The sequence below is a fragment of the Enterobacter sp. BIDMC 29 genome, from assembly GCF_019378755.1.
Classification (GTDB): Bacteria; Pseudomonadota; Gammaproteobacteria; order Enterobacterales; family Enterobacteriaceae; genus Enterobacter; species Enterobacter ludwigii.
This window is the reverse complement of sequence record NZ_CP080000.1, coordinates 3972611-4030281: the sequence shown is the minus strand read 5'-3', so window position 1 is coordinate 4030281 and position 57671 is coordinate 3972611. Positions and strand designations below refer to the sequence as shown.

52 protein-coding genes and 1 rRNA gene (1 of these 53 cut by a window edge) are annotated in these 57671 nt (G+C 54.4%); 20 read left to right on the top strand and 33 right to left on the bottom strand.

The window, feature by feature from the left end; translation table 11 throughout:
- From JTA15_RS17830 to JTA15_RS17815, 4 genes are all read right to left on the bottom strand, one after another.
- On the bottom strand, positions 1 to 597 hold the 5' portion of the coding sequence (locus JTA15_RS17830) for a 2-dehydro-3-deoxygalactonokinase (protein ID WP_025202647.1). It extends 282 nt beyond the left edge of the window; the window shows 597 of its 879 coding nt (coding positions 1-597); its start codon is at positions 595 to 597; its stop codon lies off the left edge, out of view.
- Positions 594 to 1283: a D-galactonate utilization transcriptional regulator DgoR gene (gene dgoR / locus JTA15_RS17825; RefSeq protein ID WP_020882750.1), complete on the bottom strand. Its 690-nt coding sequence runs from the start codon at positions 1281 to 1283 to the stop codon at positions 594 to 596. Before dgoR ends, JTA15_RS17830 begins: the two co-directional genes overlap by 4 nt.
- A gap of 226 nt (positions 1284 to 1509) precedes the next feature.
- Positions 1510 to 2322, bottom strand: coding sequence for a sugar-phosphatase (yidA, locus tag JTA15_RS17820; RefSeq protein WP_219372553.1), 813 nt, complete (start codon positions 2320 to 2322; stop codon positions 1510 to 1512).
- Between the two features lie 113 nt (positions 2323 to 2435).
- Complete coding sequence (locus JTA15_RS17815) at positions 2436 to 3461, bottom strand: NAD(P)-dependent alcohol dehydrogenase (RefSeq protein ID WP_014167960.1); 1026 nt, start codon at positions 3459 to 3461, stop codon at positions 2436 to 2438.
- 109 nt (positions 3462 to 3570) lie between these two features.
- On the opposite strand from JTA15_RS17815, the gene JTA15_RS17810 reads away from it, so the two are divergent.
- Positions 3571 to 4518, top strand: coding sequence for a LysR family transcriptional regulator (locus JTA15_RS17810; RefSeq protein WP_025202645.1), 948 nt, complete (start codon positions 3571 to 3573; stop codon positions 4516 to 4518).
- A gap of 33 nt (positions 4519 to 4551) precedes the next feature.
- Here JTA15_RS17810 and gyrB read toward each other — a convergent pair whose 3' ends face one another.
- The 4 genes from gyrB to dnaA form a co-directional block, all read right to left on the bottom strand.
- Positions 4552 to 6963, bottom strand: coding sequence for a DNA topoisomerase (ATP-hydrolyzing) subunit B (gene gyrB / locus JTA15_RS17805; protein ID WP_020882753.1), 2412 nt, complete (start codon positions 6961 to 6963; stop codon positions 4552 to 4554).
- Positions 6964 to 6991: 28 nt separating this feature from the next.
- Positions 6992 to 8065 carry a DNA replication/repair protein RecF gene (gene recF / locus JTA15_RS17800; RefSeq protein WP_025202644.1) on the bottom strand — a complete coding sequence of 358 codons (1074 nt, stop codon included), beginning with the start codon at positions 8063 to 8065 and terminating at the stop codon, positions 6992 to 6994.
- Positions 8066 to 8212: 147 nt separating this feature from the next.
- The gene (gene dnaN, locus JTA15_RS17795) at positions 8213 to 9313 is read right to left on the bottom strand and encodes a DNA polymerase III subunit beta (RefSeq protein ID WP_014167956.1); all 1101 of its coding nucleotides are present in this window, start codon (positions 9311 to 9313) and stop codon (positions 8213 to 8215) included.
- A 4-nt stretch (positions 9314 to 9317) separates the two neighbouring features.
- Positions 9318 to 10715 (bottom strand): chromosomal replication initiator protein DnaA, encoded by a 1398-nt coding sequence (gene dnaA, locus JTA15_RS17790; protein ID WP_020882755.1) that lies wholly within the window; start codon positions 10713 to 10715, stop codon positions 9318 to 9320.
- Positions 10716 to 11315: 600 nt separating this feature from the next.
- On the opposite strand from dnaA, the gene rpmH reads away from it, so the two are divergent.
- From rpmH to JTA15_RS17745, 9 genes are all read left to right on the top strand, one after another.
- Complete coding sequence (rpmH, locus tag JTA15_RS17785; protein ID WP_000831330.1) at positions 11316 to 11456, top strand: 50S ribosomal protein L34; 141 nt, start codon at positions 11316 to 11318, stop codon at positions 11454 to 11456.
- 16 nt (positions 11457 to 11472) lie between these two features.
- The gene (gene rnpA / locus JTA15_RS17780) at positions 11473 to 11832 is read left to right on the top strand and encodes a ribonuclease P protein component (RefSeq protein WP_014172301.1); all 360 of its coding nucleotides are present in this window, start codon (positions 11473 to 11475) and stop codon (positions 11830 to 11832) included.
- Positions 11796 to 12053: a membrane protein insertion efficiency factor YidD gene (gene yidD, locus JTA15_RS17775; protein WP_001307474.1), complete on the top strand. Its 258-nt coding sequence runs from the start codon at positions 11796 to 11798 to the stop codon at positions 12051 to 12053. The genes rnpA and yidD overlap by 37 nt, the downstream gene beginning before the upstream one ends.
- Positions 12054 to 12055: 2 nt before the next feature.
- Positions 12056 to 13699 (top strand): membrane protein insertase YidC, encoded by a 1644-nt coding sequence (gene yidC, locus JTA15_RS17770; protein WP_014172300.1) that lies wholly within the window; start codon positions 12056 to 12058, stop codon positions 13697 to 13699.
- A 72-nt stretch (positions 13700 to 13771) separates the two neighbouring features.
- A complete protein-coding gene (gene mnmE, locus JTA15_RS17765) occupies positions 13772 to 15136 on the top strand; it encodes a tRNA uridine-5-carboxymethylaminomethyl(34) synthesis GTPase MnmE (RefSeq protein WP_219372552.1) in 1365 nt (454 codons plus the stop codon).
- Positions 15137 to 15247: 111 nt separating this feature from the next.
- Complete coding sequence (locus JTA15_RS17760) at positions 15248 to 16423, top strand: MFS transporter (RefSeq protein ID WP_219372551.1); 1176 nt, start codon at positions 15248 to 15250, stop codon at positions 16421 to 16423.
- Positions 16392 to 17363, top strand: coding sequence for an HTH-type transcriptional regulator YidZ (yidZ, locus tag JTA15_RS17755; protein WP_040018322.1), 972 nt, complete (start codon positions 16392 to 16394; stop codon positions 17361 to 17363). The genes JTA15_RS17760 and yidZ overlap by 32 nt, the downstream gene beginning before the upstream one ends.
- A 122-nt stretch (positions 17364 to 17485) precedes the next feature.
- A complete protein-coding gene (locus JTA15_RS17750) occupies positions 17486 to 18232 on the top strand; it encodes a 4'-phosphopantetheinyl transferase superfamily protein (protein WP_014172296.1) in 747 nt (248 codons plus the stop codon).
- Between the two features lie 36 nt (positions 18233 to 18268).
- Positions 18269 to 18835 carry an NADPH-dependent FMN reductase gene (locus tag JTA15_RS17745; protein ID WP_020882759.1) on the top strand — a complete coding sequence of 189 codons (567 nt, stop codon included), beginning with the start codon at positions 18269 to 18271 and terminating at the stop codon, positions 18833 to 18835.
- A gap of 87 nt (positions 18836 to 18922) precedes the next feature.
- On the opposite strand, the gene JTA15_RS17740 is transcribed toward JTA15_RS17745, so the two are convergent.
- Positions 18923 to 20260 carry an NCS2 family permease gene (locus JTA15_RS17740; RefSeq protein WP_138614807.1) on the bottom strand — a complete coding sequence of 446 codons (1338 nt, stop codon included), beginning with the start codon at positions 20258 to 20260 and terminating at the stop codon, positions 18923 to 18925.
- A 165-nt stretch (positions 20261 to 20425) separates the two neighbouring features.
- On the opposite strand from JTA15_RS17740, the gene yieH reads away from it, so the two are divergent.
- Positions 20426 to 21091: a 6-phosphogluconate phosphatase gene (yieH, locus tag JTA15_RS17735; protein ID WP_219372550.1), complete on the top strand. Its 666-nt coding sequence runs from the start codon at positions 20426 to 20428 to the stop codon at positions 21089 to 21091.
- Positions 21092 to 21175: 84 nt separating this feature from the next.
- Here the strand turns inward: yieH and phoU are convergent, their stop codons facing one another.
- From phoU to asnC, 20 genes are all read right to left on the bottom strand, one after another.
- The gene (gene phoU, locus JTA15_RS17730) at positions 21176 to 21901 is read right to left on the bottom strand and encodes a phosphate signaling complex protein PhoU (RefSeq protein WP_008500182.1); all 726 of its coding nucleotides are present in this window, start codon (positions 21899 to 21901) and stop codon (positions 21176 to 21178) included.
- Between the two features lie 14 nt (positions 21902 to 21915).
- Positions 21916 to 22689 (bottom strand): phosphate ABC transporter ATP-binding protein PstB, encoded by a 774-nt coding sequence (pstB, locus tag JTA15_RS17725; RefSeq protein ID WP_014172291.1) that lies wholly within the window; start codon positions 22687 to 22689, stop codon positions 21916 to 21918.
- Positions 22690 to 22736: 47 nt separating this feature from the next.
- The gene (gene pstA, locus JTA15_RS17720; protein WP_014172289.1) at positions 22737 to 23627 is read right to left on the bottom strand and encodes a phosphate ABC transporter permease PstA; all 891 of its coding nucleotides are present in this window, start codon (positions 23625 to 23627) and stop codon (positions 22737 to 22739) included.
- A complete protein-coding gene (pstC, locus tag JTA15_RS17715) occupies positions 23627 to 24586 on the bottom strand; it encodes a phosphate ABC transporter permease PstC (protein ID WP_014172288.1) in 960 nt (319 codons plus the stop codon). Before pstC ends, pstA begins: the two co-directional genes overlap by 1 nt.
- Before the next feature lie 80 nt (positions 24587 to 24666).
- Positions 24667 to 25707, bottom strand: coding sequence for a phosphate ABC transporter substrate-binding protein PstS (gene pstS, locus JTA15_RS17710; RefSeq protein ID WP_014172287.1), 1041 nt, complete (start codon positions 25705 to 25707; stop codon positions 24667 to 24669).
- Between the two features lie 321 nt (positions 25708 to 26028).
- Complete coding sequence (gene glmS / locus JTA15_RS17705) at positions 26029 to 27858, bottom strand: glutamine--fructose-6-phosphate transaminase (isomerizing) (RefSeq protein WP_044857050.1); 1830 nt, start codon at positions 27856 to 27858, stop codon at positions 26029 to 26031.
- Between the two features lie 228 nt (positions 27859 to 28086).
- A complete protein-coding gene (gene glmU, locus JTA15_RS17700; RefSeq protein WP_219372549.1) occupies positions 28087 to 29457 on the bottom strand; it encodes a bifunctional UDP-N-acetylglucosamine diphosphorylase/glucosamine-1-phosphate N-acetyltransferase GlmU in 1371 nt (456 codons plus the stop codon).
- A gap of 305 nt (positions 29458 to 29762) precedes the next feature.
- Positions 29763 to 30182, bottom strand: coding sequence for a F0F1 ATP synthase subunit epsilon (locus tag JTA15_RS17695; RefSeq protein WP_006177560.1), 420 nt, complete (start codon positions 30180 to 30182; stop codon positions 29763 to 29765).
- Positions 30183 to 30202: 20 nt separating this feature from the next.
- On the bottom strand, positions 30203 to 31585 hold the full coding sequence (gene atpD / locus JTA15_RS17690; RefSeq protein WP_006177559.1) for a F0F1 ATP synthase subunit beta: 1383 nt from the start codon (positions 31583 to 31585) through the stop codon (positions 30203 to 30205).
- Between the two features lie 31 nt (positions 31586 to 31616).
- Positions 31617 to 32480, bottom strand: coding sequence for a F0F1 ATP synthase subunit gamma (gene atpG / locus JTA15_RS17685; protein ID WP_020882764.1), 864 nt, complete (start codon positions 32478 to 32480; stop codon positions 31617 to 31619).
- A gap of 51 nt (positions 32481 to 32531) precedes the next feature.
- The gene (gene atpA / locus JTA15_RS17680; protein WP_006808751.1) at positions 32532 to 34073 is read right to left on the bottom strand and encodes a F0F1 ATP synthase subunit alpha; all 1542 of its coding nucleotides are present in this window, start codon (positions 34071 to 34073) and stop codon (positions 32532 to 32534) included.
- 12 nt (positions 34074 to 34085) lie between these two features.
- Positions 34086 to 34619 (bottom strand): F0F1 ATP synthase subunit delta, encoded by a 534-nt coding sequence (gene atpH, locus JTA15_RS17675; protein ID WP_014172281.1) that lies wholly within the window; start codon positions 34617 to 34619, stop codon positions 34086 to 34088.
- Between the two features lie 14 nt (positions 34620 to 34633).
- A complete protein-coding gene (atpF, locus tag JTA15_RS17670) occupies positions 34634 to 35104 on the bottom strand; it encodes a F0F1 ATP synthase subunit B (RefSeq protein ID WP_003862370.1) in 471 nt (156 codons plus the stop codon).
- A 48-nt stretch (positions 35105 to 35152) separates the two neighbouring features.
- Positions 35153 to 35392 carry a F0F1 ATP synthase subunit C gene (atpE, locus tag JTA15_RS17665; RefSeq protein ID WP_000429386.1) on the bottom strand — a complete coding sequence of 80 codons (240 nt, stop codon included), beginning with the start codon at positions 35390 to 35392 and terminating at the stop codon, positions 35153 to 35155.
- A gap of 49 nt (positions 35393 to 35441) precedes the next feature.
- The gene (atpB, locus tag JTA15_RS17660) at positions 35442 to 36257 is read right to left on the bottom strand and encodes a F0F1 ATP synthase subunit A (RefSeq protein WP_014172280.1); all 816 of its coding nucleotides are present in this window, start codon (positions 36255 to 36257) and stop codon (positions 35442 to 35444) included.
- Positions 36258 to 36265: 8 nt separating this feature from the next.
- Entirely contained in the window at positions 36266 to 36646 is a 381-nt protein-coding gene (atpI, locus tag JTA15_RS17655) for a F0F1 ATP synthase subunit I (protein WP_008500194.1), read from the bottom strand.
- 616 nt (positions 36647 to 37262) lie between these two features.
- Positions 37263 to 37886 carry a 16S rRNA (guanine(527)-N(7))-methyltransferase RsmG gene (gene rsmG / locus JTA15_RS17650; RefSeq protein ID WP_219373263.1) on the bottom strand — a complete coding sequence of 208 codons (624 nt, stop codon included), beginning with the start codon at positions 37884 to 37886 and terminating at the stop codon, positions 37263 to 37265.
- Positions 37887 to 37986: 100 nt separating this feature from the next.
- Positions 37987 to 39876 (bottom strand): tRNA uridine-5-carboxymethylaminomethyl(34) synthesis enzyme MnmG, encoded by a 1890-nt coding sequence (gene mnmG / locus JTA15_RS17645; RefSeq protein ID WP_032679278.1) that lies wholly within the window; start codon positions 39874 to 39876, stop codon positions 37987 to 37989.
- 374 nt (positions 39877 to 40250) lie between these two features.
- Entirely contained in the window at positions 40251 to 40700 is a 450-nt protein-coding gene (gene mioC, locus JTA15_RS17640; RefSeq protein WP_020882767.1) for an FMN-binding protein MioC, read from the bottom strand.
- A gap of 90 nt (positions 40701 to 40790) precedes the next feature.
- Positions 40791 to 41249, bottom strand: a complete 459-nt coding sequence (gene asnC, locus JTA15_RS17635) for a transcriptional regulator AsnC (protein WP_014172275.1) — start codon at positions 41247 to 41249, stop codon at positions 40791 to 40793.
- Between the two features lie 151 nt (positions 41250 to 41400).
- Here asnC and asnA point away from each other — a divergent pair, with 151 nt between their 5' ends.
- Positions 41401 to 42393, top strand: coding sequence for an aspartate--ammonia ligase (gene asnA / locus JTA15_RS17630; protein ID WP_020882768.1), 993 nt, complete (start codon positions 41401 to 41403; stop codon positions 42391 to 42393).
- Here the strand turns inward: asnA and viaA are convergent, their stop codons facing one another.
- Positions 42394 to 43845 carry an ATPase RavA stimulator ViaA gene (gene viaA / locus JTA15_RS17625; RefSeq protein WP_032680053.1) on the bottom strand — a complete coding sequence of 484 codons (1452 nt, stop codon included), beginning with the start codon at positions 43843 to 43845 and terminating at the stop codon, positions 42394 to 42396.
- Positions 43839 to 45335 carry an ATPase RavA gene (gene ravA / locus JTA15_RS17620; protein ID WP_025202724.1) on the bottom strand — a complete coding sequence of 499 codons (1497 nt, stop codon included), beginning with the start codon at positions 45333 to 45335 and terminating at the stop codon, positions 43839 to 43841. The genes viaA and ravA overlap by 7 nt, the downstream gene beginning before the upstream one ends.
- A gap of 222 nt (positions 45336 to 45557) precedes the next feature.
- On the opposite strand from ravA, the gene kup reads away from it, so the two are divergent.
- From kup to rbsR, 7 genes are all read left to right on the top strand, one after another.
- Complete coding sequence (gene kup / locus JTA15_RS17615) at positions 45558 to 47426, top strand: low affinity potassium transporter Kup (protein ID WP_014172271.1); 1869 nt, start codon at positions 45558 to 45560, stop codon at positions 47424 to 47426.
- A 216-nt stretch (positions 47427 to 47642) separates the two neighbouring features.
- Positions 47643 to 48062 (top strand): D-ribose pyranase, encoded by a 420-nt coding sequence (rbsD, locus tag JTA15_RS17610; protein ID WP_020882770.1) that lies wholly within the window; start codon positions 47643 to 47645, stop codon positions 48060 to 48062.
- A 7-nt stretch (positions 48063 to 48069) separates the two neighbouring features.
- Positions 48070 to 49575 carry a ribose ABC transporter ATP-binding protein RbsA gene (rbsA, locus tag JTA15_RS17605; protein WP_138014313.1) on the top strand — a complete coding sequence of 502 codons (1506 nt, stop codon included), beginning with the start codon at positions 48070 to 48072 and terminating at the stop codon, positions 49573 to 49575.
- A 4-nt stretch (positions 49576 to 49579) separates the two neighbouring features.
- Positions 49580 to 50545, top strand: a complete 966-nt coding sequence (gene rbsC / locus JTA15_RS17600) for a ribose ABC transporter permease (protein WP_020882772.1) — start codon at positions 49580 to 49582, stop codon at positions 50543 to 50545.
- Between the two features lie 27 nt (positions 50546 to 50572).
- A complete protein-coding gene (gene rbsB, locus JTA15_RS17595; RefSeq protein ID WP_014172267.1) occupies positions 50573 to 51463 on the top strand; it encodes a ribose ABC transporter substrate-binding protein RbsB in 891 nt (296 codons plus the stop codon).
- A 107-nt stretch (positions 51464 to 51570) separates the two neighbouring features.
- Entirely contained in the window at positions 51571 to 52500 is a 930-nt protein-coding gene (gene rbsK / locus JTA15_RS17590) for a ribokinase (protein WP_020882773.1), read from the top strand.
- Between the two features lie 3 nt (positions 52501 to 52503).
- A complete protein-coding gene (gene rbsR / locus JTA15_RS17585) occupies positions 52504 to 53496 on the top strand; it encodes a ribose operon transcriptional repressor RbsR (RefSeq protein ID WP_219372548.1) in 993 nt (330 codons plus the stop codon).
- Here the strand turns inward: rbsR and mdtD are convergent.
- Entirely contained in the window at positions 53462 to 54895 is a 1434-nt protein-coding gene (gene mdtD, locus JTA15_RS17580) for a multidrug transporter subunit MdtD (protein WP_219372547.1), read from the bottom strand. The two genes, rbsR and mdtD, sit on opposite strands and share 35 nt — an antisense overlap.
- Positions 54892 to 55599: a FadR/GntR family transcriptional regulator gene (locus JTA15_RS17575; RefSeq protein ID WP_020882776.1), complete on the bottom strand. Its 708-nt coding sequence runs from the start codon at positions 55597 to 55599 to the stop codon at positions 54892 to 54894. Before JTA15_RS17575 ends, mdtD begins: the two co-directional genes overlap by 4 nt.
- 453 nt (positions 55600 to 56052) lie before the next feature.
- Between JTA15_RS17575 and JTA15_RS17570 the strand changes: the two genes are divergently transcribed.
- Positions 56053 to 57592: ribosomal RNA gene (locus tag JTA15_RS17570) — 16S ribosomal RNA — on the top strand.
- Positions 57593 to 57671 lie beyond the last annotated feature (79 nt).

The window sequence follows — 57671 nt, the reverse complement described above, 5'->3', positions numbered from 1 at the left end:
GGCAGGGCTGCCGATACCCCGCTCCAGCCCGGCGGCAAAGGCCTCGGGCGAAGCGTCCTGCTCCGGCAACCCCGCGCCCACCAGTGAGTGCGTCAGCAGCAAATGGTGCAGCTCACCGGTCATCACGGTGCGAAAATCGTGGATGTGCTCAGCGTCGGCCTGCACCCATTTACAGTGCGTGCCGGGCATGACGTAGACAGAAGAAGGAGAAAGCGTGCGCGCGCCAAGGAGCTGGGTCTCTTCGCCGCGCATCACATTGTGGTTATCGTTCCGGGAAACGCACAATCCTGGAATAATCCAGATATTGTCACCAACGGACGTTAACTGCTCGCCAATGGCAGCGAACGCGGCAGGTACGGGCAGATAAGGCGCGACCTTCCAGCCCACGTTACTGCCCACCATGCCCGCCATGACCACCGGCGTGGCGCCCTCGCGCCAGTTGTGTGTCACCTCTGCTAACACCGCCTCGGGGGATTTACCGTTCAGGCGCGTCACGCCTGCTTCTGATTGCCTGCTTTCCAGGCACTGCTCGCCCTGATACAGCCAGGCGCGCAGATTGGTCGATCCCCAGTCAATAGCGATGTAGCGAGATGTCATGTGATTTCCTTCAACCTTCGTGTCGAGCTGGCGATCATCGTAAGTGCCGCCTGCTCTGCCGCGTCGCCGTCCTGATGCCGGATAGCATCGAACAGCGATTTATGTTCCTGGAGCGTTTTTGGCATGTTGGCCTCATCGCCCATCCAGGTTCGTTCAAATACCGCGCGCTGTAGCGAGCTGATGGCAACGCTAAGCTGCTGTAATACCGGGTTATGAACCGACTGCAGCACCGCTTCGTGATAGCGGATGTCCGCTTCGTTGAACGCATCCCGGTTCTGGTTATTGGCAATCATGTCGTTCAGGGCGGACTCAATCTGAGCCAGGTCTCCTGACGTTGCACGTTCCGCAGCCCAACGGGCGATGGCCGGCTCTACCAGGTTTCGTACCTCACTCATCGCGCCAATCAGCCTTGGGTCGTAGTCGTTTTCCAGCACCCACTGCAGGACATCGGTGTCGAGGTAGTTCCACTGATTACGCGGGGCGACAAAGGCGCCGCGGTAGCGCTTCATTTCAATCAGCCGCTTTGCCATGAGCGAGCGAAACACTTCCCGAATGATGTTGCGCGAGGTTTCAAACTCCTCACACAGCTCTGCCTCAGCAGGCAGCGGTGAACCGGGAACGTACTTTCCACCCACGATCTGGGTGCCCAGCGTGATGACGATGCGATCGGTTTTATTGAGAGTCATGGAGAGTCCTTATGCTCTGTATGTTCAGGACTACTTTACCTCGACCGCTGAATTTCGCCTCACTTTTGCAGTACAAACGTGACGCCTTTCGTCATTACCGTGGCTGTAATGTAGTACAATCAAATAATGTTGTACTACAATACAGATCACAAAAAGAACAATTCGATAAATTCAGCGCAAAAAAAAGCCCCGGTTGATAACCGAGGCTGATGAGCGTGAAACGCTGTTACTGCAGAACAAATTTCTCGATCGCGTAGGCAACGCCGTCTTCGAGGTTAGATTTGGTCACGAAATTGGCCACGTCTTTCACGGACGGGATCGCATTGTCCATTGCCACACCCATGCCCGCATATTCAATCATCGCAATGTCGTTTTCCTGATCGCCCAGCGCCATGATCTCTTCCGGTTTGATGCCCAGCGTATCTGCCAGCGATTTCATACCGGTGCCTTTATTGACGCGTTTATCCAGGATTTCGAGGAAGTACGGCGCACTTTTCAGCACGGTGTATTTCTCTTTTACCTCAGCCGGAATGCGCGCAATCGCTTTATCCAGGATGTCAGGCTCATCAATCATCATCACTTTCAGGAACTGGGTGCTCGGATCCATTTTCTCAGCTTCGCAGAACACCAGTGGGATCGTCGCGACATAGGATTCATGTACGGTGTAATAGCTGATATCACGGTTAGCGGTATAGAGCGTATTGCGATCGAGCGCGTGGAAATGGGAACCGACCTCGCGGGACAGTTTTTCCAGGAACAGGTAATCGTCATAATTCAGCGCGGTTTGCGCCACCGTGCTGCCATCCGCCGCCTTCTGTACCAGCGCACCGTTATAGGTAATGCAGTAATCGCCCGGCTGATTCATGTGCAGCTCTTTCAGGTAGCTGTGCACGCCCGCATACGGACGACCGGTGGTCAGTACCACATTCACGCCTTTTGCGCGCGCAGCGGCAATCGCATTTTTAACGGCTGGAGAAATAGTGTGGTCTGGCAGCAACAGCGTGCCGTCCATGTCGATAGCAATAAGTTTGATAGCCATAGGGTCCCCGGGATAAATGAGTGCTGCCTCATGCTAACGCGATTAAGCCCACAAAAATAGAGCTACATTGCGCAACAAAAGCCCCCTTTTACGTCTGTCCCGGGGATAACGGCTTACTCGCGGGTGAGGACTATTTTGCCAAAAGCACCGCGGTCGAGGTGTACAAGCGCCTCTTCAAGCTGGTTAAAACGGTAGCGGTGTTCAATCACCGGTTTCAGCCCCGTGACATCGACTGCGCGGACAAAATCTTCCAGCGCACGGCGGTGCCCGACGCCAATCCCCTGAATCACCGGTGATTTCAGCAAGAGTTCGCTGGCAGGCAGCGAGATTTCACTCCCGGCCAACACGCCAATGACGGATATGCGCCCGTGAACGGCAACGGCCCGCAGGGAATGTCTCAGGTTCTCCCCGCCAACGGTTTCAATAATATGGTCGATACCGCGATCCTGCGTCAGCGCGTAAATCTCGTCAGCCCAGTTCCCTTTAAGCCGGTTGATGCCCCGATCGGCACCGAGCGTTTTAGCCAGCGCCAGTTTTTCATCACTGCCCGACGTCACAAAAACTTCTGCACCGTGTGCTTTGGCGATTTGCAACGCGAAGATTGCGACACCGCCAGTGCCTTGCACCAGCACCGACTGTCCGGCACGTAACTGTCCGCGCTCCACCAGTGCAAACCATGCGGTAAGCCCCGCGCAGGGTAAGGTGCTAGCCTCTGCGTCATCCAGCGTTTCCGGGGCGGCCACCAGCCAGTTTTCACGCATGATCACGTATTCAGACAGCATCCCCTGAAAATAACCGCCCAGCGTCTGGTAGGGCAAATTGCGGGCGTCGCCTTTCGGTTTACCGTCTACCCACTCCGGAGAGAAGGTGGAGATGACGCGAGCTCCGGGTTTAAAGCGGGTAACGCCTTCACCCGTACTGTCCACCACGCCTGCCATGTCAGATGCCGGGGTAAACGGGAAGGTGAGCGCGATCGGCATGTTGCCTTCGATGACCATTTTATCGCGATAGTTGAGCGCGACAGCGTTCACCCGCACGCGCACTTCACCCGGGCCCGGCTGGGGTACAGGCGCCTGAGTGAGTCTGAGGTTTTCACGCCCAAGGGCGTCCATTGACCAGCGTTGCATCATCTCTGTCATCTTTTTCTCCTGTTATCAAATGCACTTCAGTACCGACAGTCTAACGTTGACTCATGGTCGCCAGTGGCGATACCTTTTCCCACTATTGATTCCTGAAGAACGACAATCCATGACCGATACGCTGAAGGATATTCCCGTTTTTGTCGCCGCCGTAGAGGCAGGCAGTTTTGCTCAGGCCGCGGTGCGTTTGCATTTGTCGCGCTCGGCGGTAGGGAAAAGCATTGCTCGCCTTGAAGCGCGGCTGGGAGTACGCCTGTTTCAGCGCACAACGCGTAGCCAAAGCCTGACCGATAACGGTGCCCTTTTTTATGAACGTTGCCTGCGAGCACTCCAGGAAATCCGTGGCGCGGAGTCGCTGCTGGAAACAGGGAAACATCAGGTGAGTGGCCGTCTGCGTGTTGCCATGCCGGTGCTGTTTGGTCGCCAGTGCATCGCCCCGCTGCTGATAGCCTTGACGCAGGAACATCCTGCCCTTGAGCTGGAAATGTCATTCAGCGATCGCGTAGTGGATATCGTCGAGGAAGGGTTTGATATGGCGGTGCGAAACGGCGCACTGCCGGACAGCACCATGCTGGTCGCCAGACGCCTGGGGGAACACCGAATGGTGCTGTGCGCCGCGCCGGAGTACCTGAGGAATAACGGCCAGCCTGAAACCGTTGCCGATTTACGCCAGCATAAGGCCATTAACTACCTGCGTGCCGGCAGGGTGTTACCGTGGGAACTGGCGGACCACGAAGGAACATCGCACACCCTAATTCCCCGATCATCCCTCAATATGGACGATCTGCAGGCTATCTGCGACGCAGCGCTGGCCGGGCATGGTATTGCATGGTTACCCTGCTGGATGGTGCGCAAAGAGCTGCAGAATGGAAGGCTCATCCCACTCTTAAAACAGGCGCCGGATGTGCGTTTCGACGTTCACGCGGTCTGGCAGCAGACGCCGCATCTCCCCCTGCGAGTCAGGATTGCGGTCGACATGCTGGTCAGCCGGTTACCGTCAGTCCTGTCGCTGGAGCTGGATGCTGATAATTCTGCGCCCACAAAAAAGCCGCGCTAAATGCGCGGCCTCTGACTTGCGGTGTAACAACCCTTAGATATCGATATTCGCCGCTTTCAGGGCGTTCTCTTCGATAAAGGCACGACGTGGTTCAACCGCATCGCCCATCAGGGTTGTGAACAGCTGATCGGCTGCAATCGCGTCTTTAACGGTCACGCGCAGCATACGACGGCTTTCCGGATCCATGGTGGTTTCCCACAGCTGATCCGGGTTCATTTCACCCAGACCTTTATAACGCTGAATAGACAGACCACGACGGGACTCTTTCACCAGCCATTCCAGCGCCTGCTCGAAGCTTGCTACCGGCTGACGACGTTCACCACGTTCGATAAACGCATCGTCTTCGATAAGACCACGGAGCTTCTCACCCAGCGTACAGATACGGCGATATTCCGGACCGGTCACAAACTCGTGCTCCAGGGGGTAATCGGTATCAACGCCGTGAGTACGCACGCGCACAATCGGTTCGAACTGCTGCTGAGCGTTCTGCTGGACATCGAACTTCCACTGGCTGCCGTGCTGCTCTTTCTCGTTCAGCTCGGTTACCAGGGTGTTCACCCAGCGGGTAACAACCTGTTCATCGCTCAGATCGGCTTCCGTCAGGGTTGGCTGATAAATCAGCGCCTTCAGCAGCGATTTAGGATAACGACGCTCCATACGACCAATCATTTTCTGCGCCGCGTTAAACTCGGACACCAGACGCTCCAGCGGCTCACCGGCCAGTGCAGGGGCGTGAGAGTTCGCATGCAGGGTCGCACCATCAAGCGCGATCGCGATTTGGTACTGATCCATCGCTTCGTCGTCTTTGATGTACTGTTCCTGTTTGCCTTTCTTCACTTTGTACAGCGGTGGCTGTGCAATGTAGACGTGGCCACGTTCAACAATTTCTGGCATCTGACGATAGAAGAAGGTCAACAGCAGCGTACGGATGTGCGAGCCGTCGACGTCCGCATCGGTCATGATGATGATGCTGTGGTAGCGCAGTTTGTCCGGGTTGTACTCGTCACGGCCGATGCCGCAACCGAGCGCGGTGATCAGCGTTGCCACTTCCTGAGAAGAGAGCATCTTGTCGAAACGGGCCTTCTCCACGTTGAGGATTTTACCCTTCAGCGGCAGGATAGCCTGATTCTTACGGTTACGGCCCTGCTTCGCAGAACCGCCCGCGGAGTCCCCTTCCACGAGGTACAGTTCGGACAGCGCCGGGTCGCGTTCCTGGCAGTCAGCCAGTTTGCCTGGCAGGCCAGCTAAATCCAGCGCGCCTTTACGACGGGTCATTTCACGGGCTTTACGCGCCGCTTCACGGGCACGTGCCGCATCGATAATTTTGCCAACCACGATTTTCGCGTCTGACGGGTTTTCCAGCAGGTATTCGCTCAGCAGTTCGTTCATCTGCTGTTCAACCGCCGATTTCACCTCAGAAGAGACCAGCTTGTCTTTAGTCTGAGAGGAGAACTTCGGATCCGGTACCTTCACGGAGACAACCGCAATCAGGCCTTCACGGGCATCGTCACCGGTGGCGCTGACTTTCGCTTTTTTGCTGTAGCCTTCTTTGTCCATGTAGGCATTCAGGGTACGGGTCATCGCCGCACGGAAGCCCGCAAGGTGAGTACCGCCGTCACGCTGTGGAATGTTGTTGGTGAAGCAGTAGATATTTTCCTGGAAACCGTCGTTCCACTGCAGCGCCACTTCCACGCCAATACCGTCTTTTTCGGTAGAGAAGTAGAAGATATTCGGGTGAATGGGCGTTTTGTTCTTGTTCAGATACTCAACGAACGCCCGGATACCGCCTTCGTAGTGGAAGTGGTCTTCTCTGTTGTCGCGTTTGTCACGCAGACGAATCGAGACGCCGGAGTTCAGGAACGACAGTTCACGCAGGCGTTTCGCCAGAATCTCATATTCGAACTCGGTAACGTTGGTGAACGTTTCAAGGCTCGGCCAGAAACGCACCATGGTACCGGTTTTGTCGGTGTCACCCGTAACAGCCAGCGGTGCCTGCGGCACGCCGTGCGTATACAGCTGACGGTGAATTTTGCCTTCGCGCTGGATAACCAGCTCCAGTTTCTGCGACAGGGCGTTAACCACGGACACACCTACACCGTGCAGACCGCCGGAAACTTTATAGGAGTTATCATCGAACTTACCGCCTGCGTGCAGTACGGTCATGATAACTTCCGCAGCCGATACGCCCTCTTCCGGGTGAATACCGGTTGGGATGCCACGACCGTCATCGGTGACGGAGACGGAGTTGTCCGCATGGATCGTGACCACGATGTCTTTACAGTGACCCGCGAGCGCTTCGTCGATAGCGTTATCTACCACCTCGAATACCATGTGGTGCAGACCGGTGCCGTCATCCGTGTCGCCGATATACATACCCGGGCGCTTACGCACCGCATCCAGCCCTTTCAGGACTTTGATACTGGAGGAGTCATAAGAATTCGACATCAACGTTTCTCGCTCATTTCAACTTGGGTTAATCCGTTATTTTACCCTTTTCCACGGTAAACATCTTCGAATTTTCGTCCGACATGTCTATAACGTGTTCAGCGCTAATCGCACTGACGAAAACCTGTGACTGCGTGGCTTTTAAGCGGCTGGCAAGCAGCCCGCGCCGCGCGTCGTCAAGTTCCGAGGCAAAATCATCTATCAGGTACAGGCAGCGTCGCCCGCTCTCGCGGGTCAAAAACTCTCCCTGCGCCAGGCGCAGCGCGCACATCAAAAGCTTGAGCTGCCCACGCGACAGCGTGTCTTCCACCGGCGCACCGTCGGCACGAATGCGGAAATCCGCCTTGTGCGGGCCATGTGCGGTGTAGGTCAGCATGCGGTCGCGCTCGAAATTTCTCTCTAACACTTCGGCATAATCTGTCTCTTTCTCCCAGCCGCGCTGGAAGGAGAAGGTGAGAGAGAATTCAGGTAAAAACTGTTTGCAGGTGTCGGCCATATCGTCGGCGATACCCGCGCTGTATTCGGCACGCCAGCAGCTGATTTGTTCCGCAAGGGGAATTAATTCCTTGTCCCACGGGCGCAGCTGGGCGTAGCGTGTCACCTGGCGCAGTGCAGCGTTACGCTGCTTAAGCAGGCGCTTCAGGTTGCTCCAGGCGTTAAAGAAACCGGCTTCGTTGTGAAAGCATCCCCAGTCAAGGAAGGCTCTTCTGTATTTGGGGCCGCCATTGAGTAAAGTAAACCCCTCCGGCGTAATCAGCTGCATTGGCATCAGCAGCGCGAGCTCAGCCACTTTGTGGCCGTCAGTACCGTCGATACGAACCTTGCTGTCGCCCTGCTTGTCTTTGGTCAGACCGATGGCCGTTTCACGCTCCTCGCCCTGCAAACGCCCGTGCAGAACAAAGGCTTCCTGTTCGTGGCGAATGACGCGGCCAATTTGCAGACTGCGAAACGCCCGTCCGTGGCCGAGCGTGTAGATGGCCTCAAGCACGCTGGTTTTGCCGCTGCCGTTCGCGCCAACCAGGAAATTAAAGCCAGGGGATAAAGCGAGATCCGCGTTTTCGATATTGCGGAAATCTTTAATTAAAAGGCGCGTCAGTGACATATCTGGATTTCTTCGGGCCAGGGCGTAATCGGCTCAGCCCGTTTCAACGCGGACTGCACGCAGACCCTGGCGCGTACACAAAGTACGAGACAGGGACGAGCACAGCCCGGGTTGAAAAAGGCAAGTAAGATAGCCCGATAGCGTTCACTACAGCCTCATCGGCATGACAACGTAAGCCGCACTTTGGCTGGCCGCATCTTCAATCTGTACACTCGAAACGGAGTCGGTCAGCAGAATGCGAACGTTTTCGCATTTAAGCGCGTTCAGCACATCCAGCACATAACTGACGTTAAAGCCGATTTCCATCTCAGTCCCGGCATAGGTGACGTCCAGAATCTCTTCTGCCTCTTCCTGCTCCGGGTTGTTGGCGGTGATTTTGATCTGATTTTCGCTCACATACAGACGCACCCCGCGGAATTTCTCGTTAGAGAGAATCGCGGCGCGGGCAAAAGCCTGCTTGAGGCTGTCGCAACCTGCTTCCAGCGTTTTGTCCGGGTTCTTCGGCAATACGCGGCGATAATCCGGGAAACGACCGTCAACCAGCTTCGATGTGAAGACAAAATCACCCACATGAGCACGGATGTTATTGCTGCCGATCTGCACGCGCAGTGGCGTATCACCACCGTCGAGCATACGCATCAGCTCAATCACGCCTTTACGCGGTACGATCACCGAATGGTTTGGCAGCGAGTCGCCAATGGGCATGGAACAGACTGCCAGTCGGTGACCGTCGGTAGCCACGGTACGCAGCTCTTCACCTTCGGTTTCGAACAGCATGCCGTTTAAGTAGTAACGAACGTCCTGATGCGCCATTGAGAACTGCGTGGCTTCAATCAGACGCTTCATCGTTGCCTGCGGCAGGGTGAATTCAACTTCACTCTGCCAGTCGTCCAGGTTCGGGAAGTCCGCGGCAGGCAGCGTCGAGAGCGAGAAACGGCTACGGCCAGAGCGCACCAGCATACGGTCGCCTTCCAGCTGCACGGCAATTTCAGCGCCTTCCGGCAGCCCGCGGCAGATATCAAAGAATTTACGTGCCGGAACAGTGGTCGCGCCCGCTTCATGCGGCTGAGACAGCGTAACGCGCGCGATCATTTCCATTTCCAGATCTGTGCCGGTCAGCGACAGCGTACCGTCCGCGACCTGAAGCAGCAGGTTTCCGAGAATTGGCAGCGTTGGGCGGCCACCTAATGGGCCACTCACCTGTTGCAGCGGTTTTAATAAATGTTCACGTTCAACGGTAAATTTCATAGCGTCACGATGATAATGTTCTGATTAAATTGGAAAAATCTTCTTTTATGTCGTGGCTTTCTTCGCGTAACTGCTCAATCTTACGACAAGCGTGCAGCACGGTCGTATGGTCACGGCCACCAAAAGCATCGCCGATCTCCGGCAGACTGTGGTTGGTTAACTCCTTTGCCAGCGCCATCGCCATCTGACGCGGACGCGCCACCGAGCGGGAACGACGTTTAGACAGCAAATCTGCCACTTTGATTTTGTAGTACTCGGCCACCGTCTTTTGAATATTGTCGATAGTGACCAATTTTTCCTGCAGTGCCAGCAAATCGCGCAGCGCTTCACGCACAAAATCGATGGTGATCGCACGGCCGGTGAAGTTGGCATTGGCAATCACGCGGTTCAGTGCCCCTTCAAGTTCACGGACGTTGGAGCGCAGACGCTTGGCAATAAAGAACGCCACTTCACCCGGCAGGCGAATGTCGTTTTCATCGGCTTTCTTCATCAGGATCGCGACGCGGGTTTCCAGTTCCGGTGGCTCGATCGCCACGGTCAGGCCCCAGCCAAAACGGGATTTCAGACGATCTTCAACGCCGTTGATCTCTTTTGGATAACGATCCGACGTCAAAATGATCTGCTGATTACCTTCCAGCAGCGCATTAAAGGTGTGGAAAAACTCTTCCTGGGATCGTTCTTTATTGGCAAAGAATTGGATGTCATCGATAAGCAGTGCGTCAACAGAACGGTAGTAGCGTTTAAACTCTTCGATCGCATTGTTTTGCAGGGCTTTTACCATGTCCTGAACGAAGCGCTCGGAGTGCATATACACCACTTTCGCATTTGGCTTACGCGCCATAATGCCGTTGCCTACCGCATGCAGAAGGTGCGTTTTACCCAAACCCGTGCCGCCATAAAGGAACAGCGGGTTGTAGGCACCACCGGGGTTATCTGCAACCTGGCGTGCCGCCGCGCGCGCCAGCTGGTTCGATTTACCTTCAACGAAGTTATCGAACGTGTGTTTAACATTGACGTTAGAACGGTAGGTTTGCTCTGCCGGAGCAGGCACGTTGTCCCAGCCCGAACGGGTCGCCGGAAGGGCGCGCGGTGCCGGAGCGGGGGCTGCCTGAGCAGGTATTGCCACATTTACCGTTTCACGCACGGTCTGCGTGACCGGTTTTGTTCCCACTTCAAAGCGTAGCTGTGGCGCATCGGATCCGCAGAAATCATTCAGCAGTCCATTGATGTTATTAAGGTATTTATCCCTTACCCAATCGAGCACAAAACGGTTTGGCGCATACAAAGCCAGCGTGTTATCGCTCAGTTCCGCCTGCAAGGGGCGGATCCACATACTGAATTCTGTGGCTGGTAACTCATCCTGCAATCGGGCAAGACACTGCTGCCAAAGCGAAAGTGACACGGCGGACTCCACTCGAACAATAAAAGAAAACTATTGAATATTCATGATTGTTGGCGCACATCGACATGACCCTGTGCAAAAGGGTGATGTGCGAACCGCTATCTGCGGTTATACCCGGCCAGGATCGCTGGATCCCGATCGGGACCGCGGATCATAGCCTAAACTGAGCCAGAGATCTTCTGTTTCTCACAGATTCTTCCCGATTTATCCACAGGAAGATCGGAAACCGGGTAAGTGTAAACGATCCTGGGGCGAGTACCCTACGATTTAGCCCGCATATTGGAAAAATTAATGAGCACAGACAATTTCTTGCTTAAATGATCTAACGAAGATCCGGGACGATCCTTGCGCTTTGTTTGGGAGGCCGTATAATCCTCGACCCGGCGCGTGGTGCTCATCTTCCTGCGTCGTCCGTTGCTCATTTTCCACGCGAAAACGTGCGGAAATACGCGGGAAATAAGGAAAGAGAATTGACTCCGGAGTGTACAATTATTACAATCCGGCCTCTTTAATCACCCACGCTGAGGCGTTAGTCGTTCGAAACTCGTTCGGGTATACGCAAAAGTCAGTGAATTTATTCAAGTTTAGGTAGAAATCGCCATGAAACGCACTTTTCAACCGTCTGTACTGAAGCGCAACCGTTCTCACGGCTTCCGTGCTCGTATGGCTACTAAAAATGGTCGTCAGGTTCTGGCACGTCGTCGTGCTAAAGGCCGCGCTCGTCTGACCGTTTCCAAGTAATAAAGCTAACCCCTGAGTGGTTAAGCTAGCATTTCCCAGGGAGTTACGTTTGTTAACTCCCACTCATTTCACTTTCGTCTTCCAGCAGCCACAACGGGCTGGCACGCCGCAAATCACCATCCTCGGCCGCCTGAATTCGCTGGGGCATCCCCGCATCGGTCTTACTGTCGCCAAGAAAAACGTTAAGCGTGCGCATGAACGCAATCGGATTAAACGTCTGACGCGTGAAAGCTTCCGTTTACGTCAGCACGAACTGCCTTCAATGGATTTCGTGGTGGTGGCTAAAAAAGGGGTTGCCGACCTCGATAACCGTGCTCTCTCGGAAGCGTTGGAAAAATTATGGCGCCGCCATTGTCGCCTGGCTCGCGGGTCCTGATAGCCCTCATTCGGGTCTATCAACGCCTGATTAGTCCGCTACTCGGGCCGCACTGCCGTTTCACGCCAACATGCTCAAGCTACGGAATTGAGGCATTGCGCAGGTTTGGAGTGATAAAAGGCAGTTGGTTGACGGTGAAACGCGTATTAAAATGCCACCCTTTACACCCAGGTGGAGACGATCCCGTCCCGCCAGGACCCTTTGATACCAGAGAACACTAACGATGGATTCGCAACGCAATCTTCTTATCATCGCTTTGTTGTTCGTGTCTTTCATGATCTGGCAGGCATGGGAGCAGGATAAAAATCCTCAACCCCAGCAGCAGACCACGCAGACTACGACCACCGCAGCGGGTAGCGCCGCCGACCAGGGCGTACCGGCCAGTGGCCAGGGGAAACAGATTACGGTTAAGACCGATGTGCTTGAGCTGACTATCAACACCCGTGGTGGTGATGTTGAGCAGGCGCTGCTGTTGACCTACCCAAAAGAGCTGAAGTCTAACGAACCGTTCCAGTTACTGGAAACCACGCCTGAGTTTATCTACCAGGCCCAGAGCGGCCTGACCGGTCGTGATGGCCCGGATAACCCGGCTAACGGTGCGCGTCCACTGTACAACGTCGAGAAAGAGACTTTCGTACTGGCTGATGGTCAGAATGAAATCGCTATCCCGATGACCTACACCGACGCCGCGGGCAACACCTTCACCAAAACCTTCACCCTGAAACGCGGTGAATATGCGGTGAACGTGGGCTACAGCGTTCAGAACACCGGTGCGAAACCGCTGGAACTGTCGACCTTTGGTCAGCTGAAGCAGTCCATCAATCTGCCGTCTCACCGTGACACCGGAAGCAGCAACTTTGCGCTGCATACCTTCCGTGGCGCGGCGTACTCTACGCCTGATGCGAAGTACGAGAAATACAAATTCGACACCATTGCCGATAACGAAAACCTGAACGTCAGCGCTAAAGGCGGTTGGGTGGCAATGCTGCAGCAGTATTTCGCCACTGCGTGGGTGCCAACGAACGACGGTACTAACAACTTCTATACCGCGAACCTGGGTAACGGTCTTGCAGCCATTGGCTACAAATCTCAGCCGGTTCTGGTACAGCCGGGTCAAACCGGTAAGCTGGCAAGCACCCTGTGGGTCGGTCCGGAAATCCAGGACAAAATGGCTGCCGTTGCGCCGCACCTGGATCTGACCGTGGACTACGGCTGGTTGTGGTTCATCTCTCAGCCGCTGTTTAAGCTGCTGAAGTTCATCCACAGCTTCCTGGGTAACTGGGGCTTCTCCATCATCGTTATCACCTTCATCGTACGTGGCATCATGTACCCGCTGACTAAAGCGCAGTACACCTCCATGGCGAAGATGCGTATGCTGCAGCCTAAGATTCAGGCAATGCGTGAGCGTCTGGGCGATGACAAACAGCGTCAGAGCCAGGAGATGATGGCCCTGTATAAAGCAGAGAAAGTGAACCCACTGGGTGGTTGCTTCCCGCTGCTGATTCAGATGCCAATCTTCCTTGCGCTGTACTACATGCTGATGGGTTCCGTTGAGCTGCGCCACGCGCCGTTCGCCCTGTGGATCCATGACCTGTCTGCACAGGACCCGTACTATATCCTGCCGATCCTGATGGGCGTAACGATGTTCTTCATCCAGAAGATGTCGCCGACCACCGTGACCGACCCGATGCAGCAGAAGATCATGACCTTTATGCCGGTCATCTTCACCGTGTTCTTCCTGTGGTTCCCGTCAGGTCTGGTGCTGTACTATATCGTCAGCAACCTGGTGACCATTATCCAGCAGCAGCTGATTTACCGTGGTCTGGAAAAACGTGGCCTGCATAGCCGCGAAAAGAAAAAGTCCTGATTCGGTAAATTAACGCTAAAATAAGGGCGGTCGATTGACCGCCTTTTTTATTTGTATTGAACGAGACCAACCATGAGCCATAACGACACTATCGTCGCCCAGGCAACCCCACCGGGACGCGGTGGTGTAGGCATTCTGCGTATCTCCGGCCTGAAGGCCCGCGAGGTCGCCGAAGCGGTGCTGGGTAAACTGCCAAAGCCGCGCTACGCTGATTATCTGCCGTTTAAAGACACTGACGGCACGCCGCTGGACCAGGGCATTGCGCTGTGGTTCCCGGGCCCGAACTCCTTTACCGGAGAAGACGTGCTGGAGCTGCAGGGCCACGGTGGCCCGGTCATCCTCGACCTGCTGTTAAAACGCATTCTGACGCTGCCGGGCCTGCGCATTGCAAAGCCTGGTGAGTTCTCCGAGCGTGCCTTCCTGAACGATAAGCTTGACCTCGCACAGGCAGAAGCAATTGCTGACCTGATCGACGCCAGCTCCGAGCAGGCAGCCCGCTCCGCACTGAACTCGCTTCAGGGCGCGTTCTCGGCGCGCGTGAATCATCTTGTGGAAGCACTTACTCACCTGCGCATCTATGTCGAAGCGGCTATCGATTTCCCGGATGAGGAGATCGACTTCCTCTCTGACGGTAAAATTGAAGCTCAGCTGAATAGCGTGATGGCCGATCTCGACGCGGTGCGTGCCGAAGCACGTCAGGGTAGCCTGCTGCGCGAGGGGATGAAGGTCGTGATTGCGGGCCGCCCTAACGCCGGTAAATCGAGCCTGCTCAACGCCCTGGCGGGCCGTGAAGCGGCGATCGTCACCGACATCGCCGGTACCACCCGCGACGTGCTGCGTGAGCATATTCATATCGACGGCATGCCGCTGCACATCATCGACACGGCAGGTCTTCGCGACGCCAGTGACGAAGTAGAGCGCATCGGTATCGAACGCGCCTGGCAGGAGATTGAGCAGGCTGACCGCGTGCTGTTTATGGTGGACGGTACCACGACCGATGCCGTTGATCCGGCGGACATCTGGCCCGACTTTATTGCCCGCCTGCCGGCAAAACTGCCGATCACCGTGGTGCGTAACAAAGCGGATGTGACCGGCGAAACGCTGGGTATTAGTGAAGTGAATGGCCACTCACTTATTCGCCTGTCGGCCCGTACCCGTGAAGGCGTTGACGACCTGCGCAACCATCTCAAACAGAGCATGGGCTTTGATACCAGTATGGAAGGCGGCTTCCTTGCGCGCCGTCGTCACCTTCAGGCGCTGGAAGACGCGGCACGCCACCTCGATCAGGGGAAAGCGCAGCTGCTTGGCGCATGGGCGGGTGAACTGCTGGCGGAAGAGCTGCGTCTGGCGCAGCAAAAACTGAGTGAGATAACCGGCGAATTTACCTCGGACGATCTGCTGGGACGGATTTTCTCGAGCTTCTGTATCGGCAAGTAATTACCGCTGATGAAGGGTGATTTCCTCCCGGGAAATCACCTTTGTCCAAATGGCAACTCGCCTAACCCCTTTTATCCCCCTATTCTGCTTGCCTGCATCTATGGGGGGTTTATGGCTCGTTTTCTGTTTTGTAGTTTTGCGCTGGTTCTGCTTTATCCATCGGGTATTGATATGTATCTGGTGGGGCTGCCGCACATTGCCCGCGATCTGGGTGCCAGCGAGGCGCAGCTGCATATTGCGTTTTCGGCCTATCTCGCCGGGATGGCATCATCGATGGTATTTGCCGGGAAAATCGCGGACAAAGCGGGTCGTCAGCCCGTGGCCATTACCTGTGCCATCATCTTCGCGCTGGCGTCAATGCTCTGCTCCCTGGCCCAGGACAGTACCCTGTTCCTGACAGGACGCTTTATTCAGGGGATAGGTGCCGGTGGCTGTTATGTGGTGGCCTTCGCCATCCTACGCGATACCTTAAGCGCCCAGCGCCGTGCCAAAGTGCTTTCCATGCTCAACGGTATTACCTGCATCATTCCGGTGATGGCGCCGGTGGTGGGCTATCTGATCATGCTGAAATTCCCGTGGCAGAGCCTGTTCTGGACGATGGCGGCCATGGGTGCGCTGGTCTTTATCCTCTCGATCACGGTGCTGAAAGAGACCCATCCAGGCTCGCAAAACGCAGGCCATACGGCAACCCTTCATCCGGCCGAGACGCTGCTAAACCGCTTTTTCCTGAGTCGCCTGGCCATTACCACACTGAGCGTGGCGGTGATCCTGACGTATGTAAACGTTTCCCCGGTATTGCTGATGGAGACCATGGGGTTTGATCGAGGTGAGTATTCCACCGTGATGGCACTTACCGCGATGGTCAGTATGGCCGTCTCGTTCTCGACGCCGTTCGCACTGAATATCTTCCGTCAGCGCACGCTCATGCTAACCTCTCAGGTGCTGTTCCTCGCTGCGGGGGGGATTCTGGCGACCACCAGCACACATGTGCTGATGCTGGTAGGGATTACGCTGATTTGCGCCGGCTTCTCCGTCGGCTTTGGCGTGGCAATGAGTCAGGCGCTTGGCCCGTTCTCACTGCGCGCGGGTGTGGCAAGTTCGGTGCTGGGTATTGCGCAGGTCTGCGGTTCGTCGCTGTGGATATGGCTGGCGGCGGTCATCGGCCTTAATGCGCTCAATATGCTGATCGGGATTCTGATTGGTTGTAGCATGCTCTGCATCACCTTACTTATGGTCATCCAGCCCGCGGCCCATTATGAAGAAGCCAATCAGCAGTCTCGATCTTAACCTGTTGTTGTGCCTGCAGCTTTTGCTGCAGGAGCGCAGCGTAACCAAAGCCGCGAAACGGATGAACGTGACCCCGTCCGCGGTAAGTAAATCGCTGGCGAAACTGCGCGACTGGTTTGACGATCCGCTGTTTGTGAAAACACCGTTAGGCCTGCTGCCGACACCGCTGACGATGAGCCTGGAGCAGGATCTGGCCGACTGGATGCAGATTGGCAATCAGATCCTCGATAAATTCCATCATGACTCCCCGGGCGGGCTGACGTTCGTGCTGGCCGCGGAAACGCCTCTGATGTTGATCCGTTTTAATGCCCTGCTCGAGCAGGTCAATCAGCGCTATCCACAGGCCACGGTAAAGATGCGCCACTGGGATTACGACTCGGTGGATGCCATTACACGCGGAGAAGTCGATCTTGGCTTCACGGGCCGTGAAACGCATCCGCGCTCCCGCGAGCTGTTGAAGCTGATGCCGTGGTTTATCGACTACGAAATTCTGTTCAGCGACCGTCCCTGCGTCTATTTGCGCGAAGATCATCCGGCTCTTCAGGAAGAGTGGAACCTGGAGACTTTCCTGCGCTATCCGCATATCAGCATCTTCTGGGAGCGCAGCGACACCTGGGCGCTTGATGAGGTGCTCAGAGAGATGGGACGTGAGCGTAATATCGCCATGAGCCTGCCCGGTTTCGAACAGTCGATGTTTATGGCGGCGCAGCCCGGCCATAACTACATCGCTACGGCGCCACACTACTGCCATCACTATAATCAACTCCACCAGCGTAAGCTGATCGCCCTGCCCATTCCCATTGATGAAGCCCAGGCTGAAAAACTGACCGTTCCTTTCACGCTGATCTGGCATAAACGAAACAGCCATAATCCGAAAATCCTCTGGCTCCGTGAGACAATCAAAGCGCTATATGCCGCTCCAGCGCTTATTTTTGCCTAAGAAAATGTAAAGTTGGGTCCTCAGGCTTCTCTTACTCCCATTTACTGATTAAAACAGAAGGCAAGTTAAGCGATAATCATGTAACCGTTTAACCGAATACGACCATTATCAAGGAGCGAAAAATGGCAACGCACTTTGCAAGAGGGATACTGACAGAGGGACATCTCGTATCGGCCAGAATTTCATCCGCGTGTCACCAGGAAGCACGTAAACTGCCGGAGCATCGCCGGACGCGGTTTTTGGCATCCCGCGCGCTTCTCGCTGAGCTGATGTTCATGCTGTACGGCACCAGTGAACTGCCGGATATCCTCACCCAACCTGAAGGGCGCCCGGTCTTTGCCGACCCGGAGCTGCCGCGTTTCTCCATTGCCTACACGGGCAATATCATTGGCGTCGCGCTCACTACTGAAGGGGATTGCGGCCTGGACATGGAGCTTCAGCACGCAACCCGTGGCTTCCACGGCGCGAACCCGCACGATGACTACCCGCTTTCCAGCAATGAAAAGCTGTGGGTGCGTAACCAGAACGATCCCATCGAGGCCAGAGCTCAGCTCATTACCTTACGCCAGAGCATTCGAAAGCTCTGTGGCTGTGCATCAGACGACGCCAGCCTGCTGCAATTGCTTCCCGGCTCCGGACGTCTGCGTTCCGCTAAAGCCACGCTGGTAGAGGCGCTCAGCGATGCCGAAGACGTACTGATTTGGTCCATCGCGGTGACCCCCGCCATCGAACGATTGAAAATCTGGGAATTTGACAGTCAACACGGATGGAGTAGCCTTCCGGATGTGCCCGAGCGAGCCAACGAACCCGCCGCACGCCTGATGAGATTAACCAGTTTACCGGCAGAAAAAGCATATACCCTTAGCTGATCCATTCAGGGTCATCATGATGAAACAGGAGTAATCATGTCTGATACGTTGAAAGTTGTTACGTTACTGGGAAGCCTGCGCAAAGGTTCATTTAACGGGATGGTTGCCCGCACGCTGCCTCAGCTGGCACCGGCAGGTATGGACATTAGCGCCCTGCCATCGATTGGCGACATTCCGCTTTACGACGCGGATGTGCAGCAGGAAGAAGGGTTTCCACAGAGCGTAGAAGCGCTTGCAGAGCAGATCCGCCAGGCAGACGGCGTGGTCATTGTTACGCCTGAATATAACTACTCCGTCCCGGGTGGCCTGAAGAACGCCATTGACTGGTTATCCCGTCTCCCGGAGCAGCCGCTGTCGGGTAAACCGGTGCTGATCCAGACCAGCTCTATGGGCGCGATTGGCGGGGCACGCTGCCAGTACCATCTGCGTCAGATCCTGGTCTTCCTGGATGCGATGGTAATGAACAAACCGGAATTTATGGGGGGCGTGATTCAGAACAAGGTCGACCCGCAGACGGGTGAAGTGGTGGATCAAAGTACGCGTGACCATCTTTCTGGCCAGCTGACCGCGTTTGGTGATTATATTAAGCGAGTGAAAGCTTAAACGTAGCCTGATGTCCTCACTCTGGCCCTCTCCCACCGGGAGAGGGCGCAAACACAAAAGCCCTTTTCGACGAAAAGGGCTTTCTGTTTATTTGGCATCAATAAAAACAATCTTCAGCACAAACAGCAGCGCCACAATGATGACGCACGGGCTGAGGTCGCGGAAGCGACCGGTACCAATCTTCATGACGCAGTAGGAGATAAAGCCCAGCGCGATACCTTCGGTGATCGAGAAGCTAAACGGCATCATCACCGCGGTAATAAACGCAGGCACCGCTTCGGTTAAATCATCCCACTTCACGCGCGACAGGCTGGAGGTCATTAACACCCCCACGTAGATCAGCGCGCCGGCTGCTGCATACGGAGGCACCATGCCCGCCAGCGGCGACAGGAAGATCACCAGCAGGAACAGGATACCCACCACAACCGCCGTCAGACCGGTACGGCCACCCACAGAGACACCTGAAGAGGATTCAATGTAAGCGGTAACAGACGATGTACCGATAAACGCGCCGGTGACAGAGGAGACACTGTCAACAAACAGCGCCTGCTTCATGCGCGGGAATTTCCCATTCTCATCCGCCAGGCCGGCTTTGTCGGTCACGCCAATCAGCGTACCGGAGGAGTCAAACAGGTTAACCAGCATGAAGGAGAAAATCACGCCCGCCAGACCCAGGTTCAGGGAGCCTGCCAGATCGACGTGCCCAATGACGGTAGATACGCTCGGTGGCGCGGAGACAATCCCTTTGTACTGCACATCGCCCAGCATCCAGCCCAGCAGCGTGGTGACCACGATGGAAACCAGCACGGCCGCATGAATATTGCGCGAAGCCAGGATAGCGATGATAAAGAAGCCCAGCACGCCCAGCAGCACGTTGTGCGAGGTCAGGTGACCGATGCTCACCAGCGTGTCCGGGTTAGCCACGATAACGCCTGCGTTTTTCAGACCCATCATGCCGATAAACAGACCAATACCGCTGGTAATCCCCACGCGCAGGCTCACCGGAATATTGGCTATCATCCAGTAACGTACGCGGAAAATGGTCAGCAACAGCAGGCCAACCGCGCCCCAGAAGATAGCGCCCATGCCGACCTGCCATGGCAGACCCATCGCCTGGACGACCACGAACGCGAAGAAAGCGTTCAGACCCATTGCCGGGGCCAGCGCCACGGGCAGGTTAGCGAACACACCCATCAGGATACTGCCCAGCGCAGCGATCAGACAGGTGGTCACGAAGACGGCGCTGGTGTCCATGCCAGCAACGCCAAGAATTTGTGGGTTAACAAAAACGATATAGACCATCGTCAGGAAGGTGGTGAAACCGGCGATCACTTCGGTGCGTGCCGTTGTGCCGTGCTCACGCAGTTTAAACACGCGCTCAAGCAGACCCTGACCAGATGTCTGGGTAGTGTGTTGTTGACTCATCATCAATTTCCGAACAAGGAGGGAAAATTCGTCGCTATCCTATACCAAAATGCGACAATAGTGGCGGTTACAAGATACTTTTTTCATTGATTTTGCTTATACGGCAACGATTGCGTCTCATTAAACTGCCGTACGTAAACGTTAAACTTGTAAAAAGGGAAAGGCATGTCCGGAATTGAAGCGGTATTTTTCGACTGCGACGGTACGCTGGTCGACAGTGAGGTCATTTGTTCCCGCGCGTATGTGACCATGTTCAGGGAATTTGGCATTACGCTGGATCTCGAAGAGGTGTTTAAACGCTTTAAAGGTGTGAAGCTCTACGAGATCATCGACATCATTAACGAAGAGCACGGTGTGGATCTGGCGAAAGCAGATCTGGAGCCGGTCTACCGCGCCGAGGTCGCACGCCTCTTCGACTCCGAACTGGAGGTCATTGCCGGGGCGAATGCGCTTCTGGATGCGATGACGGTGCCCATCTGCGTGGTCTCGAACGGTCCGGTCAGCAAAATGCAGCACTCGCTGGGTAAGCTTGAAATGTTGCACCACTTCCCGGAAAAACTGTTCAGCGGCTACGATATCCAGCGCTGGAAGCCAGACCCGGCGTTGATGTTCCATGCAGCAAAAGCGATGAACGTTAACGTGGCGAGCTGCATTCTGGTGGATGACTCTTCTGCGGGAGCGCAGTCGGGAATTGATGCGGGTATGGAGGTGTTTTACTTCTGCGCCGATCCGCACAACAAACCAATCGATCATCCAAAAGTGACGACCTTCACCAATCTGGCGCAGCTGCCAGAATTGTGGAAGGCTCGCGGGTGGAATATTACTCGCTGAAAAAAGCCGGATAGCGCTGACGCTTATCCGGCCTATAGCGCTCGCAGGCCCGGTAAGCACAGCAGCACCGGGCATGTTAGCGCATCACTCTTTCGGATCTTTACCCGCCAGCAGCTTGTCCAGCTCATCGCCGCCAACGTGACGGAAATCCTGCCCTTTCACGAAGTAGAAGATGTATTCGCAAATGTTCTGGCAACGGTCACCGATACGCTCTATTGAACGCGCGCAGAACAGCGCGGTCAGGACGCTTGGGATCGTACGGGAGTCTTCCATCATGTAGGTCATCAGCTGACGCACGATGCCTTCATACTCCTGGTCGACCTTCTTGTCTTCACGGTAGATACGTACCGCTTCGTCCAGATCCATTCGCGCAAAGGCATCCAGTACGTCATGCAGCATCTGCACGGTATGACGACCCAGCGACTCGAGGCTCACCAGCAGTGGCTGGTGCTGCTGGGAGAATTTCTCCAGCGCGGTGCGGCAGATTTTATCCGCAACGTCACCAATACGCTCCAGCTCGGCGATGGTTTTGATGATCGCCATAACCAGACGCAGGTCGCTCGCCGTTGGCTGGCGCTTGGCGATAATACGCACGCAGGCTTCATCAATGGCGACTTCCATCATATTGACGTTTTTATCACCTTCGATAACGCGCTTCGCCAGCTCGCTGTCCTGGTTGTGCATCGCGGTAATGGCATCGGAAAGCTGCTGCTCAACCATGCCACCCATGGTCATCACCTGAGTGCGAATACTTTCCAGCTCTGCGTTGAACTGGCCTGAAATGTGTTTGTTAAGATTGAGATTGTCCATAGCGCGCTCCTGAATCAACCGTAACGACCGGTGATATAGTCTTCTGTTTGCTTTTTAGCGGGCTTGGTGAACAGATCGTCCGTATTACTGAACTCAATCAACTCGCCCAGGTACATAAACGCCGTGTAATCGGAACAACGCGCAGCCTGCTGCATATTGTGGGTCACGATAACCACGGTGTAATCCTGCTTCAGCTCGGTGATCAACTCTTCAATACGGCCGGTTGAGATCGGGTCCAGAGCTGAACACGGCTCATCCAGCAACAACACTTCCGGGCGAATGGCGATACCACGCGCAATGCACAGACGCTGCTGCTGACCACCGGAGAGAGAGTAACCGCTCTGGTGCAACTTATCTTTGGTTTCGTTCCATAATGCGGCCTTGGTCAAAGCCCACTGAACGCGCTCATCCATATCCGTACGGGAGAGCTTTTCAAACAGACGTACGCCAAAGGCAATGTTGTCGTAGATGGACATCGGGAACGGCGTCGGTTTCTGGAACACCATCCCGACTTTTGCACGCAGCAGGGCGATATCCTGGCTGTTGGTCAGAATGTTATCGCCGTCCAGGATGATTTCACCTTCGGCACGCTGCTCCGGATAGAGCGAATACATTTTGTTAAAGGTACGCAGCAGCGTGGATTTACCACAGCCAGACGGACCGATAAATGCCGTGACCTGGTTCCTGGCGATATCCAGGTTGATGTTCTTCAGGGCATGGAATTTGCCGTAGTAGAAGTTCAAATCACGAACCTGAATCTTACCCGGGGCAGTATCAACCATACTCATTGACTCATTTCCTCATTCGGCGCCGCGATCTGCCGCGCCGTAAAAATTTAACCGTGTTTCTGTTTCGCGAAAATGACGCGCGCCAGAATGTTCAGCAACAGTACGCAAAGGGTAATGATCAGCACCCCGGCCCAGGCCAGCTGCTGCCATTCCGCGAATGGGCTCATCGCAAATTTAAAAATCGTCACCGGCAGGTTGGCGATAGGCTGCATCATGTCCGTACTCCAGAACTGGTTGGAGAGGGCAGTAAACAGCAGCGGCGCCGTTTCGCCTGCAATACGGGCAATGGCCAGCAGGATACCGGTCATGATCCCGGAGACGGAGGCTTTCAGCGTAATCGCGGAGATCATTTTCCACTTCGGCGTGCCCAGCGCGTAAGCCGCTTCACGCAGGCTATCCGGCACCAGTTTCAGCATGTTCTCGGTGGTACGAATGACGATAGGTACCTGCAGCAGCGCCAGCGCAATCACACCTGCCCAGCCGGAGAAGTGTTCCATTTGCGCCACCACAATGGTGTAAACAAACAGACCGACCACGATAGACGGCGCAGACAGCAGGATGTCGTTAATGAAACGAATCACCTCTGCCAGCCAGGATTTACGCCCGTACTCCGCCAGATAAATCCCCGCCATAATGCCAAGCGGTGTACCAACTACCGTCGCCCAGAGGATCAGCAAACCGCTGCCCGCCAGGGCATTCGCCAGGCCGCCGCCCGCCGTATTTGGCGGCGGCGTCATCTCGGTGAACAGCGACAGCGACATCCCGTCGATGCCGCGCACAACGGTCGAGAACAGGATCCAGACCAGCCAGAACAGACCGAACGCCATCGTTGCCATTGAGAGCGTCAACGCAACGCGGTTTTTGAAACGACGCTTCGCCTGCATTTTGCGACGGGATTCCGCCAGCGCAGTGGTGCTTTGCATTTCGAGAGTTGCCATTAGCGTGCCCCCTCATTTTTTGCGAGACGCAGGATCATCAGCTTGGAAATCGCCAGCACAATGAAGGTAATCACAAACAGGATCAGGCCCAGTTCCATCAGCGCCGCGACGTGCAGCCCGGATTCCGCTTCGGCAAATTCATTCGCCAGTGCGGAAGTAATACTGTTACCCGGCATGTAGAGGGAGGCGCTGTCGAGCTGGTAGGTGTTACCGATAATAAAGGTCACCGCCATGGTTTCACCCAAAGCACGGCCTAACCCCAGCATGACGCCGCCAATCACCCCATTTTTGGTGAACGGAAGGACGATGCGCCAGATAACTTCCCAGGTGGTGCAGCCGATGCCGTAGGCCGACTCTTTCATCATCACCGGCGTTTGTTCGAAGACATCGCGCATTACCGCCGCAATGTACGGAATAATCATAATGGCGAGGATCACCCCCGCAGCCAGAATACCGATACCGAAAGCCGGGCCAGAGAACAGGGTGCCGACAAACGGAATGGCGGAGAGAACATTACCCACCGGTTCCTGGAAGTACGTTGCGAACAGGGGAGCAAAGATAAACAGGCCCCACATGCCGTACACGATACTTGGAATAGCGGCCAGCAGTTCAATGGCGATACCCAGTGGACGACGCAACCAGCCCGGCGCCAGTTCCGTCAGGAACAGGGCAATACCAAAGCTCACCGGCACCGCAATCAGCAGGGCGATAAACGACGTCACCAGCGTGCCATAAATCGGCACCAGCGCACCGTAGATATCGTTCGGCGCATCCCACTCTTTGGTCCACAGGAAAGAGAAACCGAATTTCTGGATGCTCGGCCAGGAGGAGAAAATCAGGGACACGATAATGCCGCCCAGCAGCAATAGCACAATCAGCGCAGCCAGTTTGACCAGCGCGCTGAAAATCATGTCACCTTTTTTACCCGGAGGGTTAAATGCAGGCTTTGTTGCAGCCATAAATCACTCTTCTGTTAAACGCGTTTACGAAATCGGCGGGTAGCGCGAGCGCCACCCGCCATTTTCGTCAGAATACTAAATTAATACAATGCTTTACCGCTGCTGTCTTTCACGTTGGTTTTCCATGCAGCGCGAATCTGCTCAACCACGTTGTCCGGCAGGGTGGCGTAATCCAGCGCGTTAGCCTGTTTGCCGCCGTTTTTGTACGCCCAGTCAAAGAACTTCAACACTTCAGCGCCCTGCTCAGGTTTCTTCTGCTCTTTGTGAACCAGAATGAAGGTGGTAGAGGTGATTGGCCACGCACCGTCGCCTTTCTGGTTAGTCAGATCCTGAGCGAAGGATTTGCTCCAGTCAGCGCCTTTTGCAGCGTTAGCAAAGTTCTCTTCAGTCGGGCTGACTGGCTTGCCATCGGCAGAAACCAGTTTGGTGTAGGACAGGTTGTTCTGCTTAGCATACGCATACTCTACATAGCCGATAGAACCAGGCAGACGCTGTACGAACGCGGCGATACCGTCGTTGCCTTTACCACCCAGACCGGTTGGCCAGTTAACGGTAGAGCCGGAACCGACTTTAGATTTCCACTCTTCGTTCACTTTCGCCAGGTAGCTGGTGAAAACGAAAGAGGTACCGGAACCATCTGCACGACGAACCACTGCGATGTTCTGCGAAGGCAGTTTGACACCCGGGTTCAGTTTGGTGATGGCTTCGTCATCCCATTTTTTGATTTTACCGAGGTAGATGTCACCCAGGGTTTTGCCGTCCAGGACCAGCTCGCCTGATTTCAGGCCTGGAATGTTAACGGCCAGCACAACACCACCGATAACGGTCGGGAACTGGAACAGGCCTTCCTGCGCCAGTTTGTCATCAGACAGTGGAGCGTCTGATGCGCCGAAATCAACGGTATTCGCGGTAATTTGTTTTACGCCACCGGAGGAGCCGATACCCTGATAGTTAACCTTGTTACCGGTTTCTTTCTGGTAGGTATCCGCCCATTTGGCATACACCGGCGCAGGGAAGGTTGCACCAGCGCCAGTCAGGCTTGCTTCTGCAAATACAGAGAACGCGCTCAGAGATAAGGTCGCGGCGACAACAGTTGCGACAGTGGTACGCATAACTTTCATAATGTCTCCTGCAAGATTTTCGTAAATCGTTGTTTAGTGGCTACGATGAGCAAAATAGGACAAACAGGTGACAGATAAATGTACGAATTATGACAGTTTTATGACAATGAAAATTTAGCTTAAATATCAGTAAAAATTCATTTAATTATCATCTAGTTAACCACTTACATGACAGCAAGTTTTCAGAAATATTTTCTTTATGTGACACTGAAAAAAGTAGCTGAAGATGACAGATTGTCATAAATAAAAATGCGGATGGGTTGATTAAAAACAAACCAGGAAGGGTAAAAAAGCTCCACCCGAAGGTGGAGCCTGAGGGGATTATTCTACGGTGACCGATTTCGCCAGGTTACGTGGCTGGTCAACGTCAGTGCCTTTGATCAGCGCGACGTGATAGGCCAGCAACTGCAGCGGAACGGTGTAGAAGATAGGGGCAATCACCTCTTCCACATGCGGCATCTCGATGATGTGCATATTGTCGCTGCTCGCAAAGCCGGCGTCTTTATCGGCGAAGACGTACAGTACACCACCGCGGGCGCGGACTTCTTCGATATTGGACTTCAGTTTTTCCAGCAGTTCGTTGTTAGGTGCTACAACGATGACCGGCATGTCTGCGTCAATCAGCGCCAGCGGGCCGTGTTTCAGCTCGCCTGCTGCGTAAGCTTCCGCGTGGATGTAGGAGATCTCTTTCAGCTTCAACGCGCCTTCCAGCGCAATTGGATACTGATCGCCACGGCCGAGGAACAGGGCGTGATGTTTGTCAGAGAAATCTTCCGCCAGCGCTTCAATGCGTTTGTCCTGAGACAGCATCTGCTCAATACGGCTTGGCAGCGCCTGCAGACCATGAACGATGTCATGCTCAACAGCCGCATCCTGCCCTTTCAGACGCGCCAGTTTCGCCACCAGCATCAGCAGAACGGTCAGCTGAGTGGTAAACGCTTTGGTGGAGGCCACGCCGATTTCCGTACCCGCGTTTGTCATCAGCGCCAGATCGGATTCACGAACCAGCGAAGAACCCGGCACGTTACAGATGGCCAGAGAGCCCAGATAACCCAGCTCTTTAGAGAGACGCAGCGCCGCCAGGGTGTCCGCCGTTTCGCCAGACTGGGAAAGGGTGATCATCAGGCTATTACGACGCACCGCGGATTTGCGGTAGCGGAATTCTGAAGCGATTTCCACGTCACACGGAACACCGGCCAGGGATTCAAACCAGTAGCGGGAGACCATACCGGAGTTGTAGGAGGTACCGCAGGCCACGATCTGAATATGCTCAACCTTACCGAGCAGCTCATTGGCGTTGGCACCCAGTTCGCTCAGGTCCACCTCGCCGTGGCTGATGCGCCCGGTCAGGGTGTTTTTGATGGCGTTCGGCTGCTCGTAAATTTCTTTCTGCATGTAGTGACGGTAAGCGCCTTTGTCGCCTGCGTCGTACTGCAGATTGGATTCGATCTCCGGGCGTTTCACCTGCTCGCCTTTGGTATCGAATACCGTCACGCTGCGACGCGTCACTTCCGCGATATCACCCTCTTCCAGGAAGATAAAGCGACGGGTAACCGGCAGAAGTGCCAGCTGGTCAGAGGCGATAAAGTTCTCGCCCATGCCCAGACCGATAACCATTGGGCTACCGGAACGTGCGGCCAGCAGCGTGGACGGATCGCGTGAATCCATGATTACCGTACCGTATGCACCGCGCAGCTGAGGGATCGCGCGCAGCACCGCTTCACGCAGTGTACCGCCCTGCTCCAGCTCCCAGTGAACCAGGTGAGCAATAACTTCGGTGTCGGTTTCAGAGACGAAGGTATAGCCGCGCGCTTTAAGTTCTTCGCGCAGCGGTTCGTGGTTTTCGATAATGCCGTTATGCACGACCACGATGTGTTCGGACACATGCGGGTGCGCATTGCCTTCAGACGGTTCGCCGTGGGTCGCCCAGCGGGTGTGCGCAATACCTGTGCCACCGTGCAGCGGATGATCTTCCGCAGCCTGGGCCAGCATCTGCACTTTACCGAGACGACGCAGACGGGTCATATGCCCTTCTGCATCCACAACTGCCAGACCGGCAGAGTCGTAACCACGGTATTCCAGACGACGTAAACCTTCGAGAAGGATTTCAGCAATATCACGCTGCGCAACTGCGCCAACAATTCCACACATAGTTTAATTTCCTGATTATGGCGTTATGCCATGCGTTGTCGCTGACCTGTATTTGCCCTTTCCGGGCACCCCGAGCCTTGTAGAGAGTGGGGTTATTGTTATAAGTACTGCCTTTGGGGGGAGGATTATGTTATCCCCTCACCCCATCCCTCTCCCCAGAGGGGCGAGGGCAAAAAACACCGCACCGAACGAGCGCTCTCCTCGCGGGAGAGAGCGGGGTGCAGGTCGTTACTTTTTCTTCACCGGGCGTTTCCATCCCTGCTTGTGAACCTGCGGCACGCGGCTCAGCACCAGCTCATTGTCGGCGACATCGCGCGTCACGGTCGTCCCGGCGGCAATGGTTACCCCGTTCCCGACCGTCACCGGTGCCACCAGCTGTGTATCAGAACCGACAAACACATCATCACCGATGATGGTTTTAAACTTGTTGGCACCGTCATAGTTGCAGGTGATTGTTCCTGCACCAATGTTCACGTTATCGCCAATTTCTGCATCGCCCAGGTAGGTTAAATGGCCGGCTTTGGAACCTTTGCCCAGACGCGCTTTTTTCATCTCAACGAAGTTGCCAACATGGGCGCCTTCGAGCAATTCAGCGCCAGGGCGCAGACGTGCGAACGGCCCAATGGTGCATGCCGCGTCCAGATGTGCATCTTCAACCACACTGTACGGGCTAATGTCGCAGTCATCACCGATGACGCTGTTTTTGATAACACAACCGGCACCAATTTTGACGCGGTGGCCAAGCGTGACGTTGCCTTCAAGGATAACGTTAGTATCGATTTCAACGTCGCGCCCGTGAGATAAGGTCCCGCGCAGATCGAAACGCGCCGGGTCGCGCAGCATAACGCCTGCCAGGAGCAGTTTTTCAGCCTGTTCGGACTGATAAACGCGTTCCAGGCGGGAAAGCTGAAGGCGGTTATTTACCCCTTCGGTTTCGCTAATGCGTGCCGGATGAACCGCCGCAATCTCACGCCCTTCCTGATAGGCCATCGCGATGATGTCGGTGATGTAGTACTCACCCTGCGCATTATTGTTAGTGAGCTTCGACAGCCAGCGCTTCAGGTCCGCGCTATTGGCAATCAGGATACCGGTGTTGATCTCCTGAATCTGACGCTGTGCGTCGCTGGCATCTTTATGCTCAACGATACCCGTTACGTTACCGTTTTCGCGGGTAATGCGGCCATAGCCGGTCGGATCGTCAAGCACGACGGTTAACAACCCGATGCCACCCTGCGGTTTAGCTTCACGCAGGCGGGCAAGGGTGTCGACAGAGATCAGCGGGACGTCGCCGTAAAGCATCAGAATATCTTCGTCATCCGCAAAGAACGGGGCGGCCTGCTGCATGGCGTGTCCGGTCCCCAACTGTTCTGCCTGAAGCACCCAGTTGAGTTTGTCATCGTTCAGCGTCTTTTTAAGCAGATCGCCGCCGTGACCATAGACCAGATGGACCTGACGGGCACCCAGTTCATTAGCGGCATCAATGACATGCTGCACCATCGGCTTTCCTGCCAGCGTGTGCAGTACCTTTGGAAGATCGGAATACATGCGGGTACCTTTACCGGCGGCAAGGATGACCACGCTCATTGTATTGTTCAACATACGCGTCCTGACTGTAATTTGAGTAAGAAGTTAACCCCGTTGACGTTGAAAATTCTACATATTTTGCGTCATAAAATGGAATGGCGGTAAAACGTTCAACATCAGCCAATAATGGCTATTTGAGGCGATTTTTAGGGGCAGAGTAAACCCCTTTTTCTCTGGAAAGTAGCCTTCTCGCGATAAGTCGCTAGCACACACAATAGCTTAGCTATTCTTTTGGATCATGAATAAAGATCGGTGTGATACGAAACCATAAAAAAAGCCAGCCTGGAAACCAGACTGGCTTTGTGCTTTTCAAGCCGGTGTTACATCGCTTTTTTGGTCAACTCGATAACGCGCAGTTTCGCGATCGCTTTGGCCAGCTCCGCAGACGCCTGAGCGTAATCCACGTCACCATGAGAGCTGCTAATGTGCTCTTCAGCCTTACGCTTCGATTCCAGGGCTCGTGCTTCGTCGAGATCCTGGCCACGAATAGCGGTATCGGCCAGAACGGTCACGCTGCCAGGCTGCACTTCAAGAATGCCGCCGGACAGATAGATAAACTCTTCATGACCGAACTGTTTAACGATGCGGATCATACCAGGCTTAATGGCGGTGAGCAGCGGTGCGTGCCCCGGGAAAATACCCAGTTCACCTTCACTACCCGTTACCTGGATTTTCTCGACCAGACCAGAGAACATTTGTTGCTCTGCGCTGACGACGTCCAGGTGGTAAGTCATTGCCATATCACCCTCCGATTAAGGCGTTAAAGTTTTTTGGCTTTTTCCACGGCTTCGTCGATGGAACCAACCATGTAGAACGCCTGCTCCGGCAGGTGATCGTATTCGCCTTCCATGATGCCTTTAAAGCCACGGATGGTGTCTTTCAGGGAAACGTATTTACCCGGAGAACCGGTGAATACTTCCGCAACGAAGAACGGCTGGGACAGGAAGCGCTGGATCTTACGCGCACGTGCTACCACCAGTTTGTCTTCTTCAGACAGCTCATCCATACCCAAGATGGCGATGATGTCTTTCAGTTCCTGGTAACGCTGCAGCAGGGACTGTACGCCACGCGCGGTGTCGTAGTGTTCCTGACCCACAACCAGTGGATCCAGCTGACGGCTGGTGGAGTCCAGCGGGTCAACGGCCGGGTAAATACCCAGAGACGCGATCTGACGGCTCAGTACCACGGTTGCGTCAAGGTGCGCAAAGGTGGTGGCTGGGGATGGGTCAGTCAAGTCATCCGCAGGTACGTATACCGCCTGAACGGAGGTGATAGAACCGGTTTTGGTAGAGGTGATACGTTCCTGAAGAACACCCATCTCTTCCGCCAGCGTCGGCTGATAACCTACCGCTGAAGGCATACGACCCAGCAGTGCAGATACTTCAGTACCGGCCAGGGTGTAACGATAGATGTTATCAACGAACAGCAGAACGTCACGGCCTTCGTCACGGAACTTCTCAGCCATAGTCAGGCCAGTCAGCGCAACGCGCAGACGGTTTCCTGGTGGCTCGTTCATCTGGCCGTAAACCAGGGATACTTTGTCCAGAACGTTGGAGTCGGTCATTTCGTGGTAGAAGTCGTTACCCTCACGAGTACGTTCACCTACGCCCGCAAATACGGAGTAACCGGAGTGCTCGATCGCGATGTTACGGATCAGCTCCATCATGTTTACGGTTTTACCTACACCCGCACCACCGAACAGACCAACTTTACCGCCCTTCGCAAACGGACACATCAGGTCGATAACTTTGATGCCGGTTTCCAGCAGTTCCTGAGAGCTGGACAGCTCTTCGTAGGAAGGTGCTGCGCGGTGGATAGCCCAACGCTCTTCTTCACCGATGTCGCCTTTCATGTCGATTGGTTGACCCAATACGTTCATGATACGACCCAGTGTTGCTTTACCTACCGGGACTTCGATCGGGTGCTCAAGGTCTTTAACTTCCAGACCACGACGCAGACCGTCGGAAGAACCCATCGCGATGGTACGCACGATACCGCCGCCGAGCTGCTGCTGAACTTCCAGCACCAGGCTCTCGTTACCATTCTGTACCTCAAGCGCGTCGTACACGCGTGGTACGGCGTCCTGAGGGAACTCGACGTCCACCACGGCGCCGATTACCTGGACAATCTTTCCAGTAGCCATCTTGAATCCTCTACGTAATTCGTAAACCTGGTTAAACCGCGGCGGCCCCCGAGACGATCTCGGTGAGTTCCTGAGTAATGCTGGCCTGACGAGCTTTGTTGTAAACCAACTGCAGCTCTTTAATCAGGCTGCCGCCATTATCGGTCGCGGCTTTCATCGCCACCATTCGTGCGGCCTGCTCGCTGGCCAGGTTTTCTACAACGCCCTGATAAACCTGAGATTCAACGTAACGACGCAGCAGGGTATCCAACAGCGGTTTCGGATCGGGTTCATACAGGTAATCCCAGGATTTTTGCTTCAGCTCGTCATCTTCTGATGCCGGTAAAGGCAGCATCTGAGTGAGCGTTGGAACCTGAGACATGGTGTTAATAAATTTGTTGCTGACAACGTACAGTCTGTCCAGACGGCCTTCATCGTAAGCCTGCAACATCACTTTAACCGGGCCGATCAGCTCGGACAGGGAAGGGTTATCACCCATACCCGTCACCTGAGCGACAATGTTGCCACCAACGGAGTTAAAGAAAGAGACGCCTTTAGAGCCGATCATTGCGATATCGCACTGAACGCCTTTTTCAGACCATGCTTTCATATCCGCCAGCAGTTTTTTGAACAGGTTAATGTTCAAGCCGCCACACAGACCACGGTCGGTCGACACCACCAGGTAGCCCACGCGCTTAACGTCGCGTTCTTCCAGGTAAGGGTGCTTATATTCCAGATTACCGTTTGCAAGGTGACCAATCACTTTGCGCATGGTTTCTGCATAAGGACGGCTGGCCGCCATGCGATCCTGCGATTTACGCATTTTGGAAGCGGCGACCATCTCCATCGCTTTAGTGATCTTTTGCGTGTTCTGGACGCTTGCGATCTTACTACGTATCTCTTTTGCGCCGGCCATGAGCTTCTCCTCAATGCCAGGCGGCTTGTCCTGAGACAAGCCGCCGGACGATTACCAGGATTGGGTTGCTTTGAAGGAATCGAGGATAGCTTTCAGCTTGCCTTCGATTTCGTCGTTATAGCCACCGGTCTGGTTGATCTCTTGCATCAGCGGAGCGTGATCACGGTCGACGTAAGCCAGCAGAGCGGCTTCGAAGCTACCGATTTTCGCCAGTTCCACATCTTCGAGGTAACCGCGTTCAGCCGCGAACAGAACCAGACCCTGCTGAGCAACAGACATTGGTGCGTACTGTTTCTGCTTGAGCAGCTCAGTCACTTTCTGACCGTGGCTCAGCTGTTTACGGGTTGCTTCGTCCAGATCGGATGCGAACTGAGAGAACGCAGCCAGTTCACGATACTGTGCCAGCGCGGTACGAATACCACCGGACAGTTTCTTGATGATCTTGGTCTGAGCAGCACCACCCACACGGGATACGGAGATACCCGGGTTAACTGCCGGACGAATACCGGAGTTAAACAGGTTGGTTTCCAGGAAGATCTGACCATCGGTAATGGAGATTACGTTGGTCGGAACGAACGCAGAAACGTCACCCGCCTGGGTTTCAATGATTGGCAGCGCGGTCAGAGAGCCGGTTTTACCCTTCACTTCACCTTTGGTGAAGTTCTCGACGTATTCCGCGTTAACGCGGGAAGCACGCTCCAGCAGACGAGAGTGGAGGTAGAATACGTCGCCAGGGAACGCTTCACGTCCAGGTGGACGACGGAGCAGCAGGGAAACCTGACGATATGCAACGGCCTGTTTAGACAGGTCATCGTATACGATCAGCGCATCTTCACCGCGGTCACGGAAGTATTCGCCCATTGCGCAACCGGCGTATGGTGCCAGGTATTGCAGTGCAGCAGATTCAGAAGCGGTCGCCACAACAACGATGGTGTTAGACAGCGCGCCGTGCTCTTCCAGTTTACGAACCACGTTAGAAATGGTGGACGCTTTCTGGCCGATAGCCACGTACACACATTTGATGCCGGAGTCACGCTGGTTGATGATGGCGTCGATAGCCATCGCGGTTTTACCGGTCTGACGGTCACCGATGATCAGTTCACGCTGGCCACGACCGATTGGAATCATGGCATCAACGGACTTATAACCAGTCTGCACTGGCTGATCAACGGACTGACGGTCGATAACGCCTGGTGCGATAACTTCGATTGGGGAGAAGCCATCGTGCTCAACCGGACCTTTACCGTCGATTGGCGCACCCAGGGTGTTAACAACGCGACCCAGCAGGCCACGGCCAACCGGCACTTCCAGAATACGGCCAGTACACTTAACCTTCATGCCTTCGGCGAGGTCAGCGTATGGACCCATCACAACTGCACCTACGGAGTCGCGCTCCAGGTTCAGTGCGATAGCGTAACGGTTACCCGGCAGGGAAATCATCTCACCCTGCATACAATCGGCCAGGCCGTGGATGCGGATAACACCGTCACTTACAGAAACAATAGTACCTTCGTTGTGAGCTTCGCTCACAACACTGAACTGAGCAATGCGCTGCTTGATCAGTTCGCTGATTTCGGTGGAATTCAGTTGCATGCTCCAGTCCCCTTAAGACTGCAAGACGTCTGCAAGGCGTTCAAGACGGCCGCGTACGCTGCCATCAATGACCATATCACCCGAACGGATGATTACGCCTGCCATTACAGACTTATCGATTTTGCAATTCAGCTTAACTTTGCGTGACAGACGTTTTTCCATCGCGGCGGTGATTTTCGCAAGCTGTTCATCACTCAGTTCAGTCGCAGAAGTCACTTCGACTTCAGCGGTAGCTTCACTAAGGGCACGTAAGTGCTCAAACTGCTCGAGAACATCCGGGAGCACACGGAGACGACCATTTTCTGCCATTACCTTAATCAGGTTCTGACCATTGGCATCCAGTTGCTCTCCGCACACGGCGATAAACGACGCGGCGAGAGTTTCAGGCGCTAACGCACCAGAAAGCAACTCGGCCATTTGTTCGTTTTTCGTCACCTCAGCGGCAAACGCCAGCATATCCTGCCAGCGATCGACATTTTGGTGTTCGACAGCAAAGTCAAAAGCTGCTTTGGCGTAGGGGCGAGCTACCGTAACAAATTCAGACATCAGCCCCTCCCTCCTTACAGTTCAGCGACAAGTTTGTCCACGATGTCGCTGTTAGCAGCTTCATCCACGGAACGTTCGATGATCTTCTCGGCGCCAGCAACAGCCAGAATCGCAACCTGCTTACGCAGTTCTTCGCGAGCACGTTTACGCTCAGCTTCAATTTCAGCCTGAGCTTGTGTCACGATCTTAGTACGTTCCTGTTCTGCTTCAGCTTTGGCTTCGTCCAGGATCTGCGAACGGCGTTTGTTAGCCTGTTCGATGATAACCTGAGCTTCCGCTTTCGCTTTTTTCAGCTGGTCTGTCGCGTTGGCCTGTGCAAGGTCCAAATCTTTCTTAGCGCGTTCTGCAGAAGCCAGACCGTCAGCAATTTCTTTCTGACGTTTTTCGATGGCAGCCATTAAAGGCGGCCATACATACTTCATGCAGAACCAGACAAAGAGAATAAACGCGATGGCCTGGCCGAGGATTGTTGCGTTCATGTTCACAGCACAATACCTCTTTAATATCTGTGGCTTAGGGTTTTAAAACTACTACTACGCGACAGCAAACATCACGTACAGACCCAGACCTACAGCGATCATTGGGATAGCATCCACCAGACCCATAACGATAAAGAACTGAGTACGCAGCAGAGGAATCAGATCAGGTTGACGCGCTGCGCCTTCCAGGAATTTGCCCCCGAGGATGCCGATACCGATCGCAGCACCGATAGCCGCCAGACCCATCATCACAGCGGCAGCCATGTACAGCAGATCCATATTCAGGTTTTCCATGACAGTCTCCAGTTTGTTTCAATTAAAACGTAGTAGTGTTGGTAAAAAATCAGTGCTCTTCAGACGCCATCGACAGATAGACGATCGTCAGAACCATGAAGATAAAGGCTTGCAGCGTAATGATCAGGATGTGGAAAATGGCCCAAGGCACATTCAGAATCCACTGTGACCACCACGGCAGAAGACCCGCGATCAGAATGAAAATCAGCTCACCCGCATACATGTTGCCGAACAGTCGCAGACCCAGTGAAACAGGTTTGGACAGCAGGCTAACGCCTTCCAGGATCAGGTTGACCGGAATAAACGCCCAGTGGTTGAACGGCTGCAAGGTAAGCTCTTTCACGAAGCCGCTTACGCCTTTCATTTTGATGCTGTAGAAAAGAATCAGGATAAACACGCCCAGCGCCATCGACAGGGTGATGTTCACGTCAGCGGACGGCACCACGCGCAGTGCTGGCAGACCGAGGACATGTTCGCCAATCCACGGCAGGAAATCGATTGGCAGCAGGTCCATCAGGTTCATCAGGAACACCCAAACGAACACGGTCAGGGCCAGCGGAGCAATCAGCTTGCTCTTACCATGGTACATGTCTTTGACGCTGCCATGGACGAAGCCGATGATCATTTCGATGAACGTCTGGAATTTCCCTGGAACACCGCTGGTCGCTCTTTTCGCAACACCGCGGAACATGGCCAGGAACAGAAGACCCAAAACGACCGAGAAGAACATGGAGTCGATGTTGATCGTCCAGAAGGTGGCCGGGGGGTTATGCGGATCCACCAGCGAGAATGTACGCAGGTCCAGCTGAAGGTTATTCAGATGGTGACCTATGTAATCCTGCGGCGTCATATTTTCTGAAGCCATGATGCCTTTTACCCTTTGTTGTTGATTACAGCTGGAGCCAGAACTTGTACCACCAGCACCAAAACCCACGTTGCTATCAGCGGCATGAATACCACTTTCAAAACCGCCAGCGCCATCACCAGTAGAGCAAAGGTCAGCAACACCTTACACACTTCACCGAGAGCGAAGGACCAGGCCACACGGCCTTTGGCGGGTGTATGCGCCTGATGACGCCAGGCAAAAATCATAAACAATACGTTTGGCAGAACAACCGCCAAACCCCCGCACACGGCGGAGATGCCCCAGAAGGGGTCTTTGAGGCTAAACAGCAGTCCACTTGCTATCACAGCCAGAAACTGAATGAACAGAAGCTTACGAGCAACGTTTCTACTCAAGAGCGACACAGACATCACGTTTTTACTCCTGCTCCCTTCGAGGTATGCCGCGTGTCGTATAAAACGTCCTTTAAGGCTCAGAGTCAAGCATCAAAAAGCGGTCAAATTATACGGTGCGCACCCGTGATTTCAAACATTAAGTAGCGAAAAGGTGAATAAATGTTTAAATATTTTTCCCCGCCGCTATTTTTTAACTTTTCCTGAAAGCCACGACCTTCGACCAAAACTGCAAACAGCGCGAAAACGTTGGCCACAAAGCGTGCACGAGATCACAAAATACACATTTGCGATAAGGGTGTATTTATCAAAGACGCAAATCGGTTAATTTCATCTTTATGAAATTAAAGACAAATTATCGTAACTATTTTCAAAACAGCCCGGTATACAATAAAAACCTTTTATTGACATTCTTAATAAATATTTAACATTCGATTCTGGTTGCCGTATTCCACTTTTAGCAGGCTGATATTTTCGATGTTGACTATCTTCATGCTGAACAATGGCTGTTACGTTAACCGTTAGAAAAACCTTAGTAACACAGAGGTTAAACTCTCTTCGGTAAAACCAGAGAATTAGTGCTGTTATTTAACATGGTCAGAACAGCACGAATTCCACAATTTTTATTAAATATTTAAAAATTGTTTGGCTTAATTATCACCAGATGGCGTTCACCCTCAAGCTGAGGAATGTTTAATTTCTCAACGGATTCGACAGCAAAACCCTCCGGAAGCTGTTCAATTTCATCGCCCGGCAACTGCCCTTTCAGGGCATAAAAGCGGCCATCTTGTGCAGGCAAGTGCTTACACCAGCTCACCATATCATTGAGCGACGCAAACGCGCGGCTGATAACACCGTCAAACGGCGGCTCCGCGGGGAACGCCTCTACCCTACTCTGTACAGGGGCGATGTTCTCCAGCTTCAGCTCATGCTGGACCTGACGTAAAAAACGGACGCGTTTGCCAAGGCTGTCCAGCAGCGTGAAATGGCTCTCAGGGCGGACAATCGACAGCGGGATCCCCGGCAGGCCAGGACCTGTGCCCACATCGATAAAGCGCTCCCCTTTGAGATACGGCGCAACCACGATGCTATCGAGGATATGACGAACCAGCATCTCGTTGGGGTCGCGAACAGACGTCAGGTTGTACGCTTTATTCCATTTGTGCAGCATATCGACATAGGCCACCAGCTGAGTTTTCTGGTGATCGGTGAGCGAAATACCTGCCTGTTCCAGCAGACGAGAGAGTTTATTGAGCACAGTGGGTACCTGTTTAGACATAAATTGCCCGGTGGCGCTTACCGGGCCTACGAATTAGCAGGGCGGGTAGCGAAGCGCCACCCGCCAAAAGCACTGGATATTATGCGCTACGGCGCAGCATACCTTGCTTTTTCAGCCACACCAGCAGAATCGAAATCGCGGCAGGTGTGACACCGGAGATACGGGATGCCTGACCGATCGACACAGGCTTGTGATCGTTCAGCTTGGCGATCACTTCATTGGAAAGCCCCGTCACCTGACGGTAGTCCAGCATTTCCGGCAGCAGCGTATTTTCGTTGCGCTGCTGTTTTTCAATCTCATCCTGCTGACGCGCAATGTAACCTTCGTATTTGACCTGGATCTCAACCTGTTCAGCCGCTTCGGCGTCTTCAAGGCCCGGCGCGAACGCGGTCAGTTTCACCAGGTTCTCGTAGGTCACTTCAGGGCGACGCAGCAAGTCTTCGCCGCTGGCTTCGCGCGAAAGCGGCGCAGTTAAGTGAGCATTCACTTCTGCAGCGGTTTCCGCCTGTGGATTCACCCAGGTGGTTTTCAGGCGCTGACGTTCCTGCTCAATGCGTTCCAGTTTTTCGTTATAGCGCGCCCAACGTTCGTCATCCACCAGACCCAGTTCACGACCCACTTCGGTCAGACGCAGGTCGGCGTTATCTTCGCGCAGCATCAGGCGATATTCCGCGCGAGAGGTAAACATACGGTACGGTTCTTTGGTACCCAGGGTGCAAAGATCGTCGACCAGCACGCCCAGATAAGCCTGAGAACGCGCAGGTGCCCAGCCCTCTTTCTCCGCAGAGAAGCGTGCTGCGTTCAGACCGGCAAGCAGACCCTGAGCGGCAGCTTCTTCGTAACCGGTCGTGCCGTTAATCTGGCCGGCGAAGAACAGACCGTGGATGAATTTGCTCTCCAGGGTTGGCTTCAGGTCACGCGGATCGAAGAAATCGTACTCAATAGCATAGCCAGGACGAACGATTTTCGCGTTCTCCATACCCTGCATTGAGCGAACAATTTGCATCTGCACATCGAACGGCAGGCTGGTGGAGATGCCGTTCGGGTAAATTTCATTTGACGTCAGTCCTTCCGGCTCCAGGAAGATCTGGTGCTGGTTACGATCGGCAAAGCGCATCACTTTGTCTTCGATCGACGGACAGTAACGCGGGCCGATCCCTTCGATCACGCCAGCGTACATTGGGCTGCGGTCAAGGTTATTGCGGATCACGTCATGGGTTTTTTCGTTGGTATGCGTGATGTAGCACGGTACCTGCTGCGGATGTTGAGCCGCATTGCCCATGAACGAGAACACCGGCATGGGGTTATCACCGTGCTGTTGTGCCAGCACGCTGAAATCAATGGTGCGCGCATCAATACGCGGTGGCGTGCCTGTTTTCAGGCGACTGACGCGCAGCGGAAGTTCACGCAGACGACGAGACAGCGGAATGGACGGCGGATCGCCAGCACGGCCACCGCTGTAGTTATCCAGACCGATATGGATTTTGCCATCCAGGAAGGTCCCGACAGTCAGTACGACGGCTTTCGCGCGGAACTTGAGGCCCATCTGGGTAACGGCACCCACAACGCGATCGTTTTCAACGATAAGATCTTCTACCGCCTGCTGGAAGATCATCAGGTTTGGCTGATTCTCCAGGGCAGTACGTACCGCCTGACGGTAAAGCACGCGGTCTGCCTGAGCACGAGTAGCGCGCACAGCGGGACCTTTGCTCGCGTTTAGTATCCTAAACTGGATGCCGGCATGATCGATCGCTTTCGCCATCAGGCCGCCAAGTGCATCCACTTCTTTTACCAGGTGTCCTTTCCCAATGCCGCCAATCGCCGGATTACAGGACATTTGTCCCAGCGTGTCGATATTGTGTGTCAAAAGCAGGGTCTGCTGACCCATTCGCGCTGCGGCCATTGCGGCCTCAGTGCCTGCATGACCCCCGCCAATGATGATGACGTCAAAAGGATCCTGATAAAACATGGTGGTCTGCCTCGCGTAAAGCGGTATGAAAATGGATTGAAGCCCGGGCCGTGGATTCTACTCAACTTTAGTCTTTCGAGAAAGCATTGGGATCCTGGGCTATTAAAAAGAAGATCTTTTTATTTAGAGATCTGTTCTATTGTGATCTCTTATTAGGATCGAGTACCTCTGTGGATAAGCCCGATCTCACGATGAAGATCATGCAGTTAGAAAGGATCGTTTGCTGTGAATGATCGGTGATCCTGGCCAGTATAAGCTGGGATCAGATCGCGACTTTATACACAGGGCCAAAACAGCCTCAGAGTTATAACTTGGATAACTACCGCTTAATACGAGCTTTTAACCAGAGTTATCCACATCTGTTCGCGCGATCTTTAATCGTTTTTGAGTAAATTTTTCCATTCACCCAGCCAGATCTCCGCTGGATCTTCCGGAATGTCATGATCGAGGATGTTGATCTTCAGTGTTTCACCCAGCTGTTTTGCCCCACAGGCAGTCACAGCGGCTTCGACTTTCTCTATTGCACCGCAAAAGGTGTCATATTCACGACTGCCGATACCCACCGCGCCAAAACGGACGTTTGACAGGTCAGGCTGCTGTTCCAGCAGTTCGTCATATAAAGGTTGCAGATTATCCGGCAGATCGCCTGCGCCGTGCGTCGAGGTGATCAGTAGCCAGACCCCATCAGTCGGGAGATCGTCAAGCAACGGGCCGTGCAGTGTTTCGGTGGAAAAGCCCGCGTCTTCCAGCTTCTCAGCCAGATGTTCCGCAACGTATTCCGCGCCGCCCAGGGTGCTGCCACTGATAAGGGTAATGTCCGCCATTGATCGCTCGCTCAAATAAAGAGGGGCTCATTGTACGCTGTGAACGAGCTGGGATCTACCTGTGGAAAATGTGGGAATGAATTTGCCCGATCAGGGGCGGATGGTACGCATGATCGGGTTCTGCAGGGATATCAATGTTTCAGTGGACTGAATTTCATCAATTGTTTGGATCTTGTTGATAAGTACCTGCTGGAGGGCATCAATGGAGCGGCACATCACCTTTATAAAGATACTGTAGTGCCCGGTGGTGTAGTACGCCTCCGTGACTTCTTCAAGCGCGTTGAGCTTCGCCAGGGCTGACGGATAGTCTTTGGCGCTTTTGAGAATAATGCCAATAAAGCAGCAGACGTCATAACCCAGCTGCTTAGGGCTGACGTCGATACGTGCGCCGGTAATAATCCCCGCCTGTTTCATCTTTTCCACGCGGACGTGGATTGTGCCCGGACTGACGCCAAACTGTTTCGCCAGTTCCGCGTAGGCAGTACGTGCATTGGCCATTAAGGCCTCCAGGATGCCGCGGTCCAGATTATCGATCTGATAATTTTCCATAGCTTTTTCTTATGAACATTAATGAATCTCTCTATTCTAGCGCCTTATTTTAATGAATCAAAAGTGAAGGTGGCTTTTTGTTGATGGGTTATTGAATAACAGGCCATTTCTGTTGCTTAATCTCTATCAACAGGACGCAGGAGTATAAATAATGAAAACCGCTTACATCGCAAAACAACGCCAGATCAGCTTCGTTAAATCCCATTTTTCACGTCAGCTGGAAGATAAGCTTGGTCTGATCGAAGTCCAGGCGCCCATTCTCAGCCGCGTGGGTGACGGGACGCAGGACAACCTTTCTGGATGCGAAAAAGCGGTACAGGTGAAAGTGAAAACACTGCCAGACGCCCAGTTCGAAGTGGTGCATTCCCTTGCGAAGTGGAAACGCCAAACCCTGGGACAACACGACTTCAGCGCGGGCGAAGGGCTTTACACGCACATGAAAGCCCTTCGCCCCGATGAAGACCGTCTTACGCCAATGCACTCTGTCTACGTCGATCAATGGGACTGGGAGCGCGTCATGGGCGATGGCGAGCGTCACGTCGGTACGCTGAAATCCACCGTTGAGGCGATCTACGCCGGGATCAAAGCGACCGAAGCGGCTGTGAGCAAAGAGTTTGGTCTGGCACCGTTCCTGCCGGAATCGATCCACTTTGTCCACAGCCAGGAACTGCTGAGCCGTTATCCCGATCTGGATGCCAAAGGCCGTGAGCGTGCGATCGCTAAAGAATTGGGTGCTGTGTTCCTGATCGGGATTGGCGGCAAATTGTCTGACGGTAAACGCCATGATGTGCGTGCGCCGGATTATGATGACTGGAGCACGACGGGTGAGGGCGAACGCGCCGGTCTGAACGGCGATATTCTGGTCTGGAACCCGGTGCTGGAAGATGCGTTCGAGCTCTCTTCAATGGGGATCCGCGTGGATGCTGACGCCCTGAAGCGTCAGCTGGCACTGACCGGGGATGAAGATCGTCTCACGCTGGAGTGGCACCAGGCGTTGCTGCGCGGAGAGATGCCGCAGACCATTGGCGGCGGTATTGGCCAGTCCCGTCTGACCATGCTGCTGTTGCAGCTGCCTCATATTGGTCAGGTGCAGTGCGGTGTCTGGCCACAACAGGTACGCGATCGCGTTGAATCTCTTCTGTAATTAGCGCTGCCAGCGTCTTAGCAGGCGGCTACGTAACCCGGTATCAAAGCGCCAGATATGATCGAAGATGCGCATGATGCCGGGCTTTCCATGGGCAGACATCGCCACAGCATGGAAACGGTGTTGGTGCACTCGCTGTAGCTCCTTCACTTTATTCACCACGTCATCCGGTAGCCGCTGGGCAATAAAATCGGAGATGACCACGGCGTCAGCGTCATACCAGTCTCCGCCCTGCATCCGCTCAACGATGCTTCGAAAACAGCTGGCCAGATCGGTACCGCCACGAAAGCGCTGGCTTAAAAAGCGGATCGCCTGCTCAATACCCTGCTGATGGGTCAGTTCATACCCCACAACTTCGCTGGAAAAGAGCATGATGAAGCAGCGACGTCGATCGGCGAGCGCCACGCGCATCAGAGCCAGGCAGAACGCTTTCGCGCACTGTTCGTTAAACCCTCCCATCGAGCCGGACGTATCCACGCACACAATAAAGGGCCCGCGCGGTTGCTCGTCAAAATCCTGATGGATGACCGGGCGCTGGCTGAGCTTTTCACGCCAGGCTTCGCCATGCAACCGGTAGGTCAGAAGCTGTTTTTCCACCAGCCGGCGATAAAACTCGTACTCAAGCTCGGTCATCCCCAGCGTACTCAACTCCGTGGGCAGCAGGCGCAAAATATCGTCGCTTTGCTGGAGCCCATCCACCTGCTCAGGCACGGTGGCCGGTTCACGGACCAGGGTGCGGAAGGTCTCCATTGGGGCATCTTTCTTTGGGACCGATTTGGCCTCCCGTGAACGACCCAGCTGTTCGGCAAGCTTCATCAGCTCTGGCTGCTGTGCCAGAAAATCGCCGTACTTGACGATGAGCTGGTAATCTCCGCGCCGCAGCTGACCGGCGCTCATATCCCAAAGACGCCCGGCGGCGTTATCATTTTCCACCAGCACCTGCTCCAGCTGACCGCTTAAGGTCATGCGTTCCTGCACTTCGCTAAGCAGCTGTTCACGCTCCTCATCCAGCAACTGCTGGTTCAACGTTGTGGCCTGCACCACCAGGCTGAGGCGCCAGCGTTGTAAAAAGAGGGTGTGTAGCGCGGGGGTAAACGTGGCGTTATCCGTGACCAGCGCTCGCGCCTGGCTGGCAAACGGAGAGTGTACCGTGTCGAGTAACGTCAGGGTTTGCGGGAGCTGGGCGATAAACTGTGACGTAGAGAGCCGCTGGCACTGCTGATAGCAGGCCACCTCGTCAGTTAATTCAGGGGGGACTTCGGTCTCTTTGAACCGCTGACGCAGGTTTTCGCGCCAGCGCGGGAGATCGTCGGTCATCGCCTTTTTGAGCCGCGGGAATTTTTCAAAAAAAGCCGCCAGCTGCGGGGAGGCCAGAAGGGTGATGACCACCTCTTCGATCAACCCCTCTTCGCTGACGGCCAGCATGACGTTAAGCGTATCCAGCGTTAGCATTGACGAGCCTGTTTGATCTGCGCGCTGACATCCTGCAGGCTGGCTTCGATGCGACCTAACCAGTCGCTATGAATAAAGAGGCATTTTTGCTGCTCGCTGAAGCGCGTATGTTGCTGGTGCCATTCTGTATCCAGCGCTTCAAGCTGGCGTTTAATCTCTTCCGGCACGCTGTCAGAGGCGGTTCCCGGAAGCGCAAGACGCGATCCCTGCAGGCTGACGTCGCGGATCACCAGATGCTGGCTGCTGTCCACTTCCAGCGTCAGCGGCTGGGCAAAACCGATGCCGTTGAGTTTGCCGCGGATCTCCCCGCCCTTATCAAGCCACTGAGCCAATGGCTCTCGCTCCACGGTGATATGGACCACCTGCATGTCATGCAGCTTAAGGGGCTGCTGAAGCAGGAGCGTCAGCGTTGTACTGGTCAGTTCGGACGGCAGCTCATAATGCGCTTTGCGGGCGAACATACCGCCAAGGCGGTTTACTTTCAGCGCTGTTTTGTCGCTTTGTTGTTGCTGCAGCTGAATACGCCGTTGGGCAATCGCTCCCAGCTGGTTGAGCATCGACTGCTGGCCCCAGGCGTGTCCGGTCATCAATACGTCAAGCTGCTGCTGCATCAGGTTCATGCCTTCCGCGTCGTGCCAGAGACAATCTTTTAAAAGGATCAGATCGATTGGCGCAACGGCATCGCGGCCGCTGAACAGGGCGCTGGCCTGCAGCAGGCGGATCGCTTTTTTCCAGCGACGGTCGGAGACATACGGCGCAGAAGGCAGTAAATCGAGCTGCTGGCGCAGCAGATAGATCAGCTCAAACACCGAATCCGGCAGTGTGATTTTGCCGATATCCTCCTGCCACTGGTAATACTCCTCATCCGTGACCTGCAGCGAAGCGGGGACCGGGTTTTCATTCTCATCCTGCTGGCTGACCAGCATCGAGCGGAAGTTGGATTTATCCTGCACTTTGTCGAGCCACAGGCGGATCAGCATGCGGTCATACAGCGCTTCAAGGCTGCTGTCGGCTTCCGGGAGTTCGTTAGAGGCCGCCACCAGCAGGCGCATCGGGATTTTCTCTTCGCTGGCACCGTTGCGGAATCGGCGTTCGTTTATCGCCGTGAGCAGGGTGTTCAGAATTGCCGGCCCTGCTTTCCAGATCTCATCAAGAAAAACAATTTCCGCTTCCGGAAGATACCCCTCAGTCAGGCGCTGATAGCGCCCCTCATCTTTCAGCGCCTGAATGGAAAGCGGGCCGAAAACTTCTTCTGGGGTGGAAAAGCGGGTCATCAGGTATTCGAAAGCGCGGGCGTTCTGAAAGGCAAATTTCAGCCGGCGGGCAATCAGGCTTTTGGCGATGCCCGGAGGACCAAGCAGAAAGACGCTTTCACCGCTCAACGCTGCCAGTAAACAGAGGCGAATGGCGTGGCTACGCTCGAAAAGGCCTTTTTCCAGCGCGCCGCTGAGGCGGGAAATTCTTTCTGCTATTAAATGTGAGTGAGCCATAATAGTTTTGCATCCTTTCGCCGTCGTGGCGGCCAATTGAAGCGAGTATAGACGTTTCAGTCAGGGCTGGTAATAGACTGAAGTGCGGCGCTATTTTCTTTGCGCTACATTAATGCGGTTGCATTTAGGGGTACGATTTTGCATTGAATCGTGCATACTGTGCGCTTTTTGTGGGCCAAGGGACTAAGCACACATTTGTTATTTAAACGAAAAGACTAGTCTATGAGCACTGATAATAAGCAATCATTACCCGCAATAACGCTTGCGGCGATCGGGGTTGTCTACGGTGATATCGGCACCAGCCCGCTTTATACGCTTCGTGAATGTCTGTCCGGTCAGTTTGGTTTTGGTGTTGAGCGCGATGCCGTCTTTGGCTTCCTGTCCCTCATCTTCTGGCTGCTGATCCTGGTGGTTTCAGTGAAATACCTCTCCTTCGTTATGCGTGCAGATAACGCCGGTGAAGGGGGGATCCTGACTCTGATGTCCCTTGCCGGGCGGAATACCTCCGCCAGAATGACGTCGGTGCTGGTTATTATCGGCCTGATTGGCGGCAGCTTCTTCTATGGGGAAGTCGTCATTACGCCCGCGATTTCGGTTCTCTCGGCGATAGAGGGGCTGGAGATTATCGCGCCACAGCTTGATTCGTGGGTTGTTCCGCTGGCGATCCTTGTCCTGACGCTGCTGTTCATCATCCAGAAGCACGGCACCGGGCTGGTGGGCAAGCTGTTCGCTCCGATTATGCTGGCCTGGTTCCTGGTCCTGGCGGCACTCGGTTTACGCAGCATTATTGCTAACCCAGATGTGCTGCATGCGCTGAACCCTTACTGGGCCGTGCATTTCTTCCTGGAATACAAAGTGGTTTCCTTCGTTGCGCTCGGTGCCGTCGTGCTCTCCATCACCGGTGTTGAGGCGCTGTATGCCGATATGGGGCACTTCGGGAAACTGCCTATCCGCGTGGCGTGGTTTTTAGTGGTCCTGCCGTCGCTGGTGCTGAACTATTTCGGTCAGGGTGCGCTGCTGCTGCAAAACCCGGAGGCGATTAAGAACCCATTCTTCCTGCTGGCTCCGGACTGGGCGCTGGTGCCCATGCTGATTCTGGCGACGCTGGCGACCGTTATTGCCTCGCAGGCGGTAATTTCAGGCGTGTTCTCTCTGACGCGTCAGGCCGTGCGTCTGGGATATCTCTCGCCTATGCGCATTATCCATACCTCCGAGATGGAGTCGGGCCAGATTTACATTCCGTTCATCAACTGGCTGCTCTATTTCGCCGTGGTGATTGTCATCGTCAGCTTCGAGCACTCCAGCAACCTGGCGGCGGCGTACGGTATTGCGGTAACCGGTACGATGGTACTGACCTCGCTGCTCTCCACCACGGTAGCGTACCGAAACTGGCACTGGAACAAATTCCTCGTGATGATGATTCTGGTCGGCTTCCTGTGCATTGACGTGCCGCTGTTCTCCGCCAACCTCGACAAGATTGTCTCTGGTGGCTGGCTGCCGCTGACGCTCGGTCTGGTGATGTTCATTGTCATGACCACGTGGAAAAGCGAACGTTTCCGCCTTCTGCGCCGTATGCATGAGCACGGTAACTCCCTGGAGGCTATGATTGCCTCGCTGGAGAAATCGCCGCCGGTCCGCGTGCCGGGCACCGCGGTGTATATGTCGCGTGCGCTGAACGTTATCCCGTTTGCGCTGATGCATAACCTCAAGCACAACAAAGTGCTGCACGAGCGCGTGATTCTGCTGACCCTGCGCACCGAAGATGCCCCGTATGTCCACAATGTCCGCCGCGTGCAAATCGAGCAACTGTCGCCGACCTTCTGGCGCGTAGTGGCAAGCTACGGCTGGCGTGAGACACCAAACGTCGAAGAGGTGTTCCATCGCTGCGGTCTGGAAGGTCTGAGCTGTCGCATGATGGAGACCTCGTTCTTTATGTCCCACGAGTCGCTGATTATCGGCAAGCGCCCCTGGTATTTGCGTCTGCGCGGCAAGTTGTACCTTATCCTGCAGCGTAACGCCCTTCGCGCGCCTGACCAGTTTGAGATCCCGCCTAACCGTGTGATTGAGCTGGGAACGCAGGTCGAAATCTAGGTCCTCGTGTGGCCTGATGCCCTCTCCTGGATGGAGAGGGTGCAACCCTAAAAAAGCGGTAACCAAAGGGTTACCGTTTTTGCATTTATCGCCTTCTCATTTCACGTAGCGAAACGTTTCGACGCCGATCACAAATCTGTTATGTCATGGTGGTTTTCTGAACACCGTTAAGACTAAACTGATTTCAGCGAAACGTTTCGCTAGTGGAGCAAGAAAATGAAGAAAGGCACCGTTCTTAACGCAGAAATCTCATCGGTTATTTCCCGTCTTGGGCATACCGATACGCTGGTGGTTTGCGATGCAGGCTTACCGGTTCCACGCAGCACAACCCGTATTGATATGGCGTTAACGCAGGGCGTGCCCTCGTTTATGCAGGTACTGGACGTGGTGACGGCGGAGATGCAGGTTGAGGCGGCCATTCTCGCGACGGAAATTAAACACCATAATCCGCAACTCCACGAAACGTTGCTCAGCCACATTGAGCAACTGCAACAACACCAGGGAAACACCATAGAAATTCGTTACACAACGCACGAGCAATTCAAACAACAAACCGCAGACAGTCAGGCGGTGATTCGCAGCGGGGAGTGTTCCCCGTATGCGAATATCATTCTCTGTGCTGGCGTCACCTTCTGAGGCCATCATGGACGCATTACTGCAACTGAAAGGGATCGATAAAGCGTTCCCGGGCGTAAAAGCCCTCTCTGGCGCGGCTCTGAACGTTTATCCCGGACGCGTAATGGCGCTGGTGGGCGAAAACGGGGCCGGCAAATCCACCATGATGAAAGTGCTGACTGGTATCTATCAACGCGATGCCGGCTCGCTGCTGTGGCTGGGTAAAGAGACCACGTTCAACGGCCCGAAATCCTCCCAGGATGCGGGTATCGGTATTATTCACCAGGAGCTGAACCTGATCCCGCAGCTCAGCATTGCGGAAAACATCTTCCTCGGACGTGAGTTCGTTAACCGGTTTGGCAAAATCGACTGGAAAACGATGTATGCCGAAGCGGACAAACTGCTGGCGAAGCTAAACCTGCGCTTCAAGAGCGACCGTCTGGTGGGCGACCTCTCCATTGGCGATCAGCAAATGGTTGAAATCGCGAAGGTGCTGAGCTTTGAGTCGAAGGTCATCATTATGGATGAACCGACGGACGCGCTGACCGACACCGAAACCGAATCTTTATTCCGCGTTATCCGCGAGCTGAAATCGCAGGGACGCGGGATTGTCTATATCTCTCACCGTATGAAAGAGATTTTCGAGATCTGCGACGACGTAACGGTCTTCCGCGACGGGCAATTCATTGCCGAGCGCGAAGTCGCCACGCTGACCGAAGATACCCTTATCGAAATGATGGTGGGACGTAAGCTCGAAGACCAGTATCCGCATCTGGACAAAGCACCGGGTGAGATCCGCCTTAAGGTGGATAACCTCTGTGGCCCGGACGTGAACGATGTCACCTTTACCCTGCGCCAGGGGGAGATCCTTGGCGTGGCGGGGTTAATGGGGGCAGGCCGTACCGAGCTGATGAAAGTGCTCTATGGCGCACTGCCGCGTACCAGCGGTTATGTCACGCTCGACGGTCATGAGGTGGTGACTCGCTCTCCACAGGATGGCCTGGCAAACGGCATCGTCTATATCTCCGAAGACCGCAAGCGTGACGGCTTAGTGCTGGGGATGTCGGTAAAAGAGAACATGTCGCTTACTGCCCTGCGCTATTTCAGCCGCAGCGGTGGCAGCCTGAAGCACAAAGATGAACAGCAGGCGGTCAGCGATTTTATCCGTCTCTTCAACGTTAAAACGCCGTCGATGGAGCAGGCGATTGGCCTGTTGTCCGGTGGTAATCAGCAAAAAGTGGCCATTGCGCGCGGTCTGATGACGCGCCCGAAAGTGCTGATCCTTGATGAGCCAACCCGCGGCGTGGACGTTGGGGCCAAGAAAGAGATCTATCAGCTGATTAACCAGTTCAAGGCCGACGGCCTGAGCATCATTCTGGTCTCTTCCGAGATGCCAGAAGTATTAGGCATGAGCGATCGCATTATCGTCATGCATGAAGGGCATCTCGGTGGTGAATTCACTCGCGAGCAGGCCACCCAGGAAGTTCTGATGGCTGCCGCTGTGGGCAAGCTTAATCGCGTGAATCAGGAGTAAGAAGATGACTACCCAGGCTGTTTCTGGTCGCCGTTATTTCACAAAGGCATGGCTGCTGGAACAAAAATCGCTGATTGCCCTGCTGGTGTTGATCGCGATTGTTTCGACCATGAGTCCAAACTTTTTTACCGTTAATAACCTGTTCAATATTCTTCAGCAGACGTCGGTTAACGCCATTATGGCGGTAGGGATGACGCTGGTGATTTTGACGTCGGGTATCGATCTGTCCGTCGGTTCCCTGCTGGCGCTCACCGGTGCGGTTGCGGCTTCAATTGTAGGGATTGAGGTCAACGCGCTGGTGGCCGTTGCAGCTGCGCTGGCACTTGGGGCGGCAATTGGTGCCGTGACCGGTGTTATTGTGGCGAAAGGTCGCGTTCAGGCGTTCATTGCGACGCTCGTCATGATGCTCCTGCTGCGCGGTGTCACCATGGTTTATACCAACGGCAGTCCGGTAAATACCGGCTTTACGGATAACGCCGATCTGTTTGGCTGGTTCGGTATTGGTCGTCCGCTGGGTATCCCGACGCCGGTCTGGATCATGGCTATCGTTTTCCTTGCGGCGTGGTACATGCTGCATCACACCCGTCTGGGTCGTTATATCTATGCGCTGGGCGGTAACGAAGCGGCAACGCGTCTGTCCGGGATCAGCGTCAATAAAGTCAAAATCATCGTCTATTCGCTGTGTGGTCTGCTGGCCTCTCTGGCAGGCATCATCGAAGTGGCGCGCCTCTCTTCTGCGCAGCCAACGGCGGGGACGGGGTATGAGCTGGATGCCATTGCGGCAGTCGTTCTGGGCGGTACGAGTCTTGCGGGCGGTAAAGGTCGCATTGTTGGGACATTGATCGGCGCACTGATCCTTGGTTTCCTGAATAATGGTTTGAATTTATTAGGTGTTTCCTCCTATTACCAGATGATCGTTAAAGCAGTGGTGATTTTGCTGGCGGTTCTGGTAGACAACAAAAAACAGTAACTGACGACACTACAGGACATCTTAGATATGAACATGAAAAAACTGGCTACCCTGGTTTCTGCTGTCGCGCTGAGCGCAACCGTAAGTGCTAACGCAATGGCGAAAGACACCATCGCGCTGGTTATCTCCACGCTGAACAACCCGTTCTTCGTCTCTCTGAAGGACGGAGCACAGAAAGAAGCTGACAAACTGGGCTACAACCTGGTGGTGCTGGACTCTCAGAACAACCCGGCGAAAGAGCTGGCAAACGTTCAGGACTTAACCGTTCGTGGCACCAAAATCCTGCTGATCAACCCAACGGATTCTGACGCTGTGGGTAACGCCGTGAAGATGGCAAATCAGGCGAAGATCCCGGTCATCACCCTTGACCGTCAGGCGACGAAAGGCGACGTAGTCAGCCACATCGCTTCTGATAACGTACTGGGTGGCAAAATCGCGGGTGACTACATCGCGAAGAAAGCGGGTGAAGGCGCGAAAGTTATCGAACTGCAGGGTATTGCCGGTACGTCAGCGGCGCGTGAGCGTGGTGAAGGCTTCCAGCAGGCTGTTGCAGCGCACAAATTTAACGTACTGGCCAGCCAGCCTGCTGACTTCGACCGCACGAAAGGTCTGAACGTGATGCAGAACCTGCTGACCGCGCACCCTGACGTGCAGGCTGTGTTTGCACAGAACGACGAAATGGCGCTGGGCGCGCTGCGTGCTCTGCAGACCGCAGGTAAATCTGATGTGATGGTTGTCGGATTTGACGGCACGCCGGATGGTGAAAAAGCAGTAAAAGATGGCAAACTGGCGGCGACCATCGCTCAGCTGCCTGAGCAGATCGGCGCAACGGGCGTGCAGACTGCTGATAAAGTGCTGAAGGGCGAAAAAGTTCAGGCCAAATATCCTGTTGACCTGAAACTGGTCATCAAGCAGTAAAAGGCGAATCAGGCAGTCGCTGGCTGCCTGAGGGACACCCTATAAAGAAAAGTGTGGCATACGCCACCGGGTCACACCGGTGGCGCTCTCAGATGGACACCTCAACCATGAAAACCGCAGGCAATCTTGTCGTCCTTGGCAGTATCAATGCCGATCACATTCTTAACCTTGAATCGTTCCCGACACCGGGCGAAACCGTCACCGGTAATCAGTATCAGGTAGCGTTCGGCGGTAAGGGCGCCAACCAGGCCGTCGCCGCAGGACGCAGTGGGGCGAAGATCGCCTTTATTGCCTGCACGGGTGATGACGATACCGGTGAGCGCGTACGCAAACAGCTGGCCAGCGATAACATTGATATTGCGCCTGTCAGCGTTGTCGAAGGGGAGTCAACCGGCGTGGCGCTGATTTTCGTCAACGCGGAAGGTGAGAATGTCATCGGTATTCATGCGGGGGCTAACGCCGCGCTGACCACTGAGCGGGTAAACGCGCAGCGCGAGATCATCGCGAATGCCGAAGCGCTTCTGATGCAGCTGGAATCACCCGTTGAAAGCGTCCTGGCGGCCGCAGAGATAGCGCATCAAAATCATACCACTGTCGTACTCAATCCTGCGCCTGCGCGGGTATTATCAGACGAGCTGCTGGCGCTGGTGGATATCATTACCCCGAACGAAACTGAAGCGGAGAAACTGACAGGCGTTCGCGTTGAAAATGATGACGACGCCGCGCGGGCGGCGAAAGTGCTGCACGATAAAGGCATCGGCACCGTTATCATTACCCTTGGCAGTCGTGGAGTGTGGGCCAGCGTAAACGGGGAAGGCCGTCGCGTGCCGGGCTTTAAGGTTAAGGCGATTGATACCATCGCGGCGGGAGATACCTTTAACGGTGCATTGGTGACTGCGCTGCTGGAAGGCAAGAGAATGGATGATGCTATTCGCTTTGCCCATGCCGCCGCGGCGATTGCCGTAACGCGCAAAGGTGCCCAGCCTTCCGTTCCGTGGCGTAAAGAGATTGATGAATTCTTAAGTCAGCAGGGGTAACGCTTGGCCACAATGAAAGATGTCGCCCGCCAGGCGGGCGTTTCTACGTCGACAGTCTCCCACGTCATTAATAACGATCGCTTCGTTAGCGGGGCGATTCGGGAAAAAGTCGAAGCCGCGGTTAAAGATCTCAACTATGCGCCGTCCGCGCTGGCGCGCAGCCTCAAGCTCAACCAGACGCGCACCATCGGCATGCTGATCACCGCCAGTACCAACCCCTTTTATTCTGAAATTGTTCGCGGTGTCGAACGCAGCTGCTTCGAGCGTGGTTACAGCCTGGTGCTGTGCAATACCGAAGGGGATGAGCAGCGAATGAACCGTAACCTGGAGACGCTGATGCAAAAACGCGTCGACGGGTTACTGCTGCTGTGTACCGAAACACATCAGCCCTCGAAAGAGATTATTCAGCGCTACCCTTCTATTCCCACGGTGATGATGGACTGGGCACCGTTCGACGGTACCAGCGATCTCATTCAGGATAACTCGCTGCTGGGAGGTGACATGGCCACCCAGTATCTGATCGATAAAGGCTATACCCGCATCGCCTGCATTACCGGCCCCCTGGATAAAACCCCGGCGCGCTTGCGTCTTGAGGGGTATCTTTCTGCGATGGCGCGGGCGGGGCTTACTGTTCCGGATGGCTACCGTATTACCGGTGATTTCGAATTTAACGGCGGCTTTGAAGCTATGCAGAAACTGCTGTCGCAAGCGCAGCGTCCGCAGGCTGTGTTTATCGGCAACGATGCGATGGCGTTTGGCGCGTATCAGGCGTTATATCAGGCGGGACTGCGTGTTCCACACGATATGGCGGTGATTGGTTACGATGACATTGAACTGGCCCGCTACATGACGCCGCCGCTCACCACGATTCATCAGCCAAAAGATGAACTGGGCGAGCTGGCCATCGATGTGCTTATCCACCGAATGGCCGAGCCCGGCCTGCAGCAGCAACGTCTGCAGCTTACTCCTGTTCTGATGGAACGGGGTTCGGTTTAGCCTTTGTTTTGTGGCGCTCTTTGATCAGGTTGCGGCCATCTTTAGGTTTTAACAGCATAAAGACCAGCGCCGACACGACGGTGAGTGCGCCCATGGTAATAAAGGTATAGTGAAACTGTTCGACGGTGTTCGCACTGTCAAAACCTTCATAAAACCGCAGCACCGCCGCACTGACGGCTACCCCCAGACTGATCGACAACTGCTGAGTTACTGCCAGCACGCTGTTGCCGCTACTGGCGTTATCGTCGGTCAGGTCGGCGAGGGTGATGGTGTTCATCGACGTGAACTGTGTCGACATGGCCATTCCCAGCACAAACAGGGGCAGGATCAGCATCCAGACCGGTAAAGAGGCGGATTGCAGGGAGAACTGCGCGATCATCAGCCCGATAAAGACCGTTACACCTACCAGCGTCTTACGATAGCCAAACCAGCGCAACACCTGCGTGACGGTTGATTTGGCCAGAATAGAGCCCATCGCCGTGGGTGCCATCATGCAACCGGCAATCAGAGCCGGGTAGCCGAAACCCACCTGCAGCATCAGTGGCATCAGGAACGGCACGCAGCCCGTCCCCAGGCGTGAGGCAATGTTGCCCGCAATCCCCACGGAAAACGTTCGGGTGTTAAACAGCGACAGAGAAATTAACGGCGTCGGGTGATGGCGTGCATGACGTATATAAAGAAGGAACAGCAAAATACCGCCGAGGATGACGGAGAGTGCAATCCATGTCGCCACGATCTTCTCACCAAACAGCTCCATCCCGCTGGAGAAGAGTACCAGGCTCAGGCCAAACAGGAAAAAACCACGCATATCGAAACGGCGTCTTGGGGTGGTGAAGTTCGGCATATATTTGCGGGCATAAAGCAGCCCCGCGACGCCAATGGGAATATTAATCAGGAAGATCCAGTGCCAGCTTGCCCAGGTGACGAATACCCCGCCGAGAACCGGACCCAGTATGGGGCCGACCAGGCCGGGCATCGTGACGAAGTTGAGCACAGGAAGCAGTTCGCTGCGCGGATAGGCGCGCAGTAACGCCAGACGCGCCACGGGCATCATCATCGCCCCGCCAACGCCCTGAAGCACACGGAAGATGACCAGCTCTGTAAGAGACGTTGACAGCGCACAGGCCAAAGAGCCGAGCGTAAAGAGCGTCACGGCCAGCATGAATATTTTGCGGGTGCCGAAGCGGTCAGCCAGCCAGCCGCTCACCGGAATGAGCATCGCGACAGTCAGGGTATAACTGATGATGGCGGACTGCATCGCCAGCGGGGATCGGTTAAGGCTTTGTGCAATCGCGGGTAGCGCTGTGTTGAGGATGGTGGCATCCAGTGCCTGCATAAAGAACGCCATGGCTGCAATCCACGGCAATCCGGCCATGCTGCGCGCTTTTTTCTCTCTCATTTATGTACCTGCTGGTGGGTTGGCGCGGCCAGCAATGCCTGGCATGCATCCTGGGCTCGCTGCCCGTCGCTCTCCTGAATGGCATCAACAATCGCTTGGTGCAAATCCAGCTTTACCACTTCGTCTTGTGTAATAGAGGTAAAGTAGGTGTGGTATACCGAATGGAATAAAGAGGCAAAGGATGTCAGGAACGGATTGGCGCTCATCATATAGATGTGTTCATGCCAGGCCATATCGACCTCAATCCAGCGTTCGCGGTTGAAGTGTTTTTTCAGGAACACCATCTCTTCCATTAGGGCATTGAGCTGCGCTTTCTGTTCTGCCGTCCCGAGCGTGGCGGCAAGGAGGCAGGCCTGAGGTTCAAGACTGCTGCGCATCACCAGGAAGTGATCGACGACCTGATGAAAGTTATCTTCCGTCATCCACCATGAGAGCAGTTCCTGATCGAGGAAGTTCCAGTTGCTCTGTGGCATCACACGCGTACCAATGCGAGGACGCGGAAGCACCATTCCTTTTGCCGTTAAGGTTTTCACCGCTTCGCGAACGGCAGTACGGCTCACCCCAAACTGCTCACCCAACTCCATTTCACCCGGCAGGATGCTCCCCGGGGCATATTTACCCGCTAAAATCAGCTGAGCCAGTTTTTCTGCCAGCACATACGACAGGTTTTTTTGGGCAGCCAGTTGTTGTGCGCTTAATGGCATCGCGTTTATTCCTTAAAGATTCATGCTGATAATTATGCCACCTCGGGTGTTATTGTGGTTGCAGATACATCAAATAGAACAATTTGTAGCTTGATTTCACCCCTATTGGTGAAAAAAAACACGGACAGAAACTTTTTTTGAATTTCCTCTTGTCACTTCAGAATAACTCCCTATAATGCGCCTCCACTGACACGGAACAACGGCACACACGCCGCCGGGTCAGCAGAGATAAGCGAAAATAAATGCTTGACTCTGAAGCGGGAAAGCGTAATATGCACACCCCGCGCCGCAGCGAAAACGAAGCGGCACTGCTCTTTAACAATTTATCAGACAATCTGTGTGGGCACTCAAAGTGACATGGATTCTTAATGTCTTCGGACAAAAAATGAATACCAAGTCTCTGAGTGAACATACGTAATTCATTACGAAGTTTAATTCACGAGCATCAAACTTAAATTGAAGAGTTTGATCATGGCTCAGATTGAACGCTGGCGGCAGGCCTAACACATGCAAGTCGAACGGTAGCACAGAGAGCTTGCTCTCGGGTGACGAGTGGCGGACGGGTGAGTAATGTCTGGGAAACTGCCTGATGGAGGGGGATAACTACTGGAAACGGTAGCTAATACCGCATAACGTCGCAAGACCAAAGAGGGGGACCTTCGGGCCTCTTGCCATCAGATGTGCCCAGATGGGATTAGCTAGTAGGTGGGGTAACGGCTCACCTAGGCGACGATCCCTAGCTGGTCTGAGAGGATGACCAGCCACACTGGAACTGAGACACGGTCCAGACTCCTACGGGAGGCAGCAGTGGGGAATATTGCACAATGGGCGCAAGCCTGATGCAGCCATGCCGCGTGTATGAAGAAGGCCTTCGGGTTGTAAAGTACTTTCAGCGGGGAGGAAGGTGTTGTGGTTAATAACCACAGCAATTGACGTTACCCGCAGAAGAAGCACCGGCTAACTCCGTGCCAGCAGCCGCGGTAATACGGAGGGTGCAAGCGTTAATCGGAATTACTGGGCGTAAAGCGCACGCAGGCGGTCTGTCAAGTCGGATGTGAAATCCCCGGGCTCAACCTGGGAACTGCATTCGAAACTGGCAGGCTAGAGTCTTGTAGAGGGGGGTAGAATTCCAGGTGTAGCGGTGAAATGCGTAGAGATCTGGAGGAATACCGGTGGCGAAGGCGGCCCCCTGGACAAAGACTGACGCTCAGGTGCGAAAGCGTGGGGAGCAAACAGGATTAGATACCCTGGTAGTCCACGCCGTAAACGATGTCGACTTGGAGGTTGTGCCCTTGAGGCGTGGCTTCCGGAGCTAACGCGTTAAGTCGACCGCCTGGGGAGTACGGCCGCAAGGTTAAAACTCAAATGAATTGACGGGGGCCCGCACAAGCGGTGGAGCATGTGGTTTAATTCGATGCAACGCGAAGAACCTTACCTACTCTTGACATCCAGAGAACTTTCCAGAGATGGATTGGTGCCTTCGGGAACTCTGAGACAGGTGCTGCATGGCTGTCGTCAGCTCGTGTTGTGAAATGTTGGGTTAAGTCCCGCAACGAGCGCAACCCTTATCCTTTGTTGCCAGCGGTCCGGCCGGGAACTCAAAGGAGACTGCCAGTGATAAACTGGAGGAAGGTGGGGATGACGTCAAGTCATCATGGCCCTTACGAGTAGGGCTACACACGTGCTACAATGGCGCATACAAAGAGAAGCGAACTCGCGAGAGCAAGCGGACCTCATAAAGTGCGTCGTAGTCCGGATTGGAGTCTGCAACTCGACTCCATGAAGTCGGAATCGCTAGTAATCGTAGATCAGAATGCTACGGTGAATACGTTCCCGGGCCTTGTACACACCGCCCGTCACACCATGGGAGTGGGTTGCAAAAGAAGTAGGTAGCTTAACCTTCGGGAGGGCGCTTACCACTTTGTGATTCATGACTGGGGTGAAGTCGTAACAAGGTAACCGTAGGGGAACCTGCGGTTGGATCACCTCCTTACCTTAAAGAACCTGCCTTTGTAGTGCTCACACAGATTGTCTGATGAAAAGTAAATAGCAAGGCGTCTTGCGATTGAGAC

Coding starts and splice junctions, on each gene's coding strand:
- rpmH (WP_000831330.1), top strand. CDS start 11,316: ATGAAACGCACTTTTCAACCGTCTGTACTGAAGCGCAACCGTTCTCAC.
- atpE (WP_000429386.1), bottom strand. CDS start 35,392: ATGGAAAACCTGAATATGGATCTGCTGTACATGGCTGCCGCTGTGATG.
- atpG (WP_020882764.1), bottom strand. CDS start 32,480: ATGGCCGGCGCAAAAGAGATACGTAGTAAGATCGCAAGCGTCCAGAAC.
- atpI (WP_008500194.1), bottom strand. CDS start 36,646: ATGTCTGTGTCGCTCTTGAGTAGAAACGTTGCTCGTAAGCTTCTGTTC.
- yidA (WP_219372553.1), bottom strand. CDS start 2,322: ATGGCTATCAAACTTATTGCTATCGACATGGACGGCACGCTGTTGCTG.
- yidC (WP_014172300.1), top strand. CDS start 12,056: ATGGATTCGCAACGCAATCTTCTTATCATCGCTTTGTTGTTCGTGTCT.
- pstB (WP_014172291.1), bottom strand. CDS start 22,689: ATGAGTATGGTTGATACTGCCCCGGGTAAGATTCAGGTTCGTGATTTG.
- rbsC (WP_020882772.1), top strand. CDS start 49,580: ATGACTACCCAGGCTGTTTCTGGTCGCCGTTATTTCACAAAGGCATGG.
- dnaN (WP_014167956.1), bottom strand. CDS start 9,313: ATGAAATTTACCGTTGAACGTGAACATTTATTAAAACCGCTGCAACAG.
- asnA (WP_020882768.1), top strand. CDS start 41,401: ATGAAAACCGCTTACATCGCAAAACAACGCCAGATCAGCTTCGTTAAA.
- viaA (WP_032680053.1), bottom strand. CDS start 43,845: ATGCTAACGCTGGATACGCTTAACGTCATGCTGGCCGTCAGCGAAGAG.
- atpH (WP_014172281.1), bottom strand. CDS start 34,619: ATGTCTGAATTTGTTACGGTAGCTCGCCCCTACGCCAAAGCAGCTTTT.
- glmU (WP_219372549.1), bottom strand. CDS start 29,457: ATGTTGAACAATACAATGAGCGTGGTCATCCTTGCCGCCGGTAAAGGT.
- mdtD (WP_219372547.1), bottom strand. CDS start 54,895: ATGAGAGAGAAAAAAGCGCGCAGCATGGCCGGATTGCCGTGGATTGCA.
- ravA (WP_025202724.1), bottom strand. CDS start 45,335: ATGGCTCACTCACATTTAATAGCAGAAAGAATTTCCCGCCTCAGCGGC.
- asnC (WP_014172275.1), bottom strand. CDS start 41,249: ATGGAAAATTATCAGATCGATAATCTGGACCGCGGCATCCTGGAGGCC.
- JTA15_RS17810 (WP_025202645.1), top strand. CDS start 3,571: ATGACCGATACGCTGAAGGATATTCCCGTTTTTGTCGCCGCCGTAGAG.
- JTA15_RS17695 (WP_006177560.1), bottom strand. CDS start 30,182: ATGGCAATGACTTACCACCTGGACGTCGTCAGCGCAGAGCAACAAATG.
- atpB (WP_014172280.1), bottom strand. CDS start 36,257: ATGGCTTCAGAAAATATGACGCCGCAGGATTACATAGGTCACCATCTG.
- phoU (WP_008500182.1), bottom strand. CDS start 21,901: ATGGACAATCTCAATCTTAACAAACACATTTCAGGCCAGTTCAACGCA.
- glmS (WP_044857050.1), bottom strand. CDS start 27,858: ATGTGTGGAATTGTTGGCGCAGTTGCGCAGCGTGATATTGCTGAAATC.
- yidD (WP_001307474.1), top strand. CDS start 11,796: ATGGCGCCGCCATTGTCGCCTGGCTCGCGGGTCCTGATAGCCCTCATT.
- gyrB (WP_020882753.1), bottom strand. CDS start 6,963: ATGTCGAATTCTTATGACTCCTCCAGTATCAAAGTCCTGAAAGGGCTG.
- rbsK (WP_020882773.1), top strand. CDS start 51,571: ATGAAAACCGCAGGCAATCTTGTCGTCCTTGGCAGTATCAATGCCGAT.
- atpD (WP_006177559.1), bottom strand. CDS start 31,585: ATGGCTACTGGAAAGATTGTCCAGGTAATCGGCGCCGTGGTGGACGTC.
- dgoR (WP_020882750.1), bottom strand. CDS start 1,283: ATGACTCTCAATAAAACCGATCGCATCGTCATCACGCTGGGCACCCAG.
- pstA (WP_014172289.1), bottom strand. CDS start 23,627: ATGGCAACTCTCGAAATGCAAAGCACCACTGCGCTGGCGGAATCCCGT.
- mnmE (WP_219372552.1), top strand. CDS start 13,772: ATGAGCCATAACGACACTATCGTCGCCCAGGCAACCCCACCGGGACGC.
- JTA15_RS17740 (WP_138614807.1), bottom strand. CDS start 20,260: ATGAGTCAACAACACACTACCCAGACATCTGGTCAGGGTCTGCTTGAG.
- yidZ (WP_040018322.1), top strand. CDS start 16,392: ATGAAGAAGCCAATCAGCAGTCTCGATCTTAACCTGTTGTTGTGCCTG.
- mnmG (WP_032679278.1), bottom strand. CDS start 39,876: ATGTTTTATCAGGATCCTTTTGACGTCATCATCATTGGCGGGGGTCAT.
- recF (WP_025202644.1), bottom strand. CDS start 8,065: ATGTCACTGACGCGCCTTTTAATTAAAGATTTCCGCAATATCGAAAAC.
- kup (WP_014172271.1), top strand. CDS start 45,558: ATGAGCACTGATAATAAGCAATCATTACCCGCAATAACGCTTGCGGCG.
- JTA15_RS17575 (WP_020882776.1), bottom strand. CDS start 55,599: ATGCCATTAAGCGCACAACAACTGGCTGCCCAAAAAAACCTGTCGTAT.
- JTA15_RS17815 (WP_014167960.1), bottom strand. CDS start 3,461: ATGACAGAGATGATGCAACGCTGGTCAATGGACGCCCTTGGGCGTGAA.
- atpA (WP_006808751.1), bottom strand. CDS start 34,073: ATGCAACTGAATTCCACCGAAATCAGCGAACTGATCAAGCAGCGCATT.
- yieH (WP_219372550.1), top strand. CDS start 20,426: ATGTCCGGAATTGAAGCGGTATTTTTCGACTGCGACGGTACGCTGGTC.
- JTA15_RS17745 (WP_020882759.1), top strand. CDS start 18,269: ATGTCTGATACGTTGAAAGTTGTTACGTTACTGGGAAGCCTGCGCAAA.
- JTA15_RS17750 (WP_014172296.1), top strand. CDS start 17,486: ATGGCAACGCACTTTGCAAGAGGGATACTGACAGAGGGACATCTCGTA.
- rbsD (WP_020882770.1), top strand. CDS start 47,643: ATGAAGAAAGGCACCGTTCTTAACGCAGAAATCTCATCGGTTATTTCC.
- rbsA (WP_138014313.1), top strand. CDS start 48,070: ATGGACGCATTACTGCAACTGAAAGGGATCGATAAAGCGTTCCCGGGC.
- pstS (WP_014172287.1), bottom strand. CDS start 25,707: ATGAAAGTTATGCGTACCACTGTCGCAACTGTTGTCGCCGCGACCTTA.
- JTA15_RS17760 (WP_219372551.1), top strand. CDS start 15,248: ATGGCTCGTTTTCTGTTTTGTAGTTTTGCGCTGGTTCTGCTTTATCCA.
- pstC (WP_014172288.1), bottom strand. CDS start 24,586: ATGGCTGCAACAAAGCCTGCATTTAACCCTCCGGGTAAAAAAGGTGAC.
- mioC (WP_020882767.1), bottom strand. CDS start 40,700: ATGGCGGACATTACCCTTATCAGTGGCAGCACCCTGGGCGGCGCGGAA.
- rbsB (WP_014172267.1), top strand. CDS start 50,573: ATGAACATGAAAAAACTGGCTACCCTGGTTTCTGCTGTCGCGCTGAGC.